General features: G+C 73.6%; 47 protein-coding genes and 4 pseudogenes (1 of these 51 running past the window's edge). 25 read left to right on the top strand and 26 right to left on the bottom strand.

Features of this window, described 5'->3' with window-relative positions:
- Positions 1-96, top strand: the 3' portion of a protein-coding gene (locus tag ABD339_RS20095; RefSeq protein ID WP_344567777.1) for a sensor histidine kinase. The gene continues 1,248 nt to the left of window position 1, outside the view; the window shows 96 of its 1,344 coding nt (coding positions 1,249-1,344); its start codon lies beyond the left edge, outside the window; the stop codon is at positions 94-96.
- The gene (locus ABD339_RS20090) at positions 93-779 is read left to right on the top strand and encodes a response regulator (protein ID WP_344567776.1); all 687 of its coding nucleotides are present in this window, start codon (positions 93-95) and stop codon (positions 777-779) included. The genes ABD339_RS20095 and ABD339_RS20090 overlap by 4 nt, the downstream gene beginning before the upstream one ends.
- Before the next feature lie 479 nt (positions 780-1,258).
- Here the strand turns inward: ABD339_RS20090 and ABD339_RS20085 are convergent, their stop codons facing one another.
- Both ABD339_RS20085 and ABD339_RS20080 read right to left on the bottom strand, forming a co-directional pair.
- Positions 1,259-2,257: a serine/threonine dehydratase gene (locus ABD339_RS20085; RefSeq protein ID WP_344567775.1), complete on the bottom strand. Its 999-nt coding sequence runs from the start codon at positions 2,255-2,257 to the stop codon at positions 1,259-1,261.
- A 46-nt stretch (positions 2,258-2,303) separates the two neighbouring features.
- Positions 2,304-4,613, bottom strand: a complete 2,310-nt coding sequence (locus tag ABD339_RS20080) for a HelD family protein (RefSeq protein WP_425576042.1) — start codon at positions 4,611-4,613, stop codon at positions 2,304-2,306.
- Between the two features lie 674 nt (positions 4,614-5,287).
- On the opposite strand from ABD339_RS20080, the gene ABD339_RS20075 reads away from it, so the two are divergent.
- The 3 genes and pseudogenes from ABD339_RS20075 (at position 5,288) to ABD339_RS20065 (ending at position 9,060) form a co-directional block, all read left to right on the top strand.
- Complete coding sequence (locus ABD339_RS20075) at positions 5,288-5,623, top strand: hypothetical protein (protein WP_344567774.1); 336 nt, start codon at positions 5,288-5,290, stop codon at positions 5,621-5,623.
- A gap of 268 nt (positions 5,624-5,891) precedes the next feature.
- A pseudogene (locus ABD339_RS20070) lies at positions 5,892-7,172 on the top strand (glycosyltransferase 87 family protein); the annotation flags it as partial.
- A gap of 394 nt (positions 7,173-7,566) precedes the next feature.
- A complete protein-coding gene (locus ABD339_RS20065) occupies positions 7,567-9,060 on the top strand; it encodes an AMP-binding protein (protein ID WP_344567773.1) in 1,494 nt (497 codons plus the stop codon).
- A 106-nt stretch (positions 9,061-9,166) separates the two neighbouring features.
- Here the strand turns inward: ABD339_RS20065 and ABD339_RS20060 are convergent, their stop codons facing one another.
- From ABD339_RS20060 to ABD339_RS20045, 4 genes and pseudogenes are all read right to left on the bottom strand, one after another.
- The gene (locus tag ABD339_RS20060; RefSeq protein ID WP_344567772.1) at positions 9,167-10,813 is read right to left on the bottom strand and encodes a DNA repair helicase XPB; all 1,647 of its coding nucleotides are present in this window, start codon (positions 10,811-10,813) and stop codon (positions 9,167-9,169) included.
- A gap of 378 nt (positions 10,814-11,191) precedes the next feature.
- Positions 11,192-11,989: an alpha/beta fold hydrolase gene (locus ABD339_RS20055; RefSeq protein WP_344567771.1), complete on the bottom strand. Its 798-nt coding sequence runs from the start codon at positions 11,987-11,989 to the stop codon at positions 11,192-11,194.
- A 179-nt stretch (positions 11,990-12,168) separates the two neighbouring features.
- Positions 12,169-12,411 (bottom strand): annotated as a pseudogene (locus ABD339_RS20050) (helix-turn-helix domain-containing protein); the annotation flags it as partial.
- A gap of 89 nt (positions 12,412-12,500) precedes the next feature.
- Positions 12,501-15,080: a helicase-associated domain-containing protein gene (locus ABD339_RS20045; protein WP_344567769.1), complete on the bottom strand. Its 2,580-nt coding sequence runs from the start codon at positions 15,078-15,080 to the stop codon at positions 12,501-12,503.
- Positions 15,081-15,447: 367 nt separating this feature from the next.
- Between ABD339_RS20045 and ABD339_RS20040 the strand changes: the two genes are divergently transcribed.
- Genes ABD339_RS20040 through ABD339_RS20025 form a run of 4 tightly spaced genes read left to right on the top strand, consistent with a single transcriptional unit; the run spans position 15,448 to position 17,884 of the window.
- Entirely contained in the window at positions 15,448-16,605 is a 1,158-nt protein-coding gene (locus ABD339_RS20040; protein ID WP_344567930.1) for a hypothetical protein, read from the top strand.
- A gap of 2 nt (positions 16,606-16,607) precedes the next feature.
- Positions 16,608-17,228 (top strand): ABC transporter permease, encoded by a 621-nt coding sequence (locus ABD339_RS20035; protein WP_344567768.1) that lies wholly within the window; start codon positions 16,608-16,610, stop codon positions 17,226-17,228.
- A gap of 3 nt (positions 17,229-17,231) precedes the next feature.
- Positions 17,232-17,477, top strand: a complete 246-nt coding sequence (locus ABD339_RS20030; RefSeq protein ID WP_344567767.1) for a hypothetical protein — start codon at positions 17,232-17,234, stop codon at positions 17,475-17,477.
- Positions 17,366-17,884, top strand: coding sequence for an ABC transporter permease (locus tag ABD339_RS20025; RefSeq protein ID WP_344567766.1), 519 nt, complete (start codon positions 17,366-17,368; stop codon positions 17,882-17,884). Before ABD339_RS20030 ends, ABD339_RS20025 begins: the two co-directional genes overlap by 112 nt.
- 64 nt (positions 17,885-17,948) lie before the next feature.
- Here ABD339_RS20025 and ABD339_RS20020 read toward each other — a convergent pair whose 3' ends face one another.
- Genes ABD339_RS20020 through ABD339_RS20010 form a run of 3 tightly spaced genes read right to left on the bottom strand, consistent with a single transcriptional unit; the run spans position 17,949 to position 19,214 of the window.
- Entirely contained in the window at positions 17,949-18,152 is a 204-nt protein-coding gene (locus ABD339_RS20020) for a DUF397 domain-containing protein (RefSeq protein ID WP_344567765.1), read from the bottom strand.
- 20 nt (positions 18,153-18,172) lie between these two features.
- A complete protein-coding gene (locus tag ABD339_RS20015; protein WP_344567764.1) occupies positions 18,173-18,304 on the bottom strand; it encodes a DUF397 domain-containing protein in 132 nt (43 codons plus the stop codon).
- Positions 18,291-19,214 (bottom strand): helix-turn-helix domain-containing protein, encoded by a 924-nt coding sequence (locus ABD339_RS20010; protein ID WP_344567763.1) that lies wholly within the window; start codon positions 19,212-19,214, stop codon positions 18,291-18,293. The genes ABD339_RS20015 and ABD339_RS20010 overlap by 14 nt, the downstream gene beginning before the upstream one ends.
- Before the next feature lie 132 nt (positions 19,215-19,346).
- On the opposite strand from ABD339_RS20010, the gene ABD339_RS20005 reads away from it, so the two are divergent.
- Positions 19,347-19,520: a hypothetical protein gene (locus ABD339_RS20005; protein ID WP_344567762.1), complete on the top strand. Its 174-nt coding sequence runs from the start codon at positions 19,347-19,349 to the stop codon at positions 19,518-19,520.
- Positions 19,517-19,987, top strand: coding sequence for an ATP-binding protein (locus ABD339_RS20000; protein ID WP_344567761.1), 471 nt, complete (start codon positions 19,517-19,519; stop codon positions 19,985-19,987). Before ABD339_RS20005 ends, ABD339_RS20000 begins: the two co-directional genes overlap by 4 nt.
- 344 nt (positions 19,988-20,331) lie before the next feature.
- Here the strand turns inward: ABD339_RS20000 and ABD339_RS19995 are convergent, their stop codons facing one another.
- The 4 genes and pseudogenes from ABD339_RS19995 to ABD339_RS19980 all read right to left on the bottom strand — a co-directional run bounded on the left by ABD339_RS19995 (position 20,332) and on the right by ABD339_RS19980 (position 24,763).
- Positions 20,332-21,366 carry an ABC transporter substrate-binding protein gene (locus ABD339_RS19995; protein ID WP_425576038.1) on the bottom strand — a complete coding sequence of 345 codons (1,035 nt, stop codon included), beginning with the start codon at positions 21,364-21,366 and terminating at the stop codon, positions 20,332-20,334.
- A 33-nt stretch (positions 21,367-21,399) separates the two neighbouring features.
- Positions 21,400-22,344: an ABC transporter ATP-binding protein gene (locus tag ABD339_RS19990; RefSeq protein WP_344567760.1), complete on the bottom strand. Its 945-nt coding sequence runs from the start codon at positions 22,342-22,344 to the stop codon at positions 21,400-21,402.
- Between the two features lie 203 nt (positions 22,345-22,547).
- Positions 22,548-23,558 (bottom strand): annotated as a pseudogene (locus ABD339_RS19985) (FecCD family ABC transporter permease); the annotation flags it as partial.
- Positions 23,559-23,680: 122 nt separating this feature from the next.
- Positions 23,681-24,763 carry a FecCD family ABC transporter permease gene (locus ABD339_RS19980; RefSeq protein WP_344567759.1) on the bottom strand — a complete coding sequence of 361 codons (1,083 nt, stop codon included), beginning with the start codon at positions 24,761-24,763 and terminating at the stop codon, positions 23,681-23,683.
- Positions 24,764-24,826: 63 nt separating this feature from the next.
- On the opposite strand from ABD339_RS19980, the gene ABD339_RS19975 reads away from it, so the two are divergent.
- Positions 24,827-25,516 (top strand): HAD family hydrolase, encoded by a 690-nt coding sequence (locus ABD339_RS19975; protein WP_425576037.1) that lies wholly within the window; start codon positions 24,827-24,829, stop codon positions 25,514-25,516.
- A gap of 6 nt (positions 25,517-25,522) precedes the next feature.
- On the opposite strand, the gene ABD339_RS19970 is transcribed toward ABD339_RS19975, so the two are convergent.
- Positions 25,523-25,759: a hypothetical protein gene (locus ABD339_RS19970; RefSeq protein WP_344567758.1), complete on the bottom strand. Its 237-nt coding sequence runs from the start codon at positions 25,757-25,759 to the stop codon at positions 25,523-25,525.
- Between the two features lie 258 nt (positions 25,760-26,017).
- Here ABD339_RS19970 and ABD339_RS19965 point away from each other — a divergent pair, with 258 nt between their 5' ends.
- A complete protein-coding gene (locus ABD339_RS19965) occupies positions 26,018-26,401 on the top strand; it encodes a cold-shock protein (protein WP_019357479.1) in 384 nt (127 codons plus the stop codon).
- Positions 26,402-26,556: 155 nt separating this feature from the next.
- On the opposite strand, the gene ABD339_RS19960 is transcribed toward ABD339_RS19965, so the two are convergent.
- From ABD339_RS19960 to ABD339_RS19945, 4 genes are all read right to left on the bottom strand, one after another.
- The gene (locus tag ABD339_RS19960) at positions 26,557-27,465 is read right to left on the bottom strand and encodes a 1,4-dihydroxy-6-naphtoate synthase (RefSeq protein WP_344567757.1); all 909 of its coding nucleotides are present in this window, start codon (positions 27,463-27,465) and stop codon (positions 26,557-26,559) included.
- 37 nt (positions 27,466-27,502) lie between these two features.
- Entirely contained in the window at positions 27,503-28,171 is a 669-nt protein-coding gene (locus ABD339_RS19955; RefSeq protein ID WP_344567756.1) for a futalosine hydrolase, read from the bottom strand.
- A 571-nt stretch (positions 28,172-28,742) separates the two neighbouring features.
- Positions 28,743-29,264, bottom strand: a complete 522-nt coding sequence (locus ABD339_RS19950) for a DUF2771 domain-containing protein (RefSeq protein WP_344567755.1) — start codon at positions 29,262-29,264, stop codon at positions 28,743-28,745.
- Between the two features lie 26 nt (positions 29,265-29,290).
- Entirely contained in the window at positions 29,291-30,766 is a 1,476-nt protein-coding gene (locus tag ABD339_RS19945) for an MFS transporter (protein ID WP_344567927.1), read from the bottom strand.
- Positions 30,767-31,043: 277 nt separating this feature from the next.
- On the opposite strand from ABD339_RS19945, the gene ABD339_RS19940 reads away from it, so the two are divergent.
- Positions 31,044-32,006 carry a DUF3027 domain-containing protein gene (locus tag ABD339_RS19940; RefSeq protein ID WP_344567754.1) on the top strand — a complete coding sequence of 321 codons (963 nt, stop codon included), beginning with the start codon at positions 31,044-31,046 and terminating at the stop codon, positions 32,004-32,006.
- 211 nt (positions 32,007-32,217) lie between these two features.
- Positions 32,218-35,553 carry a sacsin N-terminal ATP-binding-like domain-containing protein gene (locus ABD339_RS19935; RefSeq protein ID WP_344567753.1) on the top strand — a complete coding sequence of 1,112 codons (3,336 nt, stop codon included), beginning with the start codon at positions 32,218-32,220 and terminating at the stop codon, positions 35,551-35,553.
- 78 nt (positions 35,554-35,631) lie between these two features.
- Here the strand turns inward: ABD339_RS19935 and ABD339_RS19930 are convergent, their stop codons facing one another.
- Positions 35,632-38,127 (bottom strand): HAD-IC family P-type ATPase, encoded by a 2,496-nt coding sequence (locus ABD339_RS19930; protein WP_344567752.1) that lies wholly within the window; start codon positions 38,125-38,127, stop codon positions 35,632-35,634.
- Between the two features lie 169 nt (positions 38,128-38,296).
- Positions 38,297-38,551 carry a DUF2530 domain-containing protein gene (locus ABD339_RS19925; RefSeq protein ID WP_344567926.1) on the bottom strand — a complete coding sequence of 85 codons (255 nt, stop codon included), beginning with the start codon at positions 38,549-38,551 and terminating at the stop codon, positions 38,297-38,299.
- A gap of 294 nt (positions 38,552-38,845) precedes the next feature.
- Here ABD339_RS19925 and ABD339_RS19920 point away from each other — a divergent pair, with 294 nt between their 5' ends.
- Positions 38,846-40,324, top strand: a complete 1,479-nt coding sequence (locus tag ABD339_RS19920; RefSeq protein ID WP_344567751.1) for an NCS2 family permease — start codon at positions 38,846-38,848, stop codon at positions 40,322-40,324.
- 220 nt (positions 40,325-40,544) lie between these two features.
- On the opposite strand, the gene ABD339_RS19915 is transcribed toward ABD339_RS19920, so the two are convergent.
- The gene (locus ABD339_RS19915; protein ID WP_344567750.1) at positions 40,545-40,763 is read right to left on the bottom strand and encodes a hypothetical protein; all 219 of its coding nucleotides are present in this window, start codon (positions 40,761-40,763) and stop codon (positions 40,545-40,547) included.
- A 127-nt stretch (positions 40,764-40,890) separates the two neighbouring features.
- On the opposite strand from ABD339_RS19915, the gene ABD339_RS19910 reads away from it, so the two are divergent.
- From ABD339_RS19910 to thpR, 3 genes are all read left to right on the top strand, one after another.
- Positions 40,891-41,373: a MarR family winged helix-turn-helix transcriptional regulator gene (locus ABD339_RS19910; protein ID WP_344567749.1), complete on the top strand. Its 483-nt coding sequence runs from the start codon at positions 40,891-40,893 to the stop codon at positions 41,371-41,373.
- Between the two features lie 30 nt (positions 41,374-41,403).
- Entirely contained in the window at positions 41,404-42,906 is a 1,503-nt protein-coding gene (locus tag ABD339_RS19905) for an MFS transporter (RefSeq protein WP_344567748.1), read from the top strand.
- Positions 42,907-43,000: 94 nt separating this feature from the next.
- Positions 43,001-43,597 carry an RNA 2',3'-cyclic phosphodiesterase gene (gene thpR / locus ABD339_RS19900; protein WP_344567747.1) on the top strand — a complete coding sequence of 199 codons (597 nt, stop codon included), beginning with the start codon at positions 43,001-43,003 and terminating at the stop codon, positions 43,595-43,597.
- A 362-nt stretch (positions 43,598-43,959) separates the two neighbouring features.
- On the opposite strand, the gene ABD339_RS19895 is transcribed toward thpR, so the two are convergent.
- Together ABD339_RS19895 and ABD339_RS19890 are read right to left on the bottom strand one after the other, a co-directional pair.
- Positions 43,960-44,961 (bottom strand): aldo/keto reductase, encoded by a 1,002-nt coding sequence (locus ABD339_RS19895; RefSeq protein ID WP_344567746.1) that lies wholly within the window; start codon positions 44,959-44,961, stop codon positions 43,960-43,962.
- A gap of 56 nt (positions 44,962-45,017) precedes the next feature.
- Positions 45,018-45,713, bottom strand: a complete 696-nt coding sequence (locus tag ABD339_RS19890; protein ID WP_344567745.1) for a TetR-like C-terminal domain-containing protein — start codon at positions 45,711-45,713, stop codon at positions 45,018-45,020.
- A 281-nt stretch (positions 45,714-45,994) separates the two neighbouring features.
- Between ABD339_RS19890 and ABD339_RS19885 the strand changes: the two genes are divergently transcribed.
- A complete protein-coding gene (locus tag ABD339_RS19885) occupies positions 45,995-46,219 on the top strand; it encodes a hypothetical protein (RefSeq protein WP_344567744.1) in 225 nt (74 codons plus the stop codon).
- Positions 46,220-46,308: 89 nt separating this feature from the next.
- Here the strand turns inward: ABD339_RS19885 and ABD339_RS19880 are convergent, their stop codons facing one another.
- Positions 46,309-47,037: a GDSL-type esterase/lipase family protein gene (locus ABD339_RS19880; RefSeq protein ID WP_344567743.1), complete on the bottom strand. Its 729-nt coding sequence runs from the start codon at positions 47,035-47,037 to the stop codon at positions 46,309-46,311.
- Positions 47,038-47,094: 57 nt separating this feature from the next.
- On the opposite strand from ABD339_RS19880, the gene ABD339_RS19875 reads away from it, so the two are divergent.
- The gene (locus ABD339_RS19875) at positions 47,095-48,189 is read left to right on the top strand and encodes a hypothetical protein (RefSeq protein ID WP_344567742.1); all 1,095 of its coding nucleotides are present in this window, start codon (positions 47,095-47,097) and stop codon (positions 48,187-48,189) included.
- A 95-nt stretch (positions 48,190-48,284) separates the two neighbouring features.
- Here ABD339_RS19875 and ABD339_RS19870 read toward each other — a convergent pair whose 3' ends face one another.
- A complete protein-coding gene (locus ABD339_RS19870; RefSeq protein WP_344567741.1) occupies positions 48,285-49,346 on the bottom strand; it encodes an FAD-dependent monooxygenase in 1,062 nt (353 codons plus the stop codon).
- A gap of 167 nt (positions 49,347-49,513) precedes the next feature.
- Positions 49,514-50,632, bottom strand: a complete 1,119-nt coding sequence (gene serC, locus ABD339_RS19865; RefSeq protein ID WP_344567740.1) for a phosphoserine transaminase — start codon at positions 50,630-50,632, stop codon at positions 49,514-49,516.
- A gap of 157 nt (positions 50,633-50,789) precedes the next feature.
- Between serC and ABD339_RS19860 the strand changes: the two genes are divergently transcribed.
- The 4 genes and pseudogenes from ABD339_RS19860 to ABD339_RS19845 all read left to right on the top strand — a co-directional run.
- Positions 50,790-51,173 carry an MmcQ/YjbR family DNA-binding protein gene (locus ABD339_RS19860; protein WP_344567739.1) on the top strand — a complete coding sequence of 128 codons (384 nt, stop codon included), beginning with the start codon at positions 50,790-50,792 and terminating at the stop codon, positions 51,171-51,173.
- A 612-nt stretch (positions 51,174-51,785) separates the two neighbouring features.
- Positions 51,786-54,641 (top strand): FAD-binding and (Fe-S)-binding domain-containing protein, encoded by a 2,856-nt coding sequence (locus ABD339_RS19855; protein WP_344567738.1) that lies wholly within the window; start codon positions 51,786-51,788, stop codon positions 54,639-54,641.
- 95 nt (positions 54,642-54,736) lie between these two features.
- Positions 54,737-55,411, top strand: coding sequence for a TIGR03084 family metal-binding protein (locus ABD339_RS19850; protein WP_344567737.1), 675 nt, complete (start codon positions 54,737-54,739; stop codon positions 55,409-55,411).
- Positions 55,408-55,821, top strand: a pseudogene (locus ABD339_RS19845) (acyclic terpene utilization AtuA family protein); the annotation flags it as partial. The gene ABD339_RS19850 and the pseudogene ABD339_RS19845, both read left to right, overlap by 4 nt.
- Between the last annotated feature and the right edge of the window lie 440 nt (positions 55,822-56,261).

Here is a 56,261-nt window from a genome sequence, read left to right as displayed (position 1 = left end):
CTGGCCGACCGAGTGGCGGCGACGGGTGGCACTTTACGTCTGTCGAGCCCACTCGGTGGCCCTACGATGCTGCACGTGGAGCTGCCGTGTCGATGAACAAACCACTGCGTGCGCCATCCGTGACGCAACCGCTGGATATCGTGCTCGCCGAGGATTCCTCGCTGCTGCGGGAAGGGATCGTCGAACTGCTCACCCGCTTCGGGCACCGCGTCACCGCAGCCGTCGGTGATGCCGACTCGCTGGTGGAAGTGGCACTCGCGGGCGACCCCGACATCGTCATCAGCGACATCCGCATGCCGCCCCGGCACAGCGACGACGGACTGCGCGCCGCCCTCACTCTGCGCCAACGTCGGCCAGGAATTCCGGTGTTGATGCTGAGTCAGTACATCGAGCAGTCGTACGCCACCCACATCCTCGACCTCGGCGGGCCGGTCGGCACCGGGATCGGCTATCTGCTCAAGGACCGGGTCAGCGATGTCGCGGACTTCATCGACTCGGTCGCCGAAGTAGCGGGCGGCGGCACCGTCATGGATCCGGAGGTCGTACAACTGCTGCTGCGCCGTCGCCACGATCCGCTGCGCTCGCTGACACCGAGGGAGCGAGAGGTGCTGGCACTGATGGCCGAGGGCCGGGGCAACGTCGCCATCGCCCGCCAGCTGTACGTCTCCGAGGCAGCGGTGAACAAGCACGTCAGCTCCATTCTCCAGAAGCTCGACCTGCACATCGACGGAGAGGGTCACCGGAGAGTCCTCGCGGTCCTCGCCTACCTACGCGCCTAGGGCAGGGGGATTGCCGAGGACAGGCGGTCGGCTTGACCACTTCGAGGGGAGGAACGTCAGCCCTCCCAGGAACGGACGCGTCACATGGGCCGGCCGAGAGCGAAATGGCGAAGGCGGGGGCAGCGAGCGGACAGCGCACCCGCCACCAGAAGGCCACCGAAGCTCGGTCTGCCCGGCCCCCCGGACCCCGTCCCGACCCGACCCGACCCGACCGAGGACGCATCGACGCGAAGTGCCGCCGCCCAGCGGCCACCGGCCAGCCATGAGCGGAGCGAGAAGACCAAGCCCTGGCCACCACGCGACAGCAGTTAGCTCCCCCGTAACCACCTCAGACGTGCGGTCGGCTCACGGACCCGCCTCGCCGCGCGACGGCGGCGGTACGGCGCCCGGCCACTGCCTACACCCGCGCTCGCCCCCACCCGCGCTCCCCCGCGCGCGCTGCCTCGGTGAAGCCAAGCCCTCTCTGCAGGTCTACAGGTCTACAGGTCACTCAGATTTGTGTTGGCCCCGCAGAGCACTACCGCGACCCGTTCCCCCGAGGCGGGCACGTACGGTGCGCCGTCTCCGACAACTCCGGCGAGCGCCGTGGCCGCGGCGTGTTCCACGGCCAGCCGGTAGGACTCCCACAGCTCACGCCGCGCGGTGATCACCGCGGAGTCCGGTACCAGGACGGACCGCATGTTGCGGTGTCCCGCCGCGGCCAGTGCCATGGGGGTGGCGTGGCGGGCGCCCAGCGAGTCGGCGGCCACCGAATCGACGGGCACGTCCACCACCCGGCCCGCTTCGATCGCCGCGTTCAGTGCCCGGCAGCGCTCCGGCTCGACGGCGACGACTCGTATGCCGTGGTGCTGCGCCGCCGCCGCGACGCCCGCGAACAGGCCACCGCCGCCCACGGAGACGACGAGGGTGTCCAGCAGCGGGATCTGGGCGCGGATCTCCTCGACGAGGGTTCCGGCGCCGGCCGCGATGAGGGGGTTGTCGTAGGCGTGCGAGGTCAGCGCGCCCGCCGTCGCCGCGAACTCCTCGCACGCCGCAGCCGCCTCCGCGTACTCCGTGCCGACCAGCCGCACCTCGGCGCCGTACGAGCGCAGTCGTTCCACCTTGACGCGGGGGGCGTTCTCCGGCAGGAACACCGTGGCGGGAACGCCCTGTTCGTGGGCGGCCCAGGCGCAGGCGACCCCCGCGTTGCCGCCGGAGGCGATGGTGACGCCCGCCGCCGGGAGGGTGCCCTGCTCGCGGTGGGCGAGCAGGAAGTTCCGGGCGCCGCGCGCCTTGAAGCTGCCGGTGTGCTGGAGGAACTCCAGGGCGAACCACAGTTCGTAGCGCTCCCGGCCCGAACCGGAACCGGAGCCGAAGCCGGAGCTGGAACCGAAGCCGGAATCGGAACCGGCCGTGCCGCGCGCGAGAGTGACGGGCCGCACCTGCCCGTCGATACGCTCGGCAGCGGTCTTGACGTCTCCGTATGAGAGATGGTGCACGGCGCAACTCCTCGGGCGCGAAGGGACAAAAGGCTACGTTACGGGGTTACGAGGAAGAGCGCGTCAGCGCCTCCGGAAGCGGCGCCGCGTGCAGCACGGCGAGGCCCGAGACCGCGCGGGTGAGGCAGACGTACAGCCTGCGCAAACCGGTCCGCTCGTCCGGCTCGGCGGCGACGATCGCCGACGGCTCGTCCAGGACGACGTAGTCGTACTCCAGCCCCTTGGCCAGCGTGGCGGGCACCAGCGTGAGCCGGGCCTCGGGGCTCGTCTCCTCGCCGGGTGCGAGCGCGGCGAGCTGCGCGCGGTCGAGAGCGGCGGCCAGCGCGGGAATCCGGGGCTCGGCCGCGATCAGGCCGACGGACCCTTCCTTGCGCAGAGCCTCCTGGCACGCGGCGACCACCGCTCCGTCCAGCCGCTCCAGCCCCTCCGCCCCGTCCAACTCGTCCGAAGTGGCCGGCCCCTCCGAGTCCGCCGGCCCTTCTGAGCCCGTCGGCCCTTCTGAGCCCGTCGGCCCTTCTGAGCCCGCCGGCCCTTCTGAGCCCGCCGGTCCCGTCGGCCCCTCCAGCGAGGAGATCCGGTCGATCGTGAAGTCGCCCGGCGACTCCCGGATCGAGGTGGCCGGGGTCAGCGTCGGCGCGATCGCGTCCAGCAGCCGTGAGGCGTAGGCGATCACGTCGCGCGGCACGCGGAAGCCCTCCGTCAGCTCCTCGACGACCGCCCCGGGTTTGCCGAGGTGGCCCAGGGCGTCCGCCCAACTCTCGGTCGCCCAGGGGGTGGTGCCCTGGGCGAGGTCGCCCAGGACCGTTGCGGAGCCGGTGGTGCAGCGGCGGCCCACGGCGCGGTACTGCATCGCGGACAGGTCCTGCGCCTCGTCCAGGACGACATGGCCCAGGGAGTGCGTGCGCTGGATCAGGTCGGCGGCCTCGTCCACCAGCACCGCGTCTGCGGCCGACCACTTGGCGCTCTTCACGCTCCTCGGCGGCCTGGCCCACAGCAGGTGCTTCTGCTCCTCGGCGGAGAGAACGCCCTCCGCGTGCTCGGCCAAAAAGTCCGGCTCCGACAGCAGGCGCAGCACCAGTCTGGCGGGGTCCACCGTCGGCCACACCTCCTTGACCAGCGCTTTCACCGGCGCGCTGCGCGCCACCGCGTCCTGCACCCGGTCGTCGGGCGACTCCCCCGCCCGCTCCATGCGGGTCAGCACCGCGTGCGCGATCCGCTGGGGCAGGGCGTCGCGGGCCGCGCCGTAGCGCATGTCGCGCGCCAGCAGTTCGCGGATCATCTCCTCGATCTCGTACGCCGGTACGCGCCAGCGCCGCGAGCCGCGCACCACCACCAGCGGCTCCTCCGGCGCTGACGGCCGGGCCGTTCGCACGCCCGAGCGCACCGCGCGGTGCAGTACCCGCGCCATCCGCGCTTCCCCCTTGACGCGGGCCGCCTCGGCGGTGTCGGTGCCGCGCACCGGTACGTCGGGCCGCGCGACCAGGCCCTCCACTGTCGTCTGCCGCGCCTCGAACTCGCCCAGCGCGGGCAGCACCTGTTCGATATAGCGGAGGAAGGAGTCGTTCGGGCCGATGACAAGAATGCCCGTACGAGTGAGCCGCTCGCGGTGCGCGTACAGCAAGTAGGCGACGCGGTGCAGGCCGACGGCGGTCTTTCCGGTACCGGGGGCGCCCTGTACGCAGACGGTGCCCTCGATGCCGGAGCGCACGATCTCGTCCTGCTCGGGCTGGATCGTCGCGACGATGTCGCGCATGGGACCGACGCGGGGGCGCTCGATCTCCGCCTGGAGGAGCGCGCTGGGGCGTTCGGCCTCCCCCTCCGGGGGTACGTCCAGGCCGGAGCGCGGGGGAGGGACGGTGAGGTGTTCGTCCTCGTAGGCGGTCAACTCTCCGGCTGTATAGCCGAATCTGCGGCGCAGCGCGACGTCCTGCGGGTCGCTCTTGGAGGCGCGGTAGAAGGGCTGGGAGACGGGGGCGCGCCAGTCGATGACCATCGGGTCACCGTCCGTGTCGTGAACGTGCCGTCTGCCGATGTAGAACGAGTGAGCGGCCTCCGTCTGCGTCGCTGCCCCGGCTTCGGCTTCGGCTTCGGCTTCGGCTTCGGCCCCGGCTTCGGCTTCGGCCCCGGCTTCAGCTGCGGCTTCGGCTGTCGGGCGCGGCGCCGGTTCCGGATCCGGCTCCCTCGCCGGGGAGTCGCCCAGCGCGTGGAGATAGTCGAGGCGGCCGAAGAACAAGGGGGCGTGGGCGAGATCGGCGAGCGAGGCGATACGGGCCTCCAGGCCGGCGGCCAGTGCCTCGGCGTTGACCCAGTTCGCGGCGACGTCGCGGATGTCGAGCGACTCGGCGTCGGCGCGCATGGCGCGCAGCGCGACGCGGGAGGCGGCGAGATGGGCACGCTCGCGGCCGAGCGGATCGCCGTCGCCCGTACGCGCGTTCTCATCCGCTGGGGGTAGGGGATGCGGGGGTCGCGCGGGCGGCGGGGGTTCGGATGCGGATCGGACGGTCACCAGGCTGCCTCCGGCATGGCACGCGGACGCGCCGCGACAGCCCGGCGGGCGCCTTTTCCTCCCCTCCTCCCCGGTCGGCGGGCGCGTGGCGGACATGGAGCACGCGGACACGCGGGGCCTGCGAGGACGGGGCGCGGGGCGCGACGGGGCGCGGTGCGTCGTACGGATACGGTTCTCACGGACGGCCCGGCCGGTTTCCGTGCGGCGGGCGCCTCGGGGCCGGTGAACCGGCGGCGAGGGGGCAAGTCGGCGAGTCTAGCCCCGCCTTCTCCGGTGGTCGAGCGCTTTTCGGAGGGGCCCGGCCGAGCCCGCCCGGGCCCTTCACCGAGCCCTTGGCGGACGCTTCCGCGCGCCTCGGAGGCCGTGGGGGCGCGCGGGCCGATCTCCGGAGCGCCCCTGAGTCCACCCGAGGGCGCCGTGCGACCGGAGGCGTACCGCCGTCCGACCGAAGGCGGAGAAAACTCCCGTGCACCACGACCTTGCGGCCGATGCGCGGGGAAGCGGCGGATACGGATCATGAGGGCATGGACACCGCATTCATGAACTCCGCACCGATGCGGCCCGCAGGCGTCACCGCGCTGGGCGCGGACCGCGCCACTCGCATCGTCACCCCCCAGACCGGTCACGCTGCCGCCCGCCCCCGCGACGCTGTCTCCCGACTCCGCAACCCTGCCTCGCACACCCGTAACGCCACCTCGCACGATGGGGCGTGCAGCGGCGTCCCGCTCCGCACCCGGTTGCGCCGGAGCGGCCACGGGGCGTTCCGCGCCATACGTGCCTTCGGGGGCGCCGCGTTCAGCGTCGTCGTCCTCGGCAACGGCACCGAGGCCACCTCGCCGGGCCGCCACATCCCCGCGTGAGGGCCGCCACCACGCGGGGCCACACCGCCGCGTGAGGGTCACATCGCCGCGTGAGGGTCACATCGCCGCCGGCGGTGTGAGGGCGCGCGCCGGTCCGGCCCCTGGCGTGGGCGCACGCACCGTCGTCTAGGGTCGTCGGGCACGGAGCCAACGGCGATCCGGGAGCGCTCCCGGGGACGAGGAGTCGGCACGGGTGACCGCCCCCACCAGCCGCACGTCACCCTGGGCGGCCTCCGCGCCGCTCACCCGCACCCCGCAGGCGCTCGCCCTGTTCGCGCTCTCCGCCGCGGGCTTCGTGGCGCTCGCCGTCGCGCTGCGCTTCCCGATGTCGGATGTGCTGGTCTACCGCGCGGAGGGCAGCGCGGTGTGGAACGGCACCGATCTGTACGGCTTCACGGTCACCGAGTGGCGGCTCCCGGCCACATACCCGCCGTTCGCCGCGCTGTTGTTCGTACCGGTGGCGCTGGTGCCGCTGTCGGTCGCCAAGGCCGGGTTCGCGCTCGGCAACATCGCGCTCGTGGCGGTGCTGGTACGGCTGTCGCTGCGGGCGGCGGCGGTCCCCGGGACGGCGCTCGCCGCCGCGCGGCTGCCGCTCGTGCTGACGGTGTCCGCCGGTGCCCTGTGGCTCGAACCGGTCTTCCAGACCCTCGCGTTCGGGCAGGTCAACCTCGCCATGGCCTGCCTCGTCCTGTGGGATCTGAGCCGGCCCGAGGGAGCGCGCGGCAAGGGCTTCGTACTCGGGGTGGCCGCGGGCATCAAACTCACGCCGGCGCTCTTCGTCGTGTACCTGCTGCTGACCGGACGGTTCCGCGCCGGGCTCACGGCGGTCGGCGGCTTCGCGGCGAGCGTGACGGTGGGGGTGCTGGCGCTGCCGGGGGCCGGCGTGGAGTTCTGGACCCGACGGATGTTCGAGACGGGGCGGGTCGGCAAGGCGTGGATCGTGGACAACCAGTCCCTCCAGGGTCTGGCCGCCCGCCTCGCGCACGACCCCGCCCCGGGCCCGCTGTGGCTGGTGCCCGCCGCGGTGCTGGCCGTCGGCGGTATGTGGCTGGCCCGCCGAGCGTACGTACATGACATGGCCGTACATGACATGGCCGTACATGGGGCGGCCGTACATAGGGCGGCCGGGCATGCGACAGCCCCCGGCTTCCGGGGGGTGGACTTCTGGGGCGTGCAGGTGACCGCGTTGGTCTCGCTGCTCGTCTCGCCCATCAGCTGGTCCCACCACTGGGTGTGGTGCGTCCCGCTGTTGATCGGCCTCGCCGTGCGGGCAGAGCGAACGCCGGCGTGGCGGACGTCGGAGCGCTGGGTCCCGCACCATGCGCGTCAGGCATCCCACCATGCGCGTCAGGACCGCGCGCGTCAGGACCATGCGCGTCAGGACCATGCGCGTCAGGCGCTCCGCTGGGTGAGCGCGGTGGCCGTCGTCGTGTTCGCCGCACGCACGATGTGGGTGATCCCCAGGAAGGGCGATCTCGATCTGCGTCTGCCCTGGTGGCAGCAGCCGCTCGCCGCGCCGTATCCGCTGCTCACGCTGGCACTGCTGGCCGTGGTGCCGCCGTTGCTGGCCGCCGCGCGCGGAACGGTTCCGCCTGCACCACGTGTTCCCCCGGCAAGAATCGGCGGAGACGGAGACCACCCCGTGGATCACTCCACGGGGCTCACGGACCCCATCGGGCCCATGGGGTCCGTGGGTTCGGTGGGCTCGGTGGGCTCGACGGGTTGTATGGGTTCGAGGGGGCCCACGGAGTCCGTGACCTCAAGGAACTCCGAGGGCTCCAGGGGCTCCGAGGGGGTCGAGGGCTCCCCCGCAGGATCCGTCACGGGCTCCATGGGGGAGGGGTCCCCCATGGACCGCCCCCGCGACAGGCCCGCGGCAGGCCCCGCGGGCCGCCGGGCGGACCCCCGCGAACACGAGTGTGTAGAGGCCCGAGGAGGCCGGTGTGCGAAGCACGATGCAGGACATCCCGCTGACCGTGACCCGACTGCTGGCGCACGGGGCGCTGGCGCACAGCACGTCCCAGGTGACCACTTGGACGGGCACGACGGGCGGCGCTGAGCCGGACCGGCGCACCTTCCTCGCCTCGGGCGTCCGCGCCGTCCAGCTCGCCGGCGCGCTCGACGCGGAGTTCGGGGTGAGCCCGGGCGACACCGTCGCCACGCTGATGGCCAACACCGCCGACCACCTTGAGGCATACCTCGCCGTGCCCGCCATGGGCGCCGTCCTCCACCCCCTCGACCCCTGGCTGCCCGCCGACGAACTGGTGGCCGCCGCCACGAGCGGCGGTGCGAAGGTGCTGCTCACCGACGCCACCGGGCTGGCCCCGCTCGCCTCGGTACTGCCGCGTCTCAGACACGTACGGCACGTGGTGGTGGCGGGTGGCGGCAACGGCTCCGGCGCCGTCGTCGGCGGTACGGCCTGCGGCGCCGAGGTGCACGACTACGAGAAGTTGATCGCCGACCGCCCCCGGCACTACGACTGGCCCGAGATCGACGAGCGCGACGCCGCCGTCCTGTGCCACACGACCGAGACCTCCGCCGCCACCACCGACGTACGCACCGCAGGCCGCGACGTACGCACCGCAGGCGGCGACGTACGCACCGCAGGCGGCGACGGGCGCCTCGCAGGCGGCGACGGGCGCCTCGCAGGCCGCGAGGTACGCACCCCGGGCGGCGACGTGAGCGTCCCCTCCCCCGGCGTGCGTACCCGAGGCGTCGCCTACAGCCACCGCGCGCTGTATCTGCACGCCCTCCAGGCCCAGACACCCCAGGCGTACGGCATCGGCGAGCACGACCTGGTGCTCCCCGTCGTGCCGATGTCGCGCATGCTCGCCTGGGGCCTGCCCTACGCGGCCTTCGCCGGGGGGACCTCGCTGCTGCTGCCCGGCGCCTACGACCAGCCGGCGCCGCTGGCGGAGATGGCCGAGACCGAGCGGCCCACGCTGGTCGTCGCCGATCTGGCGGCGTGGGACGGCCTGCGGGAGGAACTGGAGGCGCTCCCGCGCGATCTGTCCTCGCTGCGGGAGGCCGTCGTCGTCGGCGGTCCGGGGGAGGAGCCGGGCGGCCCCTTCCTGGTACGGGAGCTGGGGCGGCGGCACGGCTTCAGCACGGCGGCGGCCTGGGGCGCGCCGGGCACGCTGTCGCCCGTGTGCGTGGCCCGCGCGGCGAACGGGGCGGCGGGCGGGGCCGACCACTACCGCTTCCCGGCGTCCGTCGAGTACGGCGTCACCGGCCCCGACCTGGCCCTGCTGCCCTGGGACGGCGAGTCCGAGGGCGAGCTGCTGCTGCGCGGCCCGTGGGTCACCGCCTCCTACGTGGAAGGGGACGCTCCGGTGCACGACGGGGGCTGGCTGCGCACGGGCGAGACGGCGGCGATCACTCCGGACGGCAGGGTCGCCATCAAGAGCGGCCACTCCACGGCACCGGGCAACGCGTAGCGTCCCGAAGGGGCGCGGGGAACGGCGCGCCCAGCCATGAAGCACCCGCACCCGCGAACGCATCCGCACTCACGAACGCGTCCCGCAGAACCCGGCCCCCGGAGGGCTACGTGTCGTCCCCCGCCAGCAGCTCCGTCGAGTCCACGATCCGGTACGCGTAGCCCTGTTCGGCCAGGAAGCGCTGGCGGTGGGCTGCGAAGTCCTGGTCGATGGTGTCGCGGGCCACGACGGAGTAGAAGCGTGCTTCGTGGCCGTCCGCCTTCGGCCGCAGGACGCGGCCGAGCCGCTGGGCCTCCTCCTGGCGGGAGCCGAACGTGCCGGAGACCTGTATGGCGACCGTCGCCTCGGGCAGGTCGATGGAGAAGTTGGCGACCTTGGAGACGACCAGGCAGTTGATCTCGCCCTGGCGGAAGGACTCGAAGAGCTTCTCGCGCTGGGCGTTGCTGGTGTCGCCCTTGATGACGGGGGCGCCGATGTGCTCGCCGAGTTCGTCGAGCTGGTCGATGTACTGCCCGATGACCAGTGTCTGCTGGCCCGCGTGCCGGCGCACCAGCGCCTCGGTGACCTTCCGCTTGCTGTCGGTGGTCGCGCAGAAGCGGTACTTCTCCTCCGGTTCGGCCGTCGCGTAGGCCAGCCGTTCGGAGTCGGTCAGGCTGACGCGTACCTCGACGCAGTCGGCGGGCGCGATGTAGCCCTGGGTCTCGATCTCCTTCCAGGGCGCGTCGAAGCGCTTGGGGCCGATGAGGGAGAAGACGTCGGACTCGCGCCCGTCCTCCCGTACGAGGGTCGCCGTCAGGCCGAGGCGGCGGCGGGCCTGGAGGTCCGCGGTGAACTTGAAGACCGGCGCGGGCAGCAGATGCACCTCGTCGTAGATCACCAGCCCCCAGTCGCGGGAGTCGAACAGCTCCAGGTGGGGGTAGATGCCCTTCCGCTTTGTCGTCAGCACCTGGTAGGTGGCGACGGTGACGGGGCGGATCTCCTTCTTCGTGCCGCTGTACTCGCCGATCTCCTCCTCGGTGAGCGAGGTGCGCTTGACCAGTTCGGACTTCCACTGGCGGGCCGAGACGGTGTTGGTGACCAAGATCAGCGTTGTCGCCTTGGCCTCGGCCATCGCACCGGCTCCGACCAGCGTCTTTCCGGCCCCGCAGGGCAGGACGACCACGCCGGAGCCGCCGTGCCAGAAGCCCTCGACGGCCTGCTTCTGGTACGGCCGCAGCGCCCAGCCGCTCTCGTCCAGCGCGATGGGGTGCGCCTCGCCGTCCACGTACCCGGCCAGGTCCTCGGCGGGCCAGCCCAGCTTGAGCAGCACCTGCTTGATCTGCCCGCGCTCGGAGGGGTGCACGGCCACCGTGTCCTCGTCGATCCGCGCCCCGACCAGCGGCTGGACCTTCTTCGAGCGCAGGATCTCCTCCAGCACCGGGCGGTCCGTCGTGGACAGGACGAGCCCGTGCGTGGGGTGCTTGGCGAGCGTGAGCCGCCCGTAGCGGGCCATCGTCTCGGCGATGTCCACCAGCAGCGCGTGCGGGACGGGATAGCGCGCGTACTCGACCAGCGCGTCCACGACCTGCTCGGCGTCGTGCCCGGCGGCCCGCGCGTTCCACAGCCCCAGCGGGGTCACCCGATAGGTGTGAATGTGCTCGGGAGCGCGCTCCAGCTCGGCGAACGGCGCGATGGCCCGACGGCACGCCTCGGCCAGCTCGTGATCGACTTCCAGCAGCAGCGTCTTGTCGCTCTGGACGATCAAACAGGACACACATACCTCCACTTTCAGGATCCGGAGCGATCGGCTCCCCGAGCCGCACAAGCCGAAGCCGCACAAGCCGAAGCCGCACGGGCCGAAGCCGCACGGGCCCCGGCCGGCAGGCCCCGCGCCCGACGTCGGGCGCCCGGCGCCGGGCGCCGGAGAGGCGTATCGGTCAGCGGCCGGACATGCGCCCCGCCATCCATGTTCGCCTATCGCGCGAAACGACCGAGTCTACGTTTCCCCGGGGCCGGTGTGCAGCCCGCGATTCTCTGTGCGAGGCGGGGCGGTGTGCGCAGCGCGCGGCCGGGAGGGGATGCGTCGGCGCGGGGTCGGGGGGTGGTGCGTGGGCGCGGGATCGGCGCGCGGGGTGGTGCGGTCGATTCAACGTTACCGCTGCGGGAGCGGGAGACCGCGAACGAAGTCCAGCAGCAGAGCGCAGAACCCGGCGGGCTGTTCCAGCGGCGCCAGGTGCCCCGCGTCGGGGAGGATCGTGAGCGCGCCCGCGCCGAGCGCGCCCGCGCCGAGGTGGCGGGCCAGTCCCTCGCCGCCCTCGAAGAAGTCGGGCATGTCATGTTCCCCGACGCCGACCAGGGCGGGAGCCCGCAGCGCGCGCAGCGCCGCCGCTCCGTCGCCCAGCGGGTCCGCCGCCTGGGGCGGCTCGCCGTGGGCGAGCCGGCCGGTCAGCTGTCGGCGGAGCATGCGGGCCGCGTGGGCGCGTACCTCGCCGGTCGCGCCGGGCGACGTCCACGCCTCGACACCGGCGGTCACCGCCGCGTCCAGGTCACCGGCGGCCAGCGCGGCCCGTTCGGCGTCCCAGGCGGCTCGCAGACGGGGGGAGGCGGGCTGGTCGTGGGGCCGGTATCCGACCAGCACCAGGCCCTCGACCCGCTCGGGCGCGGTGACGGCGGCCTGGAGCGCCACCAGGGCGCCGAGGGAGTTCCCGGCCAGGACGAAGCGGTCGGCCCCCAGGTGGTCGAGGGTGTCGAGCACGTCCGACCAGGGGGCCGCCTCGCGGCCCTCGGGGACGAGCGCGTCACCGTGACCGGGCAGATCCAGGGCGATGGCCCGTACGCCCCCGTCGGCCAGCAGCGGGAGGTGCGCGTTCCACATGGTGCGGTCGGTGGGCCGGGCGTGCAGCAGGACGACGGGCCGTCCTCGGCCTGCCTCTTCGGAGGGGAGCAGCATGAGGTGAGGTGCCTTCTTCAGTGAGGGGAGGGGGAAGCAGTGAGGGGAGGGGAAGCGGGGAGGGGAGGGGAAGCGGGGAGCGGTGGCTTCCCGGCGCGGAGGCCGACGGGTGCCTGGCCGGTTGCTGGTCAGACACCCCATGTCGTTTGCGGTCAAGCGGCTGCGGTGAGTTCGTCGATCTCCGCGCCGTCCAGCCCCAGCGCCCCGGCGATCGCCCGGAGCACCTGCTCGGACGGATGCCGCTCCCGGCCCTGCTCCAGGCGGATGTAGTAGTCCGTGCTCACCCCGGCCAGCAGCGCCACCTCGTCGCGCCGCAGCCCGGGTACCCGTCGCTCCCCGTCGTCGCGCAGCCCGACGTCACGCGGTGTGATGCTCGCGCGGCGGGCCCGCAGGTAGTCGCCGAGTTCGTTCCCGCTTTCCATGCCGCCACGCTAGATCGGTCCCCCGCGTCGGGGCGTGGGTGCGGTGCACCCACCCGGCTCTCCGTGACGGCTCGGCTCTCCGCGACGGCTCAGCTCTCCGTCACCTCGGCCACGCCCGTGATGCGGTGGAGGGGGTAGGTGCGGACCTCGTCGGCGGTGTGGTCGTAGGCGGTGACGAAGCCGCCCTCGACCTTGACGGGGGCGATGACGCGCTGCGAGGCGGCGCCGTCGGCGTTGACGTAGCCGATCCACAGGTGACTGCCGGTGAGGGTCGCGGACTGCATGGTGGCGAGGGTCTCGGCCATCACCGTGCGGGGCAGGCCGCCCTCGGGGGCCGGGGCCGTGGGGGCCTTGGGCTTGTGGGGGAGGGTGGCGGCGCGGTCTCCGGCGCGGATGGCGCGTACGGCGGCGGCCAGCAGCGAACCGTCCGGCTGCGGCGGCCCCTCGGGCACCGGGTCCGGCGGGGTGCGCGGCGGGGTGCGGCGCGCGTCGGGGCGGGCGAGCAGCACGTCGCCGTCGGCGGACTCGGCGGCCGGCGCGTGCCCCATCTCGCGCAGCCGGGCCAGCAGTTGGTCCGGCGGCGCGGGCGAGGCCAGCACGGTCGGGGCCAGCAGCCGCAGGCGCAGTGGGGCCGAGCGGCGGTCGGCGAGGATTTCGGCGAGCAGCGAGTCGTCGTCGCAGCGTACGTACGAGGAGGCGGCGCCCACCCGCAACTGCCCGTGCCTGCGTGCGACATCGTCGATCAGGTAGGAGAGCGGCTGCGGTACCGGGGTGCGGGAGTGCGCGGTGAGGAAGGCGTGCAGTTCGGCGGCGGTGCGCCCGGTGTCGAGCGCGCGGCGGACCGAGGCGGGGGTGAAGCGGTAGACCGTGGCGCCGCCCTTGGACTCGACGTCGGCCAGCACCGAGAGCGAGGTGGCCAGTTCGCGCTCCAGGGGGCCCGGTGCGACGGCGGTGAGGTCGGCTTGCAGCAGCACCTCGGTGACCGGTCGGGGCAGGTGCGGGGCCAGTGCTTTGGCGGCCTCGCGGGTGGCGTCCTCCAGGAGGGGGCGCGCGTAGGAGGCGAGGGCGCCCCTGCCGGTGACACCGAGGGCTTCGGCCTCGTCCAGCGCCAGGCGGGCGAGGCGGCCTCGGAGTCCGCCGGGGACCGGGACCGGGACCGGGGCCGGGGCCGAGGTGGGGCCCGAGGTGGCGGCCGGGGCGGGGGCCGGGGTGGGGGTCGGGGCGCGTTCGGGCGGGGGCTCGCGGGACTCTCTGGCGCCCTGCAACGGCCGCTCCCAGCGCAGCCGTTCGAGTACGGAGGCCCGGTCGGGGGCCGAGCCCGTCTCCAGCGTCGCGAGCAGGGCCAGCGCGCGGCGCCGCACCTCGGGCGCCGCGCCGCGGTCGAGCCCGGGGCCCAGCGCGGACAGGGAGCGCCCCTTCGCGTCGCGCTCGCCGACCAGTCCCGCCACGCGGGTGGCCGACATCCAGGCCGTCGCCAGCGCCGCCCAGCGCTCAGCCGGGGCGGCGCGCAGCCAGTCGTCGTAGGCGGGGGTCGGCGCGTACACCTCGTCCGCTTCGCCGTCCGAGGCCAACAGGCCCGCCGCGTAGGCGAGTTCCACCCAGAAGACGGTGGCGGGCTCGGGGAGGTCGAGGGCGGCGGCGGTGCGCTTGAGGTCGCGTACGCCCAGGCCGCCGGCGCGCAGCACCGGGGGCGGTTCCGTCTCCCAGTACCCCAGCAGCTCCTCGACGGTCGAGAGCGCGGTCATCGCCTGCCCGGCGGCCGTCGCGTCCACCGTCGCCGGGTCGTGGGCGCGGGCCGCCGTCACGTGCGGTGCCACCGGCTCCACTTCGCGGTGGGCCCGGCCGCCGCGCAGGTGCAGCGCCACCTCGCGGGGCAGTACCACGCTGCCTGTGCCTCCTGGTCCGCCCGACGCGTCCGGGCCGGCCGGGACGAGCAGCGCACGCTCCAGGAGCCAGGCGACGGGCGGTGAGGGCGCGTTGAGGTCCGCGGCGCCGTAGGGCGGGCCCCACTCCAGCTTCCGGAGCACGGCCACCGCGCCCTCGGGTGCCTGTGCGAGGAGGGCGGCCATGCGCTCGGGGTCGTCGAACAGCGCCACGAGCGCCGCCAGCGCGCTGACCGGGTCGTGGCTGCCCGGCAGCCCGGCGGCGGCGAGCGTTTCCTGGAGGCGTGCGGGCGACAGCTTCGCGCTGCCCGCCGCCTCGGCGAGCGGGGGCCCCAGGCCGGTGGGGGAGGGCGAGGTGAGCAGCTCGCGCGCGGTACGCACCAGACGGGGATGCTCCTCGTCCCCCCACACGAGGGCGCGCGCCCGCAGTTCGGCGAGGGCGTGCGGCAGCCGGGAGGCGGCCTCCGCGCCGGGCAGGAGCGCGCCGAGCGCTTCCCTGGCCACGGCGCCTTGCGTGGGGACGACGGCCAGGGCCTCCGCGGTCTGGAGCGTGAACTGGTCCAGCCGCTCCAGCGCCCGCACGACGGAGGCGCGGGTGCCCGCGCGGGTGGCGAGCTGGGTGAGGTCGCCGGGGACGGGCGAGAGCAGGTCGGGCCGCACACGCAGCAGCGCGGCGAGCGCGGCGTCGTCCCGGCCGCGCAGATCTTCGGCGAGCGTACGCGGGCCGGCGCCCGGACCCCGGCCGTCCGGACGCCCGTCAGGGCCACGCTTTCGCTCGCTGCTCATCTTCCCCACGGTAGCGGGAGGGCGGGTGCCGGGGCGTCGGCTGCGGCGGCGCGGGGACGACGACGGCCAGTGAGGATGACGGCCTGCGAGGATGACGGACAGTGAGCGGTGTGCGCCGATATGGAAGGTCCACGGGGCGGGGGCGGGGCGGGCAGGGTCGGCGTCCGGCGTCCGGCGGGGTGCGTAAAACGTCACCGGTTGAACCGGTGACGAATTTTCGGGATGGCAGCGGAGCCGGGGCGGAGAGCGGCCCGGCTCCTCCGTCCTGCGCGCAGATCCACAACTGGGGGGTGTGCGCGGTACCGTCGTTGCGGAGGCGTGGCGGCGGCCGGCGGGTCGTCGACGAGGAGCAGCCGTTGGGGACTTGGTGGGGATCGAAAGCGATCAGCTCGTATTCGACTATCTGAGCCGGATCGGAGATCTGGCCCACAGCACGCGCATGACCGCTGCCGAGCGGGCGAAGCTCGTGGGCGGGCTGCGCGGCGAGATCGACAAGGCGCGGGCCGTCGAGGGCGGGGCCGAGAGCAAGGCCGCCGTACGCAAGATCCTGGACGGGCTGGGACGTCCGGAGGACGTGGTCGCGGCGGCGAACGGCGGCGCTGTGCCGCGAATGGCCGCGCCGTCCCCGGCCGCGCCCTCCCCGTCCGTACCGCCCCAGCGGCGCATCCCGAGGCTGAGCAAGGGCGGCCGGGGCGCGGCCGACAAGGGCGAGGGTTCCGGCGAGGCCGCCGGTCCGCCACCGCTGCCGGCGCCCTCCCGGCCCGCCGGGCCGAGCGCGGCCTTCGGCGCCTCCTCCCCCCACCTGGCGAGCCTGGATGAGCTGGGGCCGGTGGGCGAGACCGACCCGGACTGGTGGCGGGTGGACCCGAGCCCCTACGGCAGCGGGCCCGGTGGCGGCGGCGGGGTGGCGGCGGGAGAGCCCGTGCCGGGCTTCATCGGCGGCATCGAACTGCCGGAAGTTCTGAAGCCGCCGCCCACCGAGGAAGAGCTGGCGCGCGAGCGGGAACTGTCCACGGCGCCCACGGCCCCCTTGGCGCCGGGCGTACCCGGCGCACCGGGCGCCCCCGCCGCGGAGGCCGTTCCCGAACCGGCGGCCGGAGCCGCCGGCGCGGGGGCGGGGGCGCTGCTGCGGCGGGCGCTGGGCGGCGGACGTGGCGCCAAGGACGAACGTGTCGCGCGCAGCGGCGGTTTCGTGGAACTGGCCGCCGCCGGGCTGCTCGCCGTCGGCGTCGTCACCGGCTCCTTCGTCCCGCTGGCCCTGGGCTGGCTGGCGGCCTGGTGGTCGCCCAAGCTCAGCCGTATCGAGGCGAAGTGGGCGGCCGTCGGCATGCCCGCCGTCGTCGCCGTGGCGACCGGCGTCTGGCTGTGGGGCCGCACCGACGGCCGCTGGGGCGAGCCCATCGCCCAGGGCGGCGACGCGCTGCGCGAGGCGATGGGCGACGTCTTCCCGGTGCTGCTCCGCGTCGCGGCGGGTGCCAGCGCCCTCTACCTGGTGTGGCGGGCCCGCCGCCCGTCCAAGGGCTGACGATGCACCACGCAAACGAGTGGCCCGCGCTGCTCCAGCACCTCGAACTGACCCTGATCGCCGTCGTCCTCGGCTTCGTCCTCGCCGTCGGCGCCGCGATCCTGTGCCACTTCCAGAACTGGCTGTCCGCGCCGCTGTCCGCCGTGACGTCCTTCCTCTACACGGTGCCGCCGCTGGCGCTCTTCCAACTGCTGGTCCCCGTCACCGGCTTCTCCGTCCTCACCGTGGAGACCGCCCTCGTCCTCTACAGCCTCTACCTGCTGTTCACCACCATCCTCACCGGCCTGCGCGAGGTCCCCCAGGACGCGGTGCGCGCGGCGCGCGGCATGGGGCTGACCCGGCTCCAGATCCTCTTCAAGGTCGAACTGCGGCTCGCCGTACCCTCGTTGATCGCCGGGCTGCGGGTGGCGACGGTCATGACCATCGGCGTCGTCGCCATCGCCGCCTACGTCGTGGACGAGGGCCTCGGCTCGCTGATCCTCAAGGCGCTCCAGTCCCCCTTCAACACCCAGTTCATCGGCGCCGGCGCGCTGGCCGTGGCGCTGGCGCTGGTGGCCGACGGCGTACTCGTCCTGGCCGGGCGGCTGCTCACCCCGTGGGCGCGCACGAGGAGGGCCGCGTAAACCATGTCCACCTTCCTCAAGTCCTTCACCTTCATGGGAGACCAGCTCTCCCTGCTCCTGGACAAGACCGGCCAGCACCTGTGGATGTGCGCGGTCGTCATCGCGGACTCGCTCCTCGTCGCCGTCCCGCTCGGACTGTGGCTCGGCCACCTGCACAAGGGCGAGTTCCTGACCACGAGCATCTCCAACATCGGCCGGGCCCTGCCGAACCTCGCGTCATCGCGATCGGCCTCGGCATCTTCGGCCTGACCTTCACCAACATCGCCATCGCCCTGCTCATCACGGCGATCCCGCCGATCCTCAGCCAGGCGTACCTGGCCGTCGATCAGGTGGACCCCGACATGGTCCGCTCCGCACGCGGCATGGGCCTCACCCCTGCCCAGGTCCTGTTCAAGGTGGAACTGCCGCTGGCGCTCCCGCTGCTGTTCACCGGCATCCGGATCGCGGTGGTCTACGTCATCTCCAGCGCGACCCTCGCCACGGTGGCCGGCGGCGGCGGCCTCGGCGACATCGTTCTGGGCCAGGCCAGGTACGGCCTGAAGGGCGTCATCGCCGCCGCCCTGTGGGTAGCCGCGCTCGCCCTCGCGGCGGACGGGCTGCTGGCGCTGCTCCAGCGGGTGCTCGTGCCCAAGGGGCTGCGGGCTGCCCGGGGTTGAGGCCGGTTGGGGCCCGCACATCGAGCAGGCCCCGGCGGGGATGCGGGGGCCTGCGTCGGTGCGGCTATGCCGCCGTCTGGTGGGTGAGGAAGCTGGCCCAGGCGGCGTGGGGGAAGTGGAGGATGTCGCCGTCGGGGCGTTTGCTGTCGCGGACGGGGATGGTGTCGTTCAGGCCGTCAGCGACCTCCACGCAGTTCCCCGCGCCCCCGTCGCTGTAGGACGACTTCCGCCAGGTGGGGTCTGTCGGGTTCGCTTCGGTGCGTGCCATGTGCTGCCCCTTGGGTGAGGTCAGTTGTGGTCGCGTGCTTGGTGGGCGATGAAGTGGTTCCAGGCGGCGTGGGGGAAGTGGAGGATGTCGCCGTCGGGGCGTTTGCTGTCGCGGACGGGGATGGTGTGGTCCAGGCCGTCAGCGACCTCCACGCAGTTCCCCGCGCCTCCCTCGCTGTAGGACGACTTCCGCCAGATGAGGTCTGTCAGGCTCGCTCGATCCAATGCCATGTGCCGCTTCCTCCCTCAAGTGCTGCAAAAACTTCCTGGTCTCCCGGGGCGAGAGCGACAGGTCGCGGATGCCATCGTAGGACAGGCGGAGGTCTGCTACATCCTCGGAATCCTCCACCACGCTGCCGCCCTTGCTGCTCTCCACGTAGGCCGTGTGGTCGCCTCCGGGATGCCACATCAGGAACACGTTGGCCCCGACGAAGTCGTGCACTCCGGCCGCGATCGGAGTCATTTGCAAGGTGATGTTGGGCTGTTGCGCGAGGGCAAGCAGATGGTCCAACTGGGCCACCCAAGCCGCTGGCTCGGACATGCGTCGAATGAAGATCGCCTCATCCAGCAGCGCGCGGTAGAACATGGCGTCGTCGGCTGTCAGCCGCACTTGGCGCTTGATACGTTCCGCCACCAGTTCCTCAATGGCGGCTGCGCTGCGGTTCGCTGGGTTGCTCCTGATCTGCTCGCGCGCGTACGCCTCGGTCTGGAGGAGTCCGGGCACGGTTCCACCCGCGTACTCGTGTAGGCACGAGGCGCTCGCCTCAAGATCCATGTAGGACTGGTATTTGTCGCGAAGGGCTTCCGCCTTCGCCAGGGTCCGTAGCGTGCGCAGGGTGTCGCCCGTGCCGTACAGCTCTTCCAGGCGGCCGATGACGTACTCGGAGCCGAGCCGCTGCCCCTGCTCCATCTTGTGCAGGTCGGCGCGGTCGTAGCGCACCTTCTCGGCCAGCTCCGTCAGCGACCAGCCCCGGCTTTCCCGCTCCTCCTTCAGTCTGGCCGCCAGCATGGCCGATGCCGTGAGCCCGGCGGGGCGCCTGGTCGGGGGTTGGCAGCTGGACATGGGCAACTCCTCAAGGGGCCGTAGTGGATACCCAATTGACCACGGTGTGTAGATGGTCAAGCTACTCCGCGTTGTGGATCGTAGAGGGCACTTCACCCCTGCTCGACCCGCGAGGAACGGACGGCCCGGCCCATGCTCATCCAGACCCCGACACCCCCGCCGCGCTGGCCGGAACCCGTCCCCGGATGCGCGGTGTGCGCGGAGCACGCCGCGCGGCGGTCCCGTGCGTACGAGGAGCGCGACTACAGCGCGGCGACGGACATGAACGTGCTGCTCGTCCGGCACAAGGTGGAGGGTCACCGATGAGCGGCCCGACCTCCCGGCCGGGCGCGGCGGTGAGTCCCACCTTCCGCCGCTGGGCGCAAGAGTCCCGTGTCTCCGGGACGTTGCCCCGTGCGGCGGAGAGCGCCGGTGCGGCGCGGCGGCTGGTGCGCGGGGCGCTGGCCCGGTGGGGGCTGGAGCGGTTGGCCGAGGACGGCGCCCTGGTCGTCAGCGAACTGGTGGCCAACGCCGTGCGCCACACCCGGTGCCGCCGGATCCGCGTGACGGTCACGCGGACCGGTGAGGGCCGGGTGCGCGTCGGTGTGGCGGACACCTCCCGTGCGCTGCCCCGCCTCCGGCATCCGACCGGCACCGAAGTCCGGGGTCGGGGACTGGAGTTGGTGGACGCCCTGGCCTCCCGGTGGGGGACCGACCTCAAGGGGTGGGGCAAGTGCGTGTGGGCCGAGTTGGCCATGGGAGGCGGGGTTCGCCCCCGGGACGGCGGCCGATGATGTGTGGTCCAGGCCCCACCGTCCCGGCGTCCCCGTCGCCTGCTGCTCATCGTGGTCCCCCTGTCCCCGGCCCGTGCGTACGGATACCGGTTCACCGGAACGGGGGCGAGGTCCCCGCCTCGCCCCCGTCCCACGACAGCCAACCAGCCGTCCGGGCACCGCACGAGGGCCGTAGGGCGAGGGCACGGGTGCACCTGGAGCCACCCCACGGGGTGCTGCCACATCACCGCCGCCGCCCCCGCGCCCTCCCCGGCAGTGCACCGCAAAACCGTCACCGGTTTAACAGGTGACGAATTTCCGCCCGGGCGCCGATGGCGGCCCCGGCCCCGCCGCTGCCGCCATGGTCACTTCGTCAGATCCGCCCGCAACTCGTCCAGGATCTTGTCCGCCGCCGTGTAGCCGATGCCCTGGATCCACAGCTCGTCCGCGACGGGAAAGGCTCTCCCGGCCTTGACCGCCCGCATGTTCTTCCACAGCGCGCTCTTGACGGCCTTCTCCTGGCCGGATTTCCCCGGGTCCCCGAAGGTGGTGTAGAAGACGGCGTCCGCGTCACCCTTGTCCACCTGTTCGGGACTCACCTCCAAGGCCAGTCCGCCGAACAGCTTCGCCTGCTTGACGACGGCCGGGCGGCCGAGTTTCACATCGTTCAGGATGGTCCCGATGTACGCCTTCTCGCCGTATATCCGGGTATCGGCGCCCTGGGTGAAGCGGATGACGCTGGTCCGCAGCGCTCTGGCCTTCTTCTCCCCGCCGAGCGCCTCGGTGACCTTCTTCGTGTGTGCGGCGTAATCCGCGAGGACCTTCCGCGCCTCCGGTTTCCGGCCGAGCGCGTCCGCGTGCGTCCGGAAGTTCTCCTTCCAGGGGTAGCCGGTCGTCTTCGTCATCACCGTCGGGGCGATCTTGGACAGCTCGTCGTAACGGTCCGCGTCGCGGTCCTTGTTGGTGAGGATCAGATCCGGCTTGAGCGCGGCGATCTTCTCCAGGTCGGGCTGGGCGACGACGCCGACGCTCTCGACGCCCTTGAGCTTGCCCTTGGGAAGGTAGCCGAGGAACGGCTTGCCGGGGAGCGCCGTCGTCGCGCCGACCGGTTCGACGCCGAGGGTGACCGCCGAGTCCAGTTCGGCGGTGTCGAGGGTGACGACGCGCCGGGGCTCGTCAGGTACCCGCACGGGGCCGTTGACGGTCTCGACGGTGTGCGTCGCGCCCCCGCCCTTGCCCGACCCGGAACCGGACCCGGACCCGGACCCCGACCCCGGACCCTCGCCGGTGCCGCACGCGGACAGCGCGAGCGCCGAGACGAGAACGACGGCCGCGCCCCCGGCCGTTCTGCCGGTCACCTTCGTGTTCCGCCGCTTCATCCGGTCCCCCTGTCGCGTCATCCGGCCGCCCGCCTTCATCCGGTCCGGCCCTGTCTACACCCTGCCCTTGCCCACGGAAGCACGGGCCGTGGGCACCTGGGCCGCGTCGGCATCGGTACGGGTGTCACCGTCGCCTTCGGCGCCCGGCTGCCAGGGTGCGCCGGGCACCACCAGCGGGTCGCCCGTCACAGGGCAGGGCACGACCACCGACTCCAGCCCGAAGACCTCCCGCACCAGCTCCGCCGTCACGATGTCGCCGGGCGCGCCCTGCGACACCAGGCGGCCCTCCTTCATGGCGACGAGGTGATCGGCGTAGCGCGCCGCCTGGTTGAGGTCGTGCAGGACCATCACCACCGTGCGGCCCCGCGACCCCCGTGCCGTCGGCGCCGCGAGCTGCCGTACCAGGTCCAGCACCTCCACCTGGTGGGCGATGTCCAGGTAGGTCGTCGGCTCGTCCAGCAGCAGCAGGTCCGTCTCCTGCGCCAGGGCCATCGCGATCCACACCCGCTGCCGCTGGCCGCCCGAGAGTTCATCGACGAGACGGTCGCCGAGCGCGGTCACATCCGTGCGCTCCATGGCGTCCGTGACGGCCCGCTCGTCCTCCCCCGACCACTGCTGCCACCACCGCTGGTGCGGCTGGCGGCCCCTGGAGACCAGGTCGGAGACGGTGATCGCCTCGGGCGCCACGGGCGACTGCGGCAGCAGCCCGATCGACTGGGCGATCCGCCGGGTGGGCAGCCGCGTCAGCTCCTCGCCGTCCAGCAGCACGGCCCCGGCACGCGGCTTGAGCAGCCGGCCCAGCGCCCGCAGCGTCGTGGACTTGCCGCACGCGTTCGGGCCGACGACGACGGTGACCTGCCCGTCGGGGATGTCCAGATCCAGGCTCTCGACGACGGTGCGGTCCTCGTAGGCGAGCGTCAGCCCGCGCGCGGCGAGCCGCCCGGCGCCGATCGCCTCTGCGGGAGCCTCCGTGCGGCGGGGCGTCTCGGATGTGCTCACTGCGCGGCTCCACTGCGACTGCGGTCGGTACTGCCGGTACTGCCGGTACTGCCGGTACTGCCGGTACTGCCGGTACTGCTACGGCTGCTACTGCCGGTACGGCCTCGATCGGTACGGCCCAAAGGCACGCGGCGGCTGCCCCGGCCGCCACCCCGGCCGCCTCCCCACACCTGGCCCGCCCGCCCGCGCCTCCGCCCGGCGGAAGTACGCCCGCCGCCCGTCCGTGCGATCAGCCAGATCAGATAGGGCGCGCCGACCGCCGCCGTCAGCACACCCACCGGCAACTCCGTGGGCGCGAACAGCTTGCGCGCCAGCAGGTCCCCCAGGGTGACGACGAACGCGCCCAGCAGCGCCGAGGACAGCAGCGGGATCTGCGCGGTGCGCGTGAGGCGGCGCGCGATCTGCGGCGCCAGCAGCGCGACGAAGTCCACCGGCCCGGCCGCGCCCGTGGCCACCGACGCCAGCACCACCCCGGTGATCACCAGCAGCAGCCGGTCCCGGCCCAGCCGGACGCCGAGCGCGGTGGCGGTGTCGTCATCCAGCGTCACATTGCGCTGGGCCCGCGCCGCCCACACCACGAACGGCAGCATCACCAGCAGCGCTACGGCCAGCGGCCCGGCCTGGTCCCAGCCGCGCCCGTTGAGGGAGCCGGTCATCCACACCTTCGCCTGCTGGGCCACCAGATAGTCGCCCTTCGTCAAGAAGAGCTGGGTGACCGAGCGCAGCGCCACGGAGAAGCCGATGCCGATCAGCACGAAGCGGGCGGCCTGGAGCCCGCCCCGCCACGCGAACACGTAGACGAGCGCCGCCGCCAGCAGGCCGCCGCCGACCGACAGACAAGGCAGCACGGCGGCGGAGGTGACGCCGTAGGTCATCGCGCCGACCGTCAGCGCCGAGGCGCCGTGCGTGACGCCGATGATCTCGGGGCTGGCCAGCGGGTTGCGGGCGACGGTCTGGATCAGGCCGCCCGCCACCCCGAGCGCGGCGCCCACCATCAGCCCGACGACCATGCGGGGCATCCGCAGCGTGCCGACGACCAGTTCGTCGGGCGAGGGCTGCCCGAGGAGGACTTTGACGACCTCGGCGGGCGCGACGCTCGTCTCGCCCAGCGTCAGGTTCGCGACGACGGCGGCGAACAGGACCACGGCCAAGGCGGCGGCCACCACGGCGGCCCGCCGGTGCACGAGCCACGAACTCCCGCGCGCCCGCAGCACCGCGTACCCGGAAGGCCGGGATCCGGGCCGGGATCCGGTGGGCCGGGCTCCGGCGCCGGTTCGCGGCGCGGGGACACGCGCGGGGACACCCGCGGGCGCCCCGTCATCGGGCAAGGGCCTCCTCACGCCGCCACCGCCTTCCGGCGTACGAGGGTCACCAGGAACGGCACCCCGATCAGCGCGGTCATCACCCCGGCGGGCACCTCGCCCGGCGGCATCACCAGACGGCCCACGACATCGGAGACCAGCAGGACGACGGGTCCCAGCAGCGCGGCCATCGGCAGCAGCCAGCGGTGGGCGCCGCCCACGAGCGCGCGGGCGATATGCGGAACGGCCAGCCCCACAAAGGCGATGGGTCCGGCCGCCGCCACCCCGGCACCGGTCAGCACGGTGGCGCCGAGTCCGGCGAGGATCCGCACCCGCCCGACCCGCTGGCCCAGCCCCTTCGCCACGTCCTCGCCCAGCGCCAGCGCGTCGAGGCCGCGCGCGACCGCGAGCACGAGCACCACGCCGACCAGCAGGAACGGCCAGATCTGCCCGGCGATCTCGGCGTCGCGGTCCGCGAGGGAGCCGACCTGCCAGAAGCGGAACTCATCCATCGCGGCGGCCCGTGTCGTCAGGATCCCGGAGACGACGGCGACCAGCAGCGCGTTGACGGCGGCTCCCGCCAGCGCCAGCTTGACCGGGGTGGCGCCGCCGCGTCCGCGCGCGGCCACCGCGTACACGCCGAGCGCCGCGAGGCCCGCGCCCGCGAAGGCGAACCACACATAGCCGCCGAGCGAATGGATCCCGGCGAACGCGATGGCGCACACGACGCCGAGCGCGGCGCCCTGGCTGATGCCGAGGATGCCGGGCTCGGCGATGGGGTTGCGGGTGATGCCCTGCATGACGGTTCCGGCGAGGCCGAGCGCGGCCCCGACCATGATGCCGACGAGCGTGCGCGGCACCCGCATCGTGCGGATGACGTCGGCGGCCTTGCTGTCGCCGCCGTGCAGCAGTACGTGCCACACCTGGTCCGGCGTGATGGCACGGCTGCCCAGCGCCAGGCTCAGCAGCGCGGCCACCGCCAGCGCGGCCACCCCGGCCAGCACCCAGGCGAGACGGCGCGCGAGCAGGGCCCGGCGCGGAGCCGGCCCGGCGGCCCGCGTGCCGCCACCGCCGGGTGGCGCCCCGGCGGGACTGGTGGTGGGCACGGCGGCGGGCATCGCGTTCCTCGGTATGTACGGCAGGTTAGGCGGACCTAAGTGTAAGGCGTAGGGCAAGGCACAATGCTCGGTATGGTTTCGCATGCTTCGTCCCCCATGGCCTCCCCCGGGGCATCCCCCACGGCCTCCCCCGGGGAGTCCGCCGCGCCGGTGACCATCGGCTTCGACCTCGACATGACGCTGATCGACTCCCGCCCCGGCATCCACGCCACCTGGCGCCGGCTGTCCGCCGAGACCGGCGTGCGCATCGACGCGGACCTGGCCGTCTCCCGCCTCGGCCCGCCGCTCCACCACGAGCTGTCGTACTGGTTCGCCGAGCAGGACATACCGGAGGCCGCCGCGCGCTACCGCTCGCTCTACCCCCACTACGCCATCGAGCCGACCCCTGCGCTGGCGGGCGCGCGCGAGGCCCTCGACGCCGTCCGCGCGGCGGGCGGGCGCGCCCTCGTCGTCACCGCCAAGCACCAGGCCAGCGCCCAATTGCACCTGGACCACCTGGGCCTGGAGCCGTACCGGCTCATCGGCGAACTGTGGGCCGAGGGCAAAGCGGAGGCCCTGCTCGCGCACCGCGCCGCCGCCTACGTCGGCGACCACGTGGGGGATGTGCGGGGCGCGCGGATGGCGGGGGTGGTCTCCGTCGCCGTCGCCACGGGGCCGTGCTCGGCAGCCGAGCTGACCGAGGCGGGCGCCGACCTCGTCCTGCCCGACCTGACGGCCTTCCCGCGCTGGCTGCGGGAGTTCACCCCCGCGTAGCCCCGCTCACACGCTCCCGGCGGCGGCCCGCCGCTGGGCCCTGGCCGTACGGACGACCCCCGCGGCGGCCAGCGCGAAACCGGCGCCCATCAGCATGCAGACGAAGTAGGCGGGCGCCGGGAACGGCGTGGTGCCCAGGAAGAGCGGCGCGACGGTGACGAGCGTGGCCACCGCCCCGACCAGGAAGACGATTCCGCCGATTCGTACGAGAAGATCACCGGCGGAGGGAGTTTCAGTGTTCACCCGCCCAGGGTAGGTCGCCCTGCGGGCGATCTCCCAGTGGCACCGGAGGGCGCCCAAGAACCCACTCGGTGGCACCTTGTCACCAGGGCGGGGGCCATTAACCTTGTCGGCAGCGGGTCTTTCGGCCCGCTCGACTGCTCTTCAGGGGGGTTGGGGGGCCATCGCAGGCACCCTCGCCCCAGCACAGCAGATCCGTTTCCCAGCAGCCGCAGCCCGGTGCATCCGTGCATCCGGACGAGTACGAGGACGAGGACAGACGTGCCTACCGGCAAGGTCAAGTGGTTCAACAGCGAGAAGGGCTTCGGCTTTCTCTCCCGCGACGACGGCGGCGACGTCTTCGTGCACTCGTCAGTGCTCCCGGACGGCGTGGAAGCGCTGAAGCCGGGCCAGCGCGTGGAGTTCGGCGTGGTCGCCGGACAGCGGGGTGACCAGGCGCTTTCGGTGACGCTGCTGGATCCGGCCCCGTCCGTGGCCGCGGCCCAGCGCCGCAAGCCCGACGAGCTGGCCTCGATCGTGCAGGATCTGACGACGCTGCTTGACGGCGTCTCCCAGTCGCTGGAGCGCGGGCGCTACCCCGACAAGCAGCACGGCCGCAAGATCGCCGGCATGCTCCGCGCCGTCGCCGACCAGCTCGACGTCTGAGCGCCCCCGGGCCCCTGGCCCCCGGCTCCTGTGTTTCCAGGGGCCAGGGGCCAGGGGCCCGGGGCGGGGCCGGGGGGCCGACGGAATCCGGGAATCCGTCAGGGGAGCGGCAATCCGTCAGGGGAGCGGCAATCCGTCAGGGGAGCGGCAATCCGTCAGGGGAAGGTGAGCGCATCCGGGCCGAGCGGCGGTACGAGCCCCTCGGCCGCCGCGCGCTCCAGCAGCCCGCGCACCGCCGCGTAGCCGTCCTCGCCCAGCTGCTCGGTGAACTCGTTGACGTACAGCCCGATGTGCTGCTCGGCCACCGCCGGGTCCATCTCCTGCGCGTGTGCCAGCACGTAGGGCCGTGAGACCTCGGGGTCCTGCCAGGCCATCCGCACCGACGTGCTGATCGTCGAGGCCAGCTCGCGCAGCGTCTCCGCGCCCAGCGAGCGCTTGGCGATGATCGCGCCCAGCGGGATGGGCAGCCCTGTGGTGGACTCCCAGTGCTCGCCCATGTCGGCGAGGTTGTGCAGGCCGTAGTTCTGGTAGGTGAAGCGGGCCTCGTGGATGACGAGCCCGGCATCGACCTCGCCGTCGCGTACCGCGGGCATGATCTCGTGGAACGGCAGCACGACGATCTCGCCGACCCCGCCGGGCACCTCGGCGGCGGCCCACAGCCGGAAGAGCAGATACGCGGTCGAGCGCTCGCTCGGCACCGCGACGCGCTTCCCGCTCAGCGCCTTCGCCTCACCGGCCTCGCGCGTGAGCACCAGTGGACCGCAGCCACGGCCCAGGGCGCCGCCGCAGGGGAGCAGCGCGTACTCCTCCAGCACCCACGGGAGAACGGCGTACGACACCTTCAGTACGTCCAACTCGCCGCGCTCGGCCATCCCGTTGGTGACGTCGATGTCCGCGAACATCACCTCGGGCGCCGCCGCGCCGGGCACCCGCCCGTGTGCCCACGCGTCGAAGGTGAACGTGTCGTTCGGGCACGGCGAGAAGGCGACGGAGAGGCGACCGGCGTCTGTGCCCGCGCTTGTCTCCGCGCCTGTGGCCGTGTCTGTGTCTGTATCTGTATCCATGGTGGCTGCGGCTTCCTGCTCGCTTACTGCGTGTCGCTTACGGGAGGAGTGCGGCGGGGGAGAGCTTGCCGAAGACGGTCGAGAGCGCGGCGAGCGCCTCCGGGATGCGCCAGGCCGCGCGGTCGCGGGGCCCGACAGCGTTGGAGACCGTACGGATCTCCATGACGGGCACCCCGTGCGCGGCGGCGGCCTCCGCGACACCGAAGCCCTCCATCGCCTCCGCGAGGGCATCCGGATGCCGCTCCAGCAAGAGCGCGGCGTGCTCTCGGGTGCCGGTGGTCGTGGAGACGGTCAGCACGGGGCCCGAGCGCGCCCCGGCGGCCTCGGCGGCGGCCTGTACGAGGTCGGGCGGGGGCTGGTACGCGGCGGTGCCGAAGCCCAGTTCGGCGACGGACGCGAACCCCGCCGGGGTCTGCGCGCCCAGGTCGGCCGCCACGATGCGGTCGGCGATCACGGTGTCGCCGACCTCGACGCCACCGGCCGCGAAGCCGCCGCCGATTCCGGCCGAGACGACCAGACCATAGGGCCGGCCCTCGTACGCGGCCGTCACCAAGGCGGTCGCGGTACCGGCACCGGCCGCGCCGGGACCCACGCCCACGGCTGTGACGTCGGCCCAGGGTGCGGTCCGCTCGACGGCCTCCCGCTCGGCGGCCACCGCCACGGCCACGAGCACGCGGTGTCGCAGTCGCTCGGCTGTTCCCCGCACGCGCACCACCTCCGGTGGACATTCTCCGCGATGTCGGCTCGCGCCTCGATGCCACCCCCACGGTTGTCGGCTCGCGCCGATGCTGTCCCCGCCCTTGTCGGCCCGTGCGCCGGTGCCCGCCGCCATGGTTGTCGTCTTGCGCCGACGCTGCCGTGACGGTTGTCGTCTTGCGCCGACGCTGCCGTGACGGTTGTCGTCTTGCGCCGACGCTGCCGTGACGGTTGTCGTCTTGCGCCGACGCTGCCGTGACGGTTGTCGGCTCGCGCCGACGCTGCTGCCTGGCTGCTGCCTTCGGGCCCGCGTGGTGCCGGGTGGAGTGCGGCGCCCCTCTTTCCGCCGCAGCGGCGGCGCGCTACGGCGGGCCGGGCTCGGCGGCAGGTGCGACGGCCGAGGCCGGTTCGGCACCGCCGGTCAGCGGCGTTGGGCGTCTGGCCGTCGCGGCGGGGAGGGGCGGCGTCGCCCGCTGGGGCTTCTTGGGGCCGCCCCCGGCTGCGAGCCGTCCGCGGTGGGAAAAGACAGGGGCGTCTCGCCCCTCGGGGGCGGGAAAACAGCCTCCTGGGGCCCGTCGGGGTCAGTCGTCCGTGGTGTTCTTCAGGGTGAAGTGCCAGATGCCCTTGAAGTCGCCGCCGGAGGTTTCGACCACGCTGAGCTGGACGCTCTTCTTGGGTGCGGCCGGCTGGCCCTGTGCCGACTGGCTCTGGAAGAACGCCTCGCCGGGGAAGGAGTAGTAGGTCTTCTTGACCGCGCCGGGCAGGGCGGGCTTGCCGTCGATGAGGACGATCCAGCCGGAGTCGGCCGTCTTCGGGTCCACTCCGAGGCGGAGCTTGTCACCGGTGCTGACGGAGACCGTCTTGTCGGCCTTTTTGCTGAGGCACTTGCGCACCTCGTCCTGCGGGAGGGCCTTGCCGTCGTCGTAGCAGGCGGCCTCGCTTGCCACCGAGTCGCTGCCGACCGTCGCGGTCACCATGGGGGTCGGCTGGTCGCACGCCGAGAGGGCGACCAGGCCGAGCGAGGCGGCACCGAGGGCGGTGGCGGTGCGCACGCCCCGCCGCGGCTGTGACGACATGCGGCTCCGCCGCGTCAGCTTGCTCATGCGGGCAGGCTACCGGGCTGTTCCGATCAGGCGACGCGGGGGTGCGGCGTGCCGCGGCGGGCGGCGGTGAGCAGCCCTCGTACGGAGGTGAGCACTCCGGCGGCCACCAGTCCGGCCGCCGTGGCCATGCCCAGGCGGCCGGTGAGGGGGAGGGCGATGCCGATGGCGCCGCCCACCACCCAGGACATCTGCATCAGCGTCTCCGAGCGGGCGAAGGCGGAGGTGCGGACCTCTTCGGGCATGTCGCGCTGGATGAGGGCGTCCAGGGACAGTTTGCCGAGGGCCTGCACGATGCCCGCCGTGGCGGCGACGGCGGTCACGGCGACCGTGCCGTAGAGGACGGCGGCCACGACGGTGACGGCGAGCGCGCACAACAGAACGCAGATGATGATCAGTTCGGGCCCCCGGGCGCGCAGCCAGGCGCCGAGTGCGGTGCCCAGCGCGTTGCCGCCGCCTGCCGCCACGCCCGCCAGGCCGAGGGAGACGGCGGCCGACAGTCCGCCCAGCGGGTGCTCGCGCAGCAGGAAGGCCAGGAAGAAGGTGAGGAATCCCGAGAGGGCGCGCAGCGCGGAGTTCGCGAACAGGGCGCTGAGCACGGAGGAGCCGACGGTCCGCAGCCCCGGCCGCCGCCGCGCACCCTCCCGGCGGTCCGGGCGGCTCCGGCGGTCCGGGCGGCTTCGGCGGTCCCGCGGGCCGGGGCGGTCCTCGCGGCGGTCCCGGCGGGTCCGGTCGCGGGTCCCGCCGCGAGCCGCGCCCCGAGCCCAGCCGCGGGTGCGGTCTCCTCGGCGGGCCTCCTTCACGAGGTGCGCGGGGCGCTCCCCCTTCGCGGAGTCCACCTTGTGGTCGAGGGAGAAGGAGAGGAAGGTGCCGGCGATGAACAGGGCGAACGCGCCGTACAGCGGCCACTTGGCGCCCAGCGCGTGCAGTCCGGCGGCGGCCGGCGCCGCCGCCCCGGTGGCCAGCAGCCCGGCGAGGGTCACCCGGGAGTTGGCCTTCACGAGCGAGATGCGCGGCGGCAGCAGCCTCGGTACGACGGCCGAGCGCACCACGCCGTACGCCTTGGAGGACACCAGTACGCCCAGCGCCGCCGGGTACAGCCCCAGTCCGCCGGTGGCCACGGCGGTCGCCATCGCCAGTGCGAGCAGCGCGCGGGCCAGCATCGCCGCCGCCATCGCCGCGCGGCGGCCGTGCGGTACGCGGTCGAGGAGCGGGCCGATCACGGGCGCGAGGATCGCGAAGGGCGCCATCGTCACCGCGAGGTACAGCGCGACGCGGCCCCGCGCCTCGCCCGTGGGGACGGAGAAGAAGACCGTGGAGGCGAGCGCCACCGTGATGAGCATGTCGCCCGCCGAGTTGACGGCGTGCAGTTCGATGAGCTTGCCGAGGCCCGACTCGCCCGCGCCCTCCGCGTGGGTGGCGCGGCGGATGCGGCGCGCGACGGCGGCCGGTGGGCGGCCCAGGGCGCGTGCGACACGGCGGAGCCCGGTGGGGTTCCCGGGCATGTCGGCAGCCACGCCGTTCAGTGTGCCCCAGAAGCCGGGCCACAGGCCGGTGGCGCGAGCGCCGTTGCGGCTGGCTGCGGATTCCTTCGCGGACCCCGTGGGGTAGCGTGGGTGAACGGTGCGCACCGCACGGCCCCTTTGAGCGCGGGCGCGGACGTCGCAGCGGCCCCCCGGTCCCGCTCCGTCCCCGACCCCGCCCCTCCTTCCGTGGCCGTTCGGGCAGCGCATGCCGATAACGGCGCGACGGCGTAGGAGAGACGATTCTTGTGAGTGCTGCATGAGTGCCGCGACGCGGAGTGCGACCCTCCCCCAGCCTTCGGCTGGGAGGTCCCCCCAGGGCGGGCGGAGCCGCCGCGCCCCCGACAAGCTGTGCGCCGAGGCTGTCGAGCCGGCCAGGGAGGCGGCCAGGGAGGCCGCTGAACCGGAGCCGGACACGGTCGGCGAGTGGATCGAGGCCGTCGCCGACGAGGACCGCGTCGTCACCCACTACTTCGAGGCCCGCATGCCCGGGTACCGGGGCTGGCGCTGGGCCGTCACGGTCGCCCGCGCCTCCCGGGCCAAGAAGGTCACCGTCGATGAGTCGGTGCTGCTGCCCGGCAAGGACGCGCTGCTGGGCCCCGAGTGGGTGCCGTGGAGCGAGCGGCTGCGCCCCGGCGACCTGGGCCCTGGCGACCTGCTGCCGACCGAGGCCGAGGACCCGCGCCTGGAGCCGGGCTTCCTGGGCGAGGACGTGCCGCCGCCCAACTCTCCGGTGGCCGACGAGGAGCCGCTGGCGCCCGGTGCCGAGCGGGTGGGGATCGGCGCCGTCGCCGAAGAGCCGGGTATGGGGCGCAAGCGGGTCTTGTCGCGGATCGGTCTGCATGAGGCGGCCGACCGCTGGGAGGAGTCCTACGGGCCGCAGACGCCGATGGCCCAGTCCGCGCCGGCGAGCTGTGTGAGCTGCGGTTTTCTGGTGCCGGTCGCGGGTTCGCTGCGGCAGGCGTTCGGGATCTGCGCCAACGAGTTCAGCCCGGCCGACGGGCATGTGGTCTCCCTCGCCTACGGCTGCGGGGGCCACTCGGAGGCCGCCGTCATGCCGCGCCCGCCCCAGCCGCCGCCGCATGTGATCGACGAGACCCTCTCCGACCCCTTCACCCTCACGGACCCGCCACCGGAGGCGGCCGTGGACCCGGAGGCGGCCGTGGACCCGGAGGCGAGCGGGGACGGCGCGGACCCGGCGAGCGGGGACGCGGAGGCGTAGACCGCTGCCGCGCGGACGGGCCGCCCCGGGCGCGGCCGGGCGCCCGCGCGCGGGGGCGGGCGCGCGCGAAGGCTCCGCTTGCGGGTGACGTAGCCTCTCCTGGCCGCGGGGCCACCGCCGTACCGACCGACCAGGCGTGTCTCCGCGCCGGCGGGGGACTCGGGCTCCCGTGGGGTGTCGGGACGGGACTCGTGGTGAAGGAGCCGGTGACGTGAGGGACGCTTTCGGGACCGAACGGCTGCGACAGGGCGTGCTGGACGGGTGGGCGGCCTCCGCGGCGCGCTTCCGCGAGGACGCCAACGCCGAGCAGGACCTCGCGCTGGGGGGCTATCGCGACCGCCTGGTGGTCGAGCTGGCGCAGAACGCCTCGGACGCGGCGGCCCGCGCCGGGGTGCCCGGCAGGCTCCGGCTCGCGCTAGGAGCCGACGGCACGCTGAGTGCCGCCAACACCGGTGAGGCGCTGGATGCGGCCGGTGTCGAGTCGCTGTCCACGCTGCGGGCCTCCGCCAAGCGCGAGGAGCCCGGAGATGCCAGGGGCGCCGGGGGCCCGGGCGGCGCCTCGGTGGGCCGTTTCGGCGTCGGCTTCTCGGCGGTGCTGGCCGTCACCGACGAGCCCGCCGTCGTCGCCCGTACGGGCGACGGGGTGCGCTGGTCGCTGGCCGAGGCACGGGAGCTGACCCGGCAGGCATCCGACCGCAACCCCGAGCTGGCGCGCGAGCTGGAGCGCCGCGAGGGCCATGTGCCGCTGCTGCGGCTGCCGTTGCCCCTCCCGTCCGCCCCGTCCGCCCCGTCCGTGCCAGCCGGCTACGACACCGCCGTCCTGCTGCCCCTGCGCGACGAGGCGGCCCGCGCACTGACCCGCGAACTGCTGGACGCCGTTGACGACGGGCTGCTGCTGGCCCTCCCCGGCCTGGCCGAGGTCGTCATCGAGACCGGGGACGGCCCGGCGCGCACCCTCACCCGGCACGTGGCGGGCCCCGGTGAGGGCGGCCACGTCCGCATCGAGGACAGGGCCGGCGAAGCGGTGAGCGTGACCCGGTGGCGGCTCTCGTCCGACAGCGGGGTCGCCGAGCCCGCGCTGCTGGCCGACCGTCCGGTCGAGGAGCGCGCGCGGCCCGCGTGGTCGGTCACCTGGGCGGTGCCCGTCGATGAGCGGGGCGCGCCCGTCCAGCCGCGTACGGCGCCCTGTGTGCACGCGCCGACGCCCACCGACGAACCCCTCGGCTTCCCGGCGCTGTTGCTGGCCTCCTTCCCGCTGGAGCCCACCCGGCGGCACGTCGCGCCGGGGCCGCTCACCGGCTTTCTGCTCGATCGTGCCGCCGACGCCTACGCCGCGCTCCTGCGCGACTGGCGCCCCGTGACGACCGGGACGATCGGCCTGGTGCCCGGCCCGCTCGGAAAGGGCGAGCTGGACGGGGAGTTGCGTGCGCTGGTGCTCAAGCGGCTCCCGGAGACGCCGTTCCTGGCGAGCGCCACGACGGCGCACAGCGGTGGCTTCCCGGACGAGGCGCTGGACGCGGTGCCGGACGCGGTGCCGGACGGAAGCGCTGCCGCGTCCGGCGGAACCGGGGCGGCGGAGGACGAGCCGGCGGGGCCCTACGCGCTGCGCCCGCGCGACGCGGAGCTGATCGAGGGCGCGGGCGCGGAGACGGTCGCCGTGCTGGCCGAACTGTTCCCCGGTCTGCTGCCCGCCGGGCTGGAGCGCCGGGCCGAGCTGCGGGTGCTGGAGGTCGCCCGGGTGCCGCTGGGCGAGGCCATCGACCGGCTCGCCGGGGTGGAGCGCGACCCCGGCTGGTGGCGGCGGCTCTACGACTCGCTCACCGGGGTCGATCCGGAGCGGCTGTCGGGGCTTCCGGTGCCGCTGGTGGACGGGCGCACGGCGGTGGGCCCGCGCCATGTGCTGCTGCCGCTCCCGGACAGCTCGGCGGCGGCCGGGACGCTGGCCCGCTTCGGGCTGAAGGTCGCGCACGCCGAGGCCGTGCACCCGCTCCTGGAGAAGCTGGGCGCCACCTCCGCCACGCCCCGCGCCGTGCTCACCACCGCGCAGGTGCGCGCGGCCGTCGCCGCTTCCCTGGAGGCGGAGGACGCCTGGGAGGACGAGACGGCCGGGCAGGGTGCGGGGCTGCCCGATCCCGAGGAGCTGGCCGACACCGTCCTCGGCCTCGTCCGGGACGCCGGGCTGGCCCCCGGGGACGAGCCCTGGCTCGGCGCGCTCGCGCTGCCCGATGAGGACGGCGAGCTGGCGCCCGCCGCCGAACTCGTGTACCCCGACAGCCCGTTCGCGCGCGTGCTGCGCGAGGGCGAGCTGGCCGCCTGCGACGCGGAGCTGGCCCAGCGGTGGGGCGAGCAGCCGCTGACGGCCGTCGGCGTGCAGGCCGCCTTCGCGCTGGTCCGCGCCACCGACGTGGTGCTCGACCCGGACGAACTGGAGCCCGCCGACGGGGACTTCCCCGCGCCCGACGACCCCGGGCTGCTGGACGCCGTGGACGTGTGGTGCGAGGACGTCCTCGACCAGATCGACCAACTCGACCTGAACGAGGGGTTCGGCGGCCCCGGCGGGGGCGGACTGCCGCCGGTCGCCGCCGAGATCGTCGCCGTCCGCGACCTCGACCTGGTGGACGACGACTGCTGGCCCGAGGCGCTGGCGATGCTCGCCCGGCCCCCGCTGCGGGACGCGCTGACCGTGCCGGTGCGCGTCCGCCTCGCCGACGGCTCCACCACCGACGTACGCCCCTACACCGCCTGGTGGCTGCGCGGCCACCCCGTGCTGGACGGCCGCCGCCCCGCCGGGCTGCGGGTCTCCGCGGGGCTGGGACCGGGGCCGGGGGCGGGCGAGGACTCCCTGCTGCGCGGGCTGTACGAGGAAGCCGACGCGGGCGAGGTGCGGGACGCGCAGGTGCTGCGGGCACTGGGCGTGCGCACCTCGGCCGCCGCGCTGCTGGAGGAGCCGGGCGGCCCCGCCGAACTGCTGGGGCGGCTCGCGGACCCCGCGCTGGAGGTGACGCCCGCCCAATTGCACGGGCTCTACTCGCTGCTGGCCTCGGCCGGTCTGGATCCGGCCGAGGTCACCTTGCCCGACGCGCTGCGCGCGGTGCGGGGCGGGGGGACGGCCGTGGTCGACGCGGGGGAGGCCGTGGTGGCCGACGCGCCCGACCTCGTGCCGCTGGCCGCCGGGCGTGCGCTGCTGCCGGTGCGGCCCGGGGCCGCCGCCGAGCTGGCCGCGCTGCTGGAGGTGCCCGCGCTGAGCGAGGCCGTCCCCGGCCGGGTCGCCGGGGACGGCACGGAGCGCGAAGTACCCGCCGCCGTACGGGAGTTGCTGCCGGGCGTGCCGGTGAGCTACCGCGAACACGACGAGCTGCTGGTCGATGGCGTGCAGCTGGACTGGCGCCACACCCCGGACGGCACGCCGCACGCCGCCACCTTGGAGGGCGTCGCCGCCGCGCTGGCCTGGGCGGCCGGCCGCTGGTCCCGCCGCTTCGAGGTGGCCGCCCTCCTGGAGGACCCCACCCGCGCGGCGGAGCTGTCCCGAGCCCGCTGGTTCGACTGACCCGCCGCCGGCGGCGCGGACCGGCGGAACGTACGGAGGGGCCGCCGCCCCGGGAAGGCGGGCGGCGGCCCCGGCACCTCACGCCGGGAACCTTCCGGCGACCCACCGCCAGGCCACCTCCAGCAGGGCCCCGGCCACCGCCGCGACCGCCACCGCCGACCACGGCAGGACGGCGCCGACCAGGCGCAGCGCGAAGAAGTGCTGGAGCGCCGGGGTGACCAGGACGGCGAGGAAGGCCGCGGCCATCGCCAGGACCAGGCCGATCCGCCACCAGGTGTAGGGCCGGGCGACGATGGCCAGCACCCACATGGCGGTCAGGAAGAGCGTCAGGGTCGCCGCGCTCGTCTCGGCGCTCAGCGAGCCCGCCCCCGAGTAGTGGTGCCGCGCCAGCAGGTAGGTGCAGAAGGTGGCGGTGCCCGCGATGAGCCCGGCGGGGACGGCGTAGCGCATCACGCGCCGCACGAAGTGCGGGCGCGCCCGCTCCTTGTTGGGCGCCAGCGCCAGGAAGAAGGCGGGGATGCCGATGGTCAGGGAGGAGAGCAGCGTGAGGTGGCGCGGCAGGAAGGGGTAGGGGATCTGCCAGCAGATCACCAGGATCGCCAGCAGCACCGAGTAGACGGTCTTGGTCAGGAACAGGTTGGCGACCCGCTCGATGTTGCCGATGACGCGGCGGCCCTCGCCGACGACCGAGGGCAGCGTGGCGAAGCTGTTGTTGAGCAGCACGATCTGCGCGACGGCCTTGGTCGCCTCCGAGCCGGAGCCCATGGAGACGCCGATGTCGGCGTCCTTGAGCGCGAGGACGTCGTTGACCCCGTCGCCCGTCATGGCCACGGTGTGCCCGCGCGATTGGAGGGCGCCCACCATCTCCCGCTTCTGCTGCGGGGTGACCCGGCCGAAGACCGCGTGGTCCTCCAGCGTGCGCGCCATGGCGTCCGGTTCGCCGGGAAGTTCGCGCGCGTCCACCGGGGCCTCGGCGCCCGGCATGCCGAGCTTCCCCGCGACGGCTCCGACGGAGACCGCGTTGTCGCCGGAGATCACCTTGGTACCTACGGTCTGCTCGGCGAAGTAGTGGAGAGTCTCGGAGGCGTCGGGCCGCAGCCGCTGTTCGAGGACGACCAGCGCGGCCGGCTCCACCTGCCGGGCGACCCGCTCCCCGGCGCCGCTCGCGCTCTCCAGCCCGCCGGGGGCCCGCGCCAGCAGCAGGACCCGCAGCCCTTCCCGGTCGAGCCGGTCCACCTCGGCGAGCGACGGGTCGCCCTTGGCCAGCAGCACATCGGGCGCCCCCATCAGCCAGGCGCTCGCACCGCCGTCGCTCTCCTCGAAGGCGGCCCCGCTGTATTTGCGGGCCGAGGAGAAGGGCAGCGTCTCCGTGCACCGCCACCCGCCCCGGCCGCCGCCCGCGCTGCTCTCGCCGCCTCCGCCGCCCTCACCGGTGCCCTCGGCCCCCGGCGCCGGGTACGCCTCGGTGATCGCCTGGAGGCTCGCGTTCGGGTGCGGCTCCGAGGCGCCGAGCGCGCCGAGCACCCGGGCCGCGTACGCCTCGTCGGTGCCGTTGAGCGGGCGCAGCTCGCGGACGTCCATGCCGCCTTCGGTGAGGGTGCCGGTCTTGTCCAGGCAGACGACATCGACCCGTGCCAGGCCCTCGATGGCGGGCAGCTCCTGGACGAGGCACTGCTTGCGGCCCAGACGGATGACGCCGATGGCGAAGGCGACCGACGTCAGCAGGACGAGCCCCTCGGGGACCATGGGCACGATCCCCGCGATCATGCGCCGGACGGCCGCCCGGACGTCGTGGTTCTCCACCACGAGCTGGCTGAGGATGAGGCCGATCGCCGCCGGGATCATCATCCAGGTGATGTATTTGAGGATCTGGCTGATGCCGCCGCGCAGTTCGGAGTGGACGAGCGTGAAGCGGCTGGCCTCTTCCGCGAGCCGCGCGGCATAGGCTTCGCGCCCCACCTTGGTCGCGGTGAACGCGCCGCTGCCCGCGACCACGAAGCTGCCCGACATGACCTGATCGCCCGGCCGCTTGACCACCGGATCGGCCTCCCCGGTCAGCAGCGACTCATCGACCTCCAGGCTCTCGGCCTCCGCCACCGTGCCATCGACCACGCACTTGTCGCCGGGGCCCAGCTCCACCAGGTCGTCGAGCACGATCTCGCCGGTCGGGATCTCGGCGCTCTCGCCGTCCCTGCGCACCCGGGGCCGGGCCTCGCCGATGACGGCCAGGCTGTCGAGGGTCTTCTTGGCCCGCAGCTCCTGGACGATGCCGATGCCGGTGTTGGCGAGGATCACGAAGCCGAACAGCCCGTCCTGGATCGGTCCGACGACCAGGATGATCAGGAAGAGAACGCCGATGATCGCGTTGAAGCGGGTGAAGACGTTCGCCCGGACGATGTCCCCCACCGAGCGGCTGCTGCGGACGGGGATGTCGTTGACCTCCCCCCGCCCCACCCGCTGCTCGACCTCGGCCCGGCTCAGCCCGCCCACCCGGGGCGCGCCCCCCGCACCCCGGCCCGTCCCGTCCCCCGCCGAGCCTCCGACTCCGGATCCGCCTGCTGTGGGCTGCGTCATGCTCCGACCGTACGGGGCGGAATGCCCGTTTCGCCGCCGCGCCCGCCCGGCCCCGCCGGGCGGGCGCGGGCCCCTGCCGGATCGACCGGACGCCCTGCCCGGCAGGCGCGTCGGCCTCGTGCCACGAGGGCGCCGGTCCGCCCCCGGACGGGGGCCCGGCCCGTCGGGGTCAGTCCCGTGCGGCGGCGGCGCGGATCGCCGCGTCGCGGGCCCGGACGTACCAGATGCCGATGCAGCCCAGCCCCGCGCCGGCCGCGCACGTCCACAGCCACCAGGTGTGGCCGTGGTCGGCGTACCAGCCGTAGAAGGGGAGTTGGGCGAGGAAGAGAACGAGCCAGATGGCGGTGCCGGTCACGACGGTGGCGACGACGTTGCCCTCCAGGGGCTCGGGTGCCTCGCGCTCACCGTTGGTCCACTTGTCCATGAGGCCCATCGCGGCGGCTCCCTCTGCGTCTCGGCCGCTGTTTTCCGGCCTGCCCCGCCGCCCGGTGGCTGCCGGGCGGTCAGTGTCCCAGCGTAGCGAGTCCCGCCAAGGGTCTACGCGCGGAGATGGCGATCACCGTTGTTGTTTGTTCATACTGAACCGATCCGGAGCTGACTGGTTTCTTTCGTCCGATGGTCCAAGCTGATCCGGTCTCGCAACGCCCCGCACGTCCCCGCACATCCCGCCTGCCAGCTTCCCCAGCCTTCCCAGGCCAGCACGTACCCGAGGTCACGCATGTCCGGTTCGGCCAGCCCGGTCGACTCCGGGGCTTCCCCGTCCGGGGACGCCCCTCCGCCCGCTCAGATCTCCGTCCTGGACCGCTTCTTCGCCATCACGGCGCGCGGTTCGACCGTGAGCCGCGAGGTCCGAGGCGGGCTCGCGACCTTCTTCGCGATGGCCTACATCATCGTGCTGAACCCGATCATCCTCGGCGCCGGCACGGACAAGTTCGGCCACCAGCTCGACAACGGCCAGCTGGTGACCGCCACCGCGCTCATGGCCGGGCTGACCACGCTCCTCATGGGCGTCATCGGCAACGTCCCCATCGCGCTGGCCTCCGGCCTGGGCATCAACGCCGTCGTCGCGCTCCAGCTCGCCCCCAAGATGAGCTGGCCCGACGCCATGGGCATGGTCGTCCTGGCCGGCATCGTGCTGATGATCCTGGTCGCCTCGGGCCTGCGGCAGCGCGTCATGGACGCCATCCCGAACGGGCTGCGCCGCGCCATCGCGATCGGCATCGGCCTGTTCATCTCGCTGATCGGCCTGGTCGACTCCGGCTTCGTCAGCCGCAACCCGGACGCGGCCAAGACCACCGTCCCCCTCGGCCTCGGCCAGGGGGGCCAGCTCCAGGGCTGGCCGGTGGTCGTCTTCGTGCTGGGCCTGCTGCTGATGTTCGTGCTGACGGTGCGCAAGACCAAGGGCGCCATCCTCATCGGCATCGTCGCCATGGCCGTCCTCGCGATCGTCATCAACCTCGTCGCGGACGTCCCCGACGCCGCGTGGGGCCTGTCGGTGCCCAACATCCCCGACTCGGTGGTCGGCACCCCGGACTTCGGGCTGATCGGAAACATCAGCCTGTTCGGCGGCTTCCACGAGGTGGGCTGGCTGACCGGATGCCTGTTCGTCTTCACGGTGCTGCTGTCCGGCTTCTTCGACGCGATGGGCACCATCATCGGCGTCGGCGAGGAGTCCGGACTGGCGGACAAGCACGGGCAGCTCCCGCGCATGGGCCGCATCCTCTTCCTGGACGGCGTCGGCGTCGCGGGCGGCGGACTGGGCTCCTGCTCGGCCAACACCTGCTTCGTCGAGTCCACGGCCGGCGTCGGCGAGGGCGCCAGAACCGGCCTGGCCAACGTGCTGACCGGCGGGCTCTTCCTGCTCGCCCTGGTCTTCACCCCGCTGGCGAAGGTCGTCCCCTCCCAGGCGGCGACCCCCGCGCTGCTGGTCGTCGGCTTCCTGATCATGGCCTCGAACGTCCGGGAGATCGACTGGTCCGACCACACCGTCGGCATCCCCGCGTTCCTGACGATCGTCTCCATGCCGTTCACGTACAGCATCACCAACGGCATCGGCATGGGCGTCATCGCCTTCATCGCCCTCCGCGCCGCCACGGGCCGCCTCCGCGAGGTGCCGTGGCTCTTGAACGTGGTGGGCCTCTGCTTCCTCGTCTACTTCCTCCTCCACCCCATCGAGGAACTCCTGGGCGTCAAGTAGTCCCCCTCCCCTCCCGGGGCCCGGCCCCTGGCCGGACGGGGCATCCGGATCGACCCCGTCCCCCTCTCCGTCGCGCCACACCTCGTTCCGGCGCGACGGCGCGACGGCGCGACGGGCGTGACCAGCGGTCGGTACGCGCCCCGGCACGGGGAAGGACAGGCCGTCTCCGCACGGTGCGGGTCGGTTCGGGTCACCGTGCGTAAACAAGGGGCGAAGCCCCCTACGCCGAGTGGCCGTAGAAGCGTTCCGTCTCATCGACGGCCGTCTTGAAGCGTTCGTCGAAGTCGTCGCGGACGAGCGTCCGGACCACGTAGTCCTGGACGCTCATGCCGCGTTTCGCGGCGTGCGCGCTGAGGCGGTCGAAGAGGGCCGCGTCCAGGCGCAGGCTGAGTACCTGCGAGTCCGGCTGGTCACGGTGGGCGGGCGTCAGTCGGGTCATACGATCCACCGTCGCGAAGCCACCCCGCCCGGTGTCCGGCGAATGTGGTCCGGCTCACCCGTACGTGTGAGCCAGGTGTCCTCCGCCCGGTGGTACTTAGGCGGAGTAATGAGTTAGGCTAACGACCATGTCGGAACAGCTCTCCGTCCCGCCGCCGGCGGACGGGCCCTCACCGGATCCGCTCGACCGCGAGGCGGTCAACGCGCTCCGCGCCTCGGTGCTGCGTCTCTCCCGCCGGCTCAAGAACCAGCGCGTGGATGAGTCGCTGAGCCCCGCGGAGATGTCCGTGCTCGGCACCCTCGCGCGGTGCGGCACGGCGACCCCGAGCGAGCTGGCGCGCAAGGAACACGTCCAGCCTCCGTCGATGACCCGCATCGTGGCGATGCTGGAGGCCAAGGGCCTGGTCCGGCTCCAGGCGCACCCGGAGGACCGCCGCCAGAAGGTGGTCACGCAGACCGAGCAGGCCGAATCCATGCTGGCCGCCGCCCGCACCAAGCGGAACGCCTGGCTGTCCGAGCTGTTCGGCGAACTGGACGAGGACGACCGGGCGACGCTGCGCGCCGCGGCGCCGGTGCTGGAGAAGCTGGCGCATCTGTCACCACGACCCTGAACCCGACCCTGAAGGGGAGGCGAACCCGCATTGAGTACGGGCCACGGAGCAGACTCCGCACCCGCACCATCCGCACCTGACGACAACGGCCCGCGCCGCGAGAACGGCGCCCCGGCCCAGCTCCGCGACAGCGAGCGGGCCGCCGAGGCCGCCCCGGCCCAGAGCCCCCCGAAGAACCCTCAAAAAGCCGGGAAGAACTCCGCGAAGAATCCCGGGAAGCTTCCCGCGAAGACCTCGATGTTCAGCTCGCTGAAGATCCGCAACTACCGCCTCTTCGCCATGGGCCAGGCCGTCTCCAACACCGGCACCTGGATGCAGCGCATCGCCCAGGACTGGCTGGTCCACAGCCTGACGGGCTCCTCGACCGCCGTCGGTGTCACCACGGCACTCCAGTTCCTGCCGATGCTGCTGTTCGGCCTGTACGGCGGGGTGATCGCCGACCGCTGCTCCAAGCGCAAGCTGCTGTTCGCCACCCAGTCCGCCATGGGTCTCACCGGACTGGTGCTGGCCGCGCTCACGCTCAGCGGGAACGTGCAGGTCGCGCACGTCTACGCGCTCGCCTTCGTACTCGGTCTGGTCACCGTCCTCGACAACCCGACCCGGCAGACCTTCGTCTCGGAGATGGTCGGGCCGACGCAGATACGCAACGCCGTCTCGCTCAACTCCGCGAACTTCCAGAGCGCCAGGCTGGTCGGCCCCGCCGTCGCCGGAGTGCTCATCTCGGCCGTGGGCGGCGGCTGGGCGTTCCTGCTCAACGGCCTCTCCTTCGCCGCGCCGCTCATCGGGCTGCTGATGATGCGCACCTCCGAGTTGCACACCAGCGAGCGCGTCGAGCGCGGCAAGGGCCAGCTGCGCGAAGGGCTGCGCTATGTGGGCGGGCACCCCGAACTGATGTGGCCGATCGTGCTCGTCGGCTTCATCGGCACCTTCGGCTTCAACTTCCCCATCTGGCTGACGGCCTTCACCAGCGATGTCTTCGACGCGGGCCCCGGCACCTACGCGCTGCTCAACTTCCTGATGGCCGCCGGTTCCGTCGCCGGGGCGCTGCTGGCCGCCCGTCGCGGCCACTCGCGGATGCGGCTGATGACGGGCGCCGCCGCGCTGTTCGGCGTGGTGGAGATGGTGGCGGCGCTCTCGCCGTCCTTCTGGCTGTTCGCCGCGCTGATGGCCCCGATCGGACTGGTCGGGCTGACGTTCAACGTCACGGCGAACTCCAGCGTCCAGCTCGCCAGCGACCCCGCGATGCGGGGGCGGGTGATGAGCTTGTTCATGATGGTCTTCGTGGGCGGTACGCCGATCGGCGGCCCGGTCATGGGCTGGATCACCGACGCCTGGGGCGCGCGCGTCGGCTTCCTGGCCGGCGGGCTCGTCTCGGCGGCTGCCGCGCTGGGCGTGGGGCTGGTCCTGGCCCGCCTGGCGGGGCTCCGTCCCGCCTTCGGCCTGGGCAAGGGCCGCCCACTGGTCCGCTTCGTCCCCCGCGCGACCGCGACCGCGGGTGCGGGTGCGGAAGGCCGGGTGCCGGAGGCCGCGTAGCGGATGGGGGTGTGGCGGGCGCGGCTCCGGGCACCCGCCGCCGGCGCCCCGCCGTGGTCGGGCCCCGCGCGGGGCTCTGGCAGTCTGCGCGGTCATGAGACTCTTCGCAGCGCTCCTTCCCCCCGCCGAGGCCATCGGTGAACTGGCCCGCGCCGTGGAGCCACTCAAACGTCTGCCGGGCGCGGACGCGCTGAGATGGTCCCGGACGGAGAACTGGCACTTCACGCTGGCCTTCTACGGCGAGGCGGACGAGCACCAGGCCGACGATCTGCGCGCGCGGCTCGCCCGCGCCGCCGCCCGCGCCGAGGAGCTGCACCTGCGGCTCGGCGGCGGGGGCCGCTTCGGGGACCGCGCGCTGTGGGCGGCCCTGGCACCGGACAGCGCCCGTACCGCGCTGACCAGGCTGGCCGCGGTCGCCTCCGCGGCGGGGCGGCGCGCGGGGCTGCTCGGGCCCGGTGAGGAGCGCGGCTACCGGCCCCATCTGACCGTGGCCCGCACCCCTCGTGGCGCCGTGGTGGATCTGCGTCCCTTCGTCACCGAACTGGACCGCTTCCAGGGGGCGGCGTGGACCGCGCGGGAGCTGGTGCTGATGCGGAGTGTCCTGCCGGACGGGGGTGTCCACGGGGAGCAGCCGCGGTACCTGCCGGTAGGGCGGTGGCCCCTTGCGGGGCGGGCTGGGCGGCGCGCGTAAGGCTTGGGCGGCGGCTTTTTGTCGCCCTCTTCCCTGGGGCTGGGCACGCGGTGCCCCTGCGTGTGGTTGTGCGGTGTGCGGCTTTCGCCGCGGCTGGCCGCGCAGTTCCCCGCGCCCCTTCGGGGGCGCACCCCTTCTGGGGTCGGAGGTGGCTGCCGTGGTGGGCACGGTTACCGTGGTCGGCGTGAATACCAAGACCAGAACGCGGATCGTGACCGGTGCGCTCGCGGTGCTCTTCGTCGTGGTCATCCTGGCCTCGGCACTGGGCGGCCACTGAGCCCCCACGCTCCCGGAAGCGGATCCGGCCCGGGTCCGGCCCGGTCCGGCATCAGGGCCGGGCCCGGCACCGGGCCCGGCCGCTGTCACCAGGCGAACGCCTCCGGGCTGGGGCCGGGGCCCGGGAAGATCTCGTCCAGCGCGTCCAGCAGTCCGCCGTCGAGCTTCAGCTCGACCGCGCGCAGCGCCGAATCGAGCTGCTCGGAGGTGCGCGGGCCGACGATGGGCCCGGTCACCTCGGGGCGGGTCAGCAGCCAGGCGAGCGCGACCTCGCCCGGCTCCAGGCCGTGCTTGGCCACCAGCGTCTCGTACGCCTCGATCTGGTCGCGCACCGTGGCGTTCTCCAGCGCCCCGGCGGAGCGGCCCGAGGTGCTGCGTCCCTCGCCACCGCCCTCGCGGGCCTTGCGCAGCGCACCGCCCAGCAGTCCGCCGTGCAGCGGTGACCAGGGGATGATGCCCAGGCCGTAGCTCCGCGCCGCCGGGATGACCTCCATCTCGGCGCGCCGCTCGGCGAGGTTGTAGAGGCACTGCTCGCTCACGAGCCCGAGGGAGGAGCGGCGGGCGGCGGCTTCGTTGGCCTGGGCGATGTGCCAGCCGGCGTGGTTGCTGGAGCCCGCGTAGAGGATCTTGCCCTGCTGGACCAGCACGTCCACGGCCTGCCAGATCTCGTCCCACGGCGTCGCGCGGTCGATGTGGTGGAACTGGTACAGGTCGATGTGGTCGGTGCGCAGCCTGCGGAGGCTGGCCTCGACGGAGCGCCGGATGTTGAGCGCGGAGAGCTTGTCGTGGTTGGGCCAGGGCTGCTCGCCGTCGCCGGCCATGTTGGCGTAGACCTTGGTGGCCAGCACGGTCTTGTCGCGCCGGCCGTTGCCCTGCGCGAACCAGCTGCCGATGATCTCCTCGGTGCGGCCCTTGTTGCTGCCCCAGCCGTAGGCGTTGGCGGTGTCGAAGAAGTTGACGCCCGCGCCCAGCGCGGCGTCCATGATCGCGTGGCTGTCGGATTCATCGGTCAGGGGCCCGAAGTTCATCGTGCCGAGAACGAGCCTGCTGACTTTGAGTCCGGTGCGTCCGACCTGTGTGTACTCCATTCCGTCACGCTAGACGCTTCGAGTGTGCTCCAGGCAAGGACCGTGCGTGTCGCGGATCAGCCGTTTCCAGAGGTGTCGCTGGTGGCGTTTCTGACGGCACCGCCGGTGGCCTCTTCGCCGGGCGGCGGGGTGCGGAACAGACCTGCTGTGGCGGCATGGTGGGCCATCTCGGCCGCCGTCCGCGCCAGCGTTGCGTCGATGGGGCGGCGGACGATCAGCAGCCGGTAGTAGAAGGGGGCGCTGAGGGCGGTGATGATCTCCCCGGGGTTCGTGTCCGGCGGCACCTCGCCCCGTTCGACGGCCCGCTCCACCAGGACCGAGACCTCACGGATCCGGTCGCCGAAGGCGTCGCGCAGCAGCCGGTCGGCGCGCGGGTCGCTGAAGGCGGCGGCGACGATGCACTCGATGAGGCGCCGGTTGCGCGGGGAGGCGTGGAAGGCGGCGATGTTCTCGGCCATGGAGAGCAGGTCGTCGAAGAGGCTGCCGGTGTCGGGGATGGGGATCGTCGTGCTCTTCTGGCTCAGCAGATCGACGACCACGCCCTCGACGCTGCGCCAGCGCCGTCTGATCGTCGCGGCGTGCACTCCCGAGCGGCGGGCGAGGTTCTCGATGGTGACGGCGGTGAAGTTCTCGGTGTCCAGCTCTTCCAGGACGGCCGCGAGCACGGCGGCACGTGTGCGGGCGGTTCGCCCGCCGGGCCGGGTGGCTCCGTGGGGCTTGGGCGTGGGCTCCCGCGTGGGTGGCTCAGTCATGGGCTCCGCGTTGCGTAGAAGCTTGCGTTCCGGTTAGTCTCTCACTAGTTAGTGCGCGCAAGCGCGCATTAGTCGGGGGAAGGTGAACGTTCTGTGTGTGACCGGAAACGGCCGCACACAGGACGTTCGCGTTTTCGTGCTGGCCAGTGTGTCCGAATCCCGCGTTCCGCACGTCACCCGGCCCCTTATCCGGCGCAAATGATGCGACATGTGACGCGATCCTCCATGCTCGCGGGGGGCACCCCGTTGCCCGAGGCGGCACCCGAGCGCTGGAGGTCCGCATGGAGCACGAGATGCGCGCCGAATACGAAGAGGGCGTCTCTCCCGCCGATCCCGGGGCCGAGGTCAAGATCTGGCACATGGTGCGCGACGCGAGCGCGCGGGCGATGTGCGGGCGCCCCCTCGACCCCGCCGCCGCCACCCAGTCCGCGCAGGCGTGGGGCACCCCGCGCGGCGAGCCGTTCTGCCACAGCTGCGGCGCGCTCTACCTGCGCGAGGGCCCCTGAACGACGTCTGCGCCCACGCCCACGCCCACGTTCGCGCCCACGCCCACGTTCGCGCCCACGCCCACGTTCGCGCCTACGCCTACGTCCGCCTACGCGGTCGCGGGCGCCGCTGTCCGTTCCGCTGTCCGTTCCGCCGTGCGGAGCCCGCCGGGCCCCGGCTCGTACGGGCCGCCCACCGCCCACGCCTGGTGCAGCGCTCCGGCGAACGCGGCGGCGATGCGGTGTTCGCCGCGTACCGAGGGATGGGTGCCGTCGTAGGTGTCCCGCTCCACCGACCAGTCCTGCGGCGCCGAGGCGAGCAGGAGCGGCGAGCGCGGCTGCGACAGTTCGGCCACGGCCTTGCCCAGCAGCACGTTGAAGCGCGCGCACTCCGCCGCGAACCCCGCGTCGTGCGCCGCCCGTACGTTGGGGACGACGGGCAGCAGGACGCCGCGCACCAGGGGGTTCGCGGTGCGGGCCGCGCTCCAGAAGCGCGTCACGTTCCGTGCGGTCTGCGCGGCGTCGGTGTAGAAGCCGAGGTCGATCAGCCCGAGCGAGACCAGCAGGGTGTCCGCCGCGCTGTCGGCGACCGCCGCGCCGACGGCCGGAGCCATGTGCAGCCACCCCTCGCCCCACCCCGCCAGGTGGCCCCGCGCCGCGGCGGGGAACGCGGGGTCGGCGTAGGCGTGCGAGCCCTCGTGCAGTGCGGTGCGCGGGCCGACGATGCGCGCGGCGCCGGGCGGCAGGGTTCGGCCGAGGTGTTGCCACATCCGGTAGCGCCAGGTGTAGTCGCCGGCGGCACCGATCGTCATCGAGTCGCCGACGAAGAGGATGCGCATCCGCACATCCTGGTGGATCGTGCGTTGAGCTGCACCGTGATGCTGGACACTTGGTCCATGTCTGTGCGTACGCGTGCTGTGTGGATACGAGTGGGATGCGGTGCGGCGGCGGTCGCGGGGCTGGTGCTGGCGCCACCTGCCGCTCCCGGCGCGGTCGCGGCCCCGGCGACCGGCTCCGCCTCCCTGGCGGACGGTGCGGACGGGGGCGGGCCGAAGGGCTTCACCCTGCGCGATTCGCGGATCACCGAGTCCAGCGGCCTGGCCGCGAGCCGCACGCACAAGGGCGTCTACTGGACGCACAACGACTCCGACGACGGCCCGTACGTCTACGCCGTGGACGGGCGCACGGGCAAGACCGTCGCCACCGTCACCCTGCGCGGCCTCAACCCCCGTGACGTGGAGGCCATTTCGGTCGGCCCCGACGGCGACGTCTACGTCGGCGATATCGGGGACAACCTCGGTGGCAAGTGGCCCGAGGTGTGGATCTACCGCTTCCACGAGCCGAAGCGGCTCGGCGACGTCACGGTGAACCCGACCCGCTACACGGTCCGTTACGCCGACGGACCGCGCGACGCCGAGTCGCTGATGGTGCACCCGAAGACGGGGCGGGTCTACATCGCCAGCAAGAACGGGGAGGGCAAGGCGGGCCTGTACGCCGGGCCCGAGCGGCTGACCGCGCAGGGCGTCAACACGTTCTCGCGCGTCGCGAAGATCGGCCTCCAGGCGACCGACGGCGCTTTCTCGCCCGACGGCAAACGGCTGGTGCTGCGCGCGTACTTCGGCGCGACCGCCTACCGCTGGGAGGGCAAGGGCGTGAGCGGCGGCATCGAGAAGATCGGGACTGTGCCCGTTCCGATCCAGCGCCAGGGCGAGTCCGTCACCTTCGCCCCCGACGGGGGCACGCTGATGTACGGGTCCGAGGGGGCGCGCAGCGAGGTGGAGCCGGTCCGGCTCTCCGGCGAGGCCGCTCCCCCCTCGGCGGGGAACGGCTCCGCCGGGCAGGACGACGACGGCAAAGGCGGGGGCGCCTTGTCCGGCGGGAACGGCGGGCTGGGCGCCGCCGACCGGCCCATGGTCTGGGCCGGCGCCACCTTCGCCGCCGCGCTCGTGCTGTGGCTGGGCCTCAAGCGGGTCTTCCGCCGCCGGAACTGACGCCGCTGCCGCGCCCACGCGGCGGAGCCGCGAAGGGGCGCCGGCGAACCGCACATGGACACCAGTCCCGCGCCCCGTGGGGCGCTCCCCCCGGCTCAGCCGAACCAGCGGGTCAGGGCCGTGTCGAGCGGGGTGTCGTCGGTGCCGGTCCAGGCGAGGTAGCGGTCGGGGCGGATCAGGAGGGCTCCGGCGCCCTCGACGGCCGCGGCGTCCTCGACGGGTTCGGCCATGACGTGCTCGACCCGGTCGGACCGGTCGCCCACCTGCCGCGGCCTGCCGTCGAGGGAGAGCAGCAGGCCGTGGCCGGAGTGCGGCAGCCGGCTCGCCCGGGTCGGACCGTCCTCGGTGGTCAGGTCCACGTCGATCAGCCGGGGGCCGACGCCGGGGTACTGGAGGTCGAGGCCGGACATCATGCCCGAGATGTACCGGTGGGTGTCGGGCAGGCGCAGCAGCTCGGTCATCAGTTCGCGGACCGCGCCGATCTCCTCGTCCCCGGCGACGTTCATGAGCATGCGCTGGGCGCGGGTGTGGCGCAGCACGCGTGCTGCGGCCGGGTGCCGCTCCTCGTGGTGGCTGTCCAGCAGCGCGGCGGGCGCCCAGCCGCGGATGGTGCCGGCGAGCTTCCAGCCGAGGTTCATCGCGTCCTGGATCCCCAGGTTGACGCCCTGGCCGCCGATCGGCATGTGGATGCGCGCCGCGTCTCCGGCGAAGAGCACCCGGCCCTCGCGGTAGCGCTCGACCTGGCGTGCGGCGTCGCCGAACCGGGAGGCGGCGCGCAGTTCGCCCGGTTCCGTCTCGGGCCCGTACACGGCGTGCAGCGCCTCGCGGACCTCGTCGGGGGAGACCGGCACCTCGCGGCCGGGACCGTCCCCGGAGGCTTTGCCGAACAGCAGCCGGTACAGCTCCGGGCCGATGGGGTGCAAGATCGCGTAGCAGCCGCCGCCCCCTCGCATGTACTGGCTGAAGTACGCGGGCCTGGTGGGGACCGCCTCGGACCGGGAGGCGGGGCTGAGGTCCGCCACCACGGCGGTCATCCGGCGCTCCTGGCCGGGGAAGGGGACGTCCAGCAGCCGGCGGACCGTGCTGTGCCCGCCGTCGGCCGCGACGAGGTAGCTGCCCCGGATCTCACCGCCGCCCAGGGCGGCGGAGCCGCACATGACACGGCCCCGCGTCCCTTCAGGGGCGTGAGCCCCCTGTTCCGGTACGCCGAACGCCGAACGCCGAACGCCGAACGCCGAACGCCGAACGCCGAACGCCGAACGCCGAACGCCGGGCGGCTCGTGGTGAGGCCGTCCGGCGTTCGGGAGTCAGGGGCAGGTGGGGGCTACAGGCGCTCGATCACCCAGTCCACGCAGGACGTCAGCGCCTCGACGTCCGCCGGTTCGACGGCGGGGAACATCGCGACGCGGAGCTGGTTGCGGCCCAGCTTGCGGTAGGGCTCGGTGTCCACGACGCCGTTGGCCCGCAGCACCTTGGCGACCGCGGACGCGTCCACCTCGTCGGCGAAGTCGATCGTGCCGACGACCTGCGAGCGCTGCGCCGGGTCGGCCACGAACGGCGAGGCGTAGCCGGCCGCGTCGGCCCACCCGTAGAGCCGGGAGGAGGAGTCCGCCGTCCGCTTGACGGCCCAGTCGAGGCCGCCCTGCCCGTTGATCCACTCCAGCTGGTCGTTCAGCAGGAAGAGGGTGGCCAGCGCGGGGGTGTTGTACGTCTGGTTCTTGCGGGAGTTGTCGATCGCCGTCCCGAGGTCGAAGAACGCCGGGATGTGGCGGTCGGAGGCGGCGATGCGCTCGGCGCGCTCGATGGCGGCGGGGGAGAAGACCGCGATCCACAGTCCGCCGTCGGCGGCGAAGGACTTCTGCGGCGCGAAGTAGTAGACGTCCGTCTCGGTGATGTCCACCGGCAGGCCGCCGGCGCCCGAGGTGGCATCGACCAGCACGAGCGAGCCGTCGTCGCCGCCGGGCACGCGCCGCAGGGGCATGGCCACACCGGTGGAGGTCTCGTTGTGGGTCAGCGCGTAGACGTCGATGCCCTGCTCACCGCGCGCCTCCGGGTGGGTGCCCGGGTCGCTCTGGATGACGCTGGGCTCGCCCAGCCAGGGCGCCTGCTTGGCGGCCTTCGCGAACTTCGAGGAGAACTCGCCGAACGACAGGTGCTGGGAGCGCTCGGAGATGAGGCCGTGCGTCGCCACGTCCCAGAAGGCGGTGGAGCCGCCGTTTCCGAGGACGACCTCGTAGCCCTCCGGCAGCGAGAAGAGGGCGCGCACCCCGTCGCGCACCTTTCCGACCAGGTCCTTGACGGGTGCCTGGCGGTGGGAGGTGCCCATCAGGGAGGTGCCGGTCGCGGCCAGGGCGCTGAGCGCCTCGGGCCGCACCTTGCTGGGGCCCGAGCCGAAGCGACCGTCGGCGGGCTTGATGTCAGCGGGAATCTGGAGATCAGCCACGTCCCCACAGTAGTGCCCGGGGGCGGGTGCGGTACCGCGGAGTCCAGCGCATGAGATAGCGCGGCGGAAGCCGCGGCGCCCGTAGGGGCCGCCCCCGCATGGGGTGCCGCCCCGCACGGGGTGCGGCTTCGCGCTCGGCCCCGCATAGGCTGAGGCCATGAGCGGCCCGAGACAGAGCCCGAGCCCGGGAGCCCGGCCCGGACCCGACGACGTGCGGCGCATCGCCCTGGCCCTGCCGGAGACCAAAGAGGTCGAGGCGTGGGCGATGCCGACGTTCCGCGTCGCGGGAAAGATGTTCCTCACGATGCCCGACGACCAGTCTTCCTTCGCCGTGCGCTGCCCGCGCCTGGAGCGCGGGGAGCTGATCGCGGCCGAGCCGGAGAAGTTCTGGGTGCCGCGCCACGAGGCGGGCTCGAACTGGGTCCGCGCCCGCCTCGCGGCCTTGGAGGACCTGACCGAGCTGCGCGACATCCTCACCGACAGCTGGCAGCAGGCGGCCCCGCCCCGCCTGCTGGAGAGCTTCCCGGCGCCGGGGGCATAGCGGGCGCTTCGTGAAGTGCCCCGTGTCTTCGAGGTGCGGATCGCGAGGCTGACCAGGGGAGTTGGGGCGGGTCCGTGCCCTCGGCTTCTGCCCGCGCTGCTGGGCCGGCTCTCTCGTTCGCCGTGAGGACCATCCCTTCCTGCCACCATCGACGCAGTTCCTCGCCGGCCTCGCGAAGCGCGGTGAGATGGCGCTGCAGGGACGCACGGGACGGTCCTGCGGTACACCCCCAGCGAATGGGAAGCCTTTGTCCTTGGCGTTCGTGACGGCGAGTTCGGTCCTCAGCAGCCGTGCGGGTCACGGGGGCTCTCGTGCCCGCGCCCGCGCACTCGCGAAGGAATCGTCACCGGTCCAGGTGGTGACGTTCCGGCCGTCCCGTGCCCCGCGTGCCCGCGAAGGAACCGTCACCGGTCTAGGTGGTGACGATCTGGCGAACCGCTCCCGCCCGCCCGCCCGCCCGCCCGCCCGCACGCACGCACGCCCGCGCCCCGGCCCGCCTGCGAAGGCGTCCCGTCGGGGGCCCGCCAGAGTCCCCGGGTGACGGGCAACACAGTTGAAGAGATCGTTCCAGGGGGCAGCGGGCACCGGGCATCAGCGGGCACGCTGATGCCCATGGCAGACGCACGGAATCTGGAACGGGCACTGCGGGCGGCGGTGCGTGGCGGCGAGGTGGAGTTCGGAGTCCAGGACAGAGCGCTGATGACGATGGACGCGTCGAACTACCGGCGCGTCCCGCTGGGCGTCGTGGCGCCCAGGGACGAGGACGAGGTGGCGGCTGTCCTGGCCGTCTGCCGGGAGCAGGGGGTTCCGGTGCTGGCCCGGGGGGCGGGGACCTCCATCGCGGGGCAGGCGACCGGGGTCGGGGTCGTGCTCGACTTCACCCGTCACCTGCGCACTATCGAGCAGCTCGATCCGGATGCCCGCACCGCTGTGGTGCGGCCCGGAGTGATTCTGGACGACCTGCGGCGGGCTGCCGGGGCGTACGGGCTCACGTTCGGGCCGGACCCGTCCACGCACAGCCGGTGCACACTCGGCGGGATGATCGGCAACAACTCCTGCGGCGCGCACTCGGTGGCCTGGGGCACCACCGCCGACAACGTCCACGAGCTGGGAGTCCTCACCTACGGCGGGGAGCGCGTACGGCTGGGGCGGGGCGGCGAGGGGGTTCCGGAGCGGCTGCGGGCGGGCGTCTCGTCACTCGTTCAGGGCGAACTCGCCCGGCTGCGCACCGGGTTCCCCGAGCTGCCGCGCCGGATCTCCGGGTACGCGCTCGATGAGCTGCTGCCCGAGAAGGGGGAGGACTGGGCGCGGGCCTTCACCGGCAGCGAGGGCACCCTGGGCGTGCTGACGCGGGCCACCGTCAAGCTGGTGGAGACGCCGGGCGCGCGGGTGCTGGCCGTCCTCGGCTACGCCGACGAGAGCGCGGCGGCCGAGGCCGCGGCCGGGCTGCTGCCGCACCAGCCGCTCACCGTCGAAGGCATGGCCAACGACCTGGTGGACGATGCCGCGCGGGCCTCCCTGCCCCGGGGCGGCGCGTGGCTGTTCGTGGAGGTCGGCGGCGACGACGCGGCACACGCGAGGGACAACGCCGAGAAGCTGTGCGCCGCCGCGCGCGAGGGCACCACCGACCACGCGCTGGTCACCGAGGCGGCCGGGCAGCGCGCCCTGTGGCGGATCCGCGAGGACGCCTCGGGAACGGCGACCCGGCTGCGGCTTCCGGGCATGGCGGACGGCGCCGAGGCGTGGCCGGGCTGGGAGGACTGCGCGGTGCCCCCTGCCCGACTGGGCGCCTACCTGCGGGACTTCCGCACGCTGCTGGGCGAGTACGGGCTGCGGGGGCTGCCCTACGGGCACTTCGGGGACGGTTGCATCCACGTACGCATCGACTTCGACCTGATCGGCCGGGCGGGTATCGCGAAGTTCCGCGACTTCTCCGGCGCGCTGGCCGATCTGGTCGTCGCGCACGGCGGCTCGCTCTCCGGCGAGCACGGCGACGGGCAGGCCCGCGCCGAGCTGTTGCCACGGATGTACGGGGCGGAGATGGTCGAGCTCTTCGGCCGCTTCAAGGACCTGTGGGACCCGGCCGGTGGCCTCAACCCGGGCATACTGGTGCGCCCGGAACCGCTGGACGCCAACCTGCGCTTCGCGCCGCTGCCGCGTCAGCCGGTGGACGTGGAGTTCGGCTACCCGCACGACGGGGGCGACTTCTCCGCCGCCGTCCGCCGCTGCGTCGGCGTAGCCAAGTGCCGCAACGAGACGGCGGCGGGCGCGGGCGTGATGTGCCCCTCCTTCCGTGCGACCGGCCAGGAGAAGCACTCCACGCGCGGACGGGCCCGACTGCTGCACGAGATGCTCGCGGGTGAGGTCGTCACCGGCGGCTGGCAGTCCGAGGAGGTGCACGACGCGCTCGACCTGTGCTTGTCGTGCAAGGGGTGCAAGAGCGACTGCCCGGTGGGCGTGGACATGGCCACCTACAAGGCCGAGTTCCTGCACCACTACCACGAGGGCGACGAAGCCACCGGCACCCCCGGCAAGCGGCGCCCGATGGCGCACTACTCGATGGGATGGCTGCCGCGCTGGCTGCGGCTGGCGGCGGCCACGCGTACGGTGCCGCTGCTGAACGCGGGCGCGAAGGTGCCGCCGCTCGCCGCGCTCGCCAAGCGGCTGGGCGGCCTCGCCCCGGAACGGGACATCCCGGCGCTGCCCCGTACGCCCTTCACCCACTGGTGGCGGCGGCAGCCGGGCAGGGCGGAGGCGGGCGGCAAGCCGGTCGTCCTGTGGCCGGACACCTTCACCAACTACCTCTCCCCGGAGGCGGGCTCGGCTGCCGTGCGGGTCTTCCAGGATGCCGGACTGCGCCCCGTCGTGCCGCCCGAGCAGGTGTGCTGCGGGCTGACCTATGTCTCCACGGGCCAGCTGGACCGGGCCCGCGCGGTGATGCGCCGCACCCTCGACCGGATCGAACCGGCTCTGGACGCGGGCCTGCCCATCGCCGTACTGGAGCCCCCGTGCGCCGCCGCGCTCCGCACGGACGTCCCCGAGCTGATGGGCGACGACCCGCGCGCCGCACGGCTGGCGAAGGCGGTACGGACCTTCGCGCAGACGCTGGAGGAGTACGCACCCGACTGGAAACCGCCCCGCATCGACCGCCCCGTCGCCGGCCAGACCCACTGCCACCAGCACGCCGTCATCGGCGAAGCCGCCGACCGGCGACTGCGCGAGCGCGCCGGACTGACCGGCTCCCTCAGCGGCGGCTGCTGCGGCCTCGCGGGCAACTTCGGCTTCGAGAAGGGCCATTACGAGGTCTCCGCCGCCTGCGCCGAAGACCAACTCCTGCCCGCACTGCGGGACGCGGCCCCCGGTACGGAGATCCTGGCGGACGGCTACTCGTGCCGCACCCAGATGGACCAACTCGGCGGCTACACGGGGCGCCACCTCGCGGAGGTGCTGGCCGAGCGGCTGCGCTGACGGACCCGGCGCCCCATGGGAGCGACCGCCGCGGGGCGCCGGGCTGCGCGCCGTTCGCCGTCGGCAAGGCATCCGGCACGACGCCGGACGAGCCGATGGCGAACGGCAGAAGGCGCGGCTCGGGTACGTCGCTGGTCGCCGCCACCGAGCCGGAGGTCTTCGACCGGGAGGTCGAGGAGTTGCTGGCGCGGTCCGACGCCGCGCACTTCATCGACGAGGCCGCCGCAGAGGGCGCCGTGCGGCCGGTGCCCGAACTGCTGGCGCACTGGCGTACCGGCCGCGCCGAACTGCTCACCGCGCTCGCGGCCCAGCCGCCGGGCGCGCGGCTGCCCTGGTACGGGCCGCCGATGAGCGCGCCCGCCATGACCGCCGCACGGATCATGGAGACCTGGGCGCACGGCACGGACGTGGCCGACGCGCTCGGGGTGCGCCGGGCGCCGACCGCGCGGCTGCGGCACGTCGTACGCATCGGTGTGCGCGCCCGCGATCACGCCTACGCCGTGCACGGCCTCACCCCGCCCGCCGAGCCGTTCCGCGTCGAACTGGACGCGCCGGACGGCGAGTTGTGGGCCCACGGACCGCAGGACGCCGCCCAGCGCGTCACGGGCGCCGCGCTCGACTTCTGTCTGCTGGTCACCCAGCGGCTGCACCGCGACGACGCGCGGCTGCACGCGCGGGGGCCGGAGGCCGAGCGGTGGCTGGGCATCGCGCAGGCGTTCGCCGGGCCGCCGGGGCCCGGCCGGGCGCGCGTGGGGGAGGGCGAGGCATGACCGTGCCGCCGTCCACGTGCGGCAGCGGCCGGGACGGGGCGCCGTTGCGGATCGGCAACGCGTCCGGCTTCTACGGCGACCGGTTCGCCGCGTTCGCCGAGATGCTCACCGGCGGCCCGCTGGACGTGCTGACCGGCGACTACCTCGCCGAGCTGACCGTGCTCATCCTGGGCCGCGACCGGATGAAGGATCCCGCGCGCGGCTACGCCGAGACGTCTCTGCGGCAGTTGGAGGAGGGGCTGGCGCTGGCGAGGGAGCGCGGCGTCGTCCTCGTCACCAACGCGGGCGGTCTCAACCCGGCCGGGCTCGCGGACGCCGTACGGGAGTTGAGCGCCCGCGTCGGGGTCCCCGCGCGGGTCGCCCATGTGGAGGGTGACGATCTGCTGCGGCGGGGGCCTGGACCTGGGTCCGGGTCCGGAGGGGGCTCGCGCGGCCTGGGTCTGGCCAACTTGCTGACCGACGACAGCGCGCGCCGCGAACGGGTCGTCGCCCAGTGGGCGCGGCTGGTGGAGGGCGGCCTGAGCGACTGACCGCCGCCCGGCCGCCGCTGCCTCCGCCACCTTCGCCACCACCGCCGGCCTCCGGTCCTGACCGGGGGCCGGAGGCGGGTCAGGCCCTGTTACAGGTTCCGGACAACATCCCGTGAACATTCGTGGCCGGGGGCCCATCTCACCTTTCGTACAACGCACCCGATACGGGTCGGGGCGATGGGATACGGGGAGTGCCGGACGGGAGCCCGGCGCCGGAAAAGAGGAACCATGTCCGCCAAGCTCAACCGCGCCGTACGCTGCACCGCCGCCGTGCTGGCCGTCATCGCGGTCGGCGCCGGAGCCACCGCCTGCGACTCCGG

The sequence above is a fragment of the Streptomyces axinellae genome (assembly GCF_039532135.1).
GTDB classification, from domain to species: domain Bacteria; phylum Actinomycetota; class Actinomycetes; order Streptomycetales; family Streptomycetaceae; genus Streptomyces; species Streptomyces axinellae.
The sequence above is the reverse complement of the archived record's forward strand: the minus strand, read 5'-3'. Positions and strand labels throughout refer to the sequence as shown.

Coding starts and splice junctions, on each gene's coding strand:
- ABD339_RS20020 (WP_344567765.1), bottom strand. CDS start 18,152: ATGGCACGCACCGAAGCGAACCCGACAGACCCCACCTGGCGGAAGTCG.
- ABD339_RS20035 (WP_344567768.1), top strand. CDS start 16,608: ATGCACCACGCAAACGAGTGGCCCGCGCTGCTCCAGCACCTCGAACTG.
- ABD339_RS19860 (WP_344567739.1), top strand. CDS start 50,790: ATGAGCGGCCCGAGACAGAGCCCGAGCCCGGGAGCCCGGCCCGGACCC.
- ABD339_RS20055 (WP_344567771.1), bottom strand. CDS start 11,989: ATGCTGCTCCCCTCCGAAGAGGCAGGCCGAGGACGGCCCGTCGTCCTG.
- ABD339_RS19995 (WP_425576038.1), bottom strand. CDS start 21,366: ATGACGCGACAGGGGGACCGGATGAAGCGGCGGAACACGAAGGTGACC.
- ABD339_RS20000 (WP_344567761.1), top strand. CDS start 19,517: ATGAGCGGCCCGACCTCCCGGCCGGGCGCGGCGGTGAGTCCCACCTTC.
- ABD339_RS19980 (WP_344567759.1), bottom strand. CDS start 24,763: ATGCCCGCCGCCGTGCCCACCACCAGTCCCGCCGGGGCGCCACCCGGC.
- ABD339_RS19875 (WP_344567742.1), top strand. CDS start 47,095: ATGTCTGTGCGTACGCGTGCTGTGTGGATACGAGTGGGATGCGGTGCG.
- ABD339_RS19890 (WP_344567745.1), bottom strand. CDS start 45,713: ATGACTGAGCCACCCACGCGGGAGCCCACGCCCAAGCCCCACGGAGCC.
- ABD339_RS19940 (WP_344567754.1), top strand. CDS start 31,044: ATGAGTGCCGCGACGCGGAGTGCGACCCTCCCCCAGCCTTCGGCTGGG.
- ABD339_RS20010 (WP_344567763.1), bottom strand. CDS start 19,214: ATGTCCAGCTGCCAACCCCCGACCAGGCGCCCCGCCGGGCTCACGGCA.
- ABD339_RS20005 (WP_344567762.1), top strand. CDS start 19,347: ATGCTCATCCAGACCCCGACACCCCCGCCGCGCTGGCCGGAACCCGTC.
- thpR (WP_344567747.1), top strand. CDS start 43,001: ATGAGACTCTTCGCAGCGCTCCTTCCCCCCGCCGAGGCCATCGGTGAA.
- ABD339_RS20080 (WP_425576042.1), bottom strand. CDS start 4,613: ATGCGCGCCGACGCCGAGTCGCTCGACATCCGCGACGTCGCCGCGAAC.
- ABD339_RS19910 (WP_344567749.1), top strand. CDS start 40,891: ATGTCGGAACAGCTCTCCGTCCCGCCGCCGGCGGACGGGCCCTCACCG.
- ABD339_RS19870 (WP_344567741.1), bottom strand. CDS start 49,346: ATGTGCGGCTCCGCCGCCCTGGGCGGCGGTGAGATCCGGGGCAGCTAC.
- ABD339_RS19885 (WP_344567744.1), top strand. CDS start 45,995: ATGGAGCACGAGATGCGCGCCGAATACGAAGAGGGCGTCTCTCCCGCC.
- ABD339_RS19945 (WP_344567927.1), bottom strand. CDS start 30,766: ATGCCCGGGAACCCCACCGGGCTCCGCCGTGTCGCACGCGCCCTGGGC.
- ABD339_RS20075 (WP_344567774.1), top strand. CDS start 5,288: ATGGACACCGCATTCATGAACTCCGCACCGATGCGGCCCGCAGGCGTC.
- ABD339_RS19950 (WP_344567755.1), bottom strand. CDS start 29,264: ATGAGCAAGCTGACGCGGCGGAGCCGCATGTCGTCACAGCCGCGGCGG.
- ABD339_RS19920 (WP_344567751.1), top strand. CDS start 38,846: ATGTCCGGTTCGGCCAGCCCGGTCGACTCCGGGGCTTCCCCGTCCGGG.
- ABD339_RS19915 (WP_344567750.1), bottom strand. CDS start 40,763: ATGACCCGACTGACGCCCGCCCACCGTGACCAGCCGGACTCGCAGGTA.
- ABD339_RS19960 (WP_344567757.1), bottom strand. CDS start 27,465: ATGGATACAGATACAGACACAGACACGGCCACAGGCGCGGAGACAAGC.
- ABD339_RS19925 (WP_344567926.1), bottom strand. CDS start 38,551: ATGGACAAGTGGACCAACGGTGAGCGCGAGGCACCCGAGCCCCTGGAG.
- ABD339_RS19850 (WP_344567737.1), top strand. CDS start 54,737: ATGGCGAACGGCAGAAGGCGCGGCTCGGGTACGTCGCTGGTCGCCGCC.
- ABD339_RS19930 (WP_344567752.1), bottom strand. CDS start 38,127: ATGACGCAGCCCACAGCAGGCGGATCCGGAGTCGGAGGCTCGGCGGGG.
- ABD339_RS20045 (WP_344567769.1), bottom strand. CDS start 15,080: ATGAGCAGCGAGCGAAAGCGTGGCCCTGACGGGCGTCCGGACGGCCGG.
- ABD339_RS20090 (WP_344567776.1), top strand. CDS start 93: ATGAACAAACCACTGCGTGCGCCATCCGTGACGCAACCGCTGGATATC.
- ABD339_RS19895 (WP_344567746.1), bottom strand. CDS start 44,961: ATGGAGTACACACAGGTCGGACGCACCGGACTCAAAGTCAGCAGGCTC.
- ABD339_RS19855 (WP_344567738.1), top strand. CDS start 51,786: ATGGCAGACGCACGGAATCTGGAACGGGCACTGCGGGCGGCGGTGCGT.
- ABD339_RS20030 (WP_344567767.1), top strand. CDS start 17,232: ATGTCCACCTTCCTCAAGTCCTTCACCTTCATGGGAGACCAGCTCTCC.
- ABD339_RS19975 (WP_425576037.1), top strand. CDS start 24,827: ATGCTCGGTATGGTTTCGCATGCTTCGTCCCCCATGGCCTCCCCCGGG.
- ABD339_RS19880 (WP_344567743.1), bottom strand. CDS start 47,037: ATGCGCATCCTCTTCGTCGGCGACTCGATGACGATCGGTGCCGCCGGC.